The sequence below is a fragment of the Pseudomonas sp. JZ114 genome, from assembly GCF_051027705.1.
Taxonomy (GTDB): Bacteria; Pseudomonadota; Gammaproteobacteria; order Pseudomonadales; family Pseudomonadaceae; genus Chryseomonas; species Chryseomonas luteola.
The window spans coordinates 2,528,459-2,583,797 of sequence record NZ_CP069256.1; the positions used below are offsets into that span (position 1 = coordinate 2,528,459).

Here is a 55,339-nt window from a genome sequence, read left to right on the forward strand (position 1 = left end):
CCGTAACCTGATTGCGGCCATTATGCTTGGACTGGTAGAGCGCCTGATCGGCACGCTCCAGCAACACCTCATGGCTCTCTACCGGCAGGCTCAGGTCGGCAATGCCGAGGCTGATCGTAAAGGTAATCTGCTTACCTTCGTGCTCCACCTTCAGTTGCTCAGCCTGCTGGCGCAAGCGTTCTGCAAATATCTGGGCGCCACTGGATGGCGTATCCGGCATCAGAATGACGAACTCCTCACCGCCATAGCGCCCCGCCCTGTCGGTTGCCCGAATATGGCCGTTAATCAGGTTAGCCAGAGCCTGGATGACCTTGTCGCCTCCCGGATGACCGTAGGTGTCGTTGATTTTCTTGAAATGATCGATATCAAGAATCACCAGCCCGACATTGCAGCGGTAGCGCAAATGACGCGCGAATTCATGCTTCAGGCATTCATCCCAGAAGCCACGATTGAACAGTCCGGTCAGCCGGTCGGTTCGTGACAACTGCTCCAGCTGGCCATTGACCGACTGCAGCTGACGCGTGTTGGTCGCAACCCGTGTCACGTCATAGATAATAATACCGATGTAACCCACTCCGCCTCGCGTGTCACGCAGCGGCAGAATAGTGACATTCTGGTACATGTAATCTTCCAGCCCTGTAATAGGCTGATAGTTCTTGAACTTGACCAGATAAGGCCGCTGCTCCCAGATGGTGAACATCGGCGTGCCCAGCATGGCCACACCTTCGACCTTGTAACGGAACCAGTCCTCGTCCATTTCAGGGAAAAGCGAGAATAGTAGCTTGCCCTGCGCATCACTCGGGACGATTCCCGAATGGTTTTCCATGAAACTGTTCCAGACTTCCACTTCATACTTGCGATTGATCACCAGCACACCAACATCGATGTGCTGCACGATATCCAGCATCCAGTGAAGATCGTCGAGTTCGATCGCCATGTATCAATCCATCATGTAATTGATTTTATTAGTAAGCCGCTTGACCGAGTCTTCGGTAAACAGCAGCAGCAAATCAAAATGTATGTCATGCCCTTCGAGGCTATAGCTCACCTCGACAGCCAGGGTCTTCTTCCAGCGCTGGCGATTGACCTGAATCAGATTCTCAAGCGCCGTATGTTGCCCCAGAATCATCGGGTGCCCCTGCGAGAAGCGCACATCGATCTGCTCCGACAAACCACTCAGGCATGCCCCAATCAGGATGCTGGCCAAGTCGAGCAGCATCTCCATCTGATCATTGTTTTGCGTGCTGCCACTGCGGAGCAGCGTTACCATGTCCTTGACTTCCGAATCATGGAAAATCAGCAAGGCCTCGCCCGCAATGCCATTACCGATAAACCCCTGACAGACCGCTGTGACACGGCTGCCGCGCTGCACATCGGCCAGCGCCATATGCAGCTCGCCTACCTCAAGGATGTTGACGTTGGGAATCGGAAGCTGCACGAAGACGTTGAGCACCTTGGCCAACAACGCTGCCGCGCGACCAATGGATACGTTGACCACTTCGCGGAAGGCATCACGAAAGCTGACATCAGGATCGGGACGATCCTCCATGACGGCTTCCTTGTTGGGTGCAAATCCAAGCAAGCCATGCTGAAGCAGCAGTGCCTTGAGCTGATCAGCGTCGGCTGGCTTTTTCAGAAACGCCAGTGCACCCAACTCCAGCACACGCCGTATGGCCTCTTCCTGAACGTCGCCAGAAACCACGATCACGTTGCACGTGATGTTTTCAGCCCGCATCGCCTCCAGCGTCTGATAGCCATCCATGACCGGCATGGTCAGGTCCAGTAACATGACCTGAACCTTGCCCTGACGCAGCACATTGAGCGCCTCACTCCCATTGGTCGCCTGTGTAATGTCCACAGACCACTCGGGAGGCAAGGCACGAATCAGCTGCTTTCGTGCCATGGCAGAATCATCACAAACCAGTAGCGGGGTCGCAGTCACAATCGATACTCGTTAAGAATGGAAGCGTTGTTACTTGAAGATAGCTCATATATCAGATGACTAAAGCAGTCTTCGTGCCATCTGACAGCTTTGCTATCATCCCTTTTTTGCCGCTGTAATCTGGATACCTGCCCATGATCGATCGCGCCGCACGCTTCTCCGCCCTGCAAACCGCACTCAAGGAGCGCATCCTTATTCTGGACGGCGGTATGGGTACAATGATCCAGAGCTACAGACTGGAAGAGGCCGATTACCGGGGCGAACGCTTCGCTGACTGGCCTAGCGATGTCAAAGGCAACAACGACCTCCTGCTTCTGACTCGCCCTGATGTTATTCAGGCGATCGAAAAAGCCTATCTGGATGCAGGCGCCGATATCCTCGAGACCAATACATTCAACGCCACGCGCGTTTCCCAAGCCGACTACGGTATGGAAGCGCTGGTGTATGAGCTGAACGTGGAAGGTGCACGGCTGGCGCGTCAAGTTGCTGACACAAAGACAGCCGAAACGCCAGATAAACCACGGTTTGTTGCAGGCGTCCTTGGTCCAACCAGCCGCACCTGCTCCATCTCGCCAGACGTAAACAATCCCGGCTACCGGAATGTGACATTCGATGAGCTGGTGGAAAATTACACCGAGGCCACGCGAGGTCTGATCGAAGGTGGCGCGGATCTGATTCTGATCGAAACAATCTTCGACACCTTGAACGCCAAGGCAGCGATCTTTGCAGTACAGGGCGTATTCGAGGAGGTCGGCTTTGAATTGCCGATCATGATCTCCGGTACGATCACCGATGCCTCCGGCCGCACCTTGTCCGGCCAGACCACTGAGGCCTTCTGGAACTCGGTCCGCCATGCCAAGCCCATCTCGGTCGGCCTCAACTGCGCGCTGGGTGCAAAAGAGCTGCGCCCCTATATAGAAGAATTGTCCGCCAAGGCCGAAACCCACGTTTCAGCCCACCCGAACGCTGGCTTGCCTAACGCCTTTGGCGAGTACGACGAAACGCCTGCACAAATGGCTGAGGTGGTTGAAGAGTTTGCGGCCAGTGGCTTTTTGAATATCGTAGGCGGTTGCTGCGGCACCACGCCCGGCCATATCCAGGCGATTGCCGAGGCGGTAGCCAAATACCCACCGCGCGCCCTACCAGAGATTCCGCGTGCTTGCCGCCTGTCCGGCCTTGAGCCGTTCACCATCGATCGCACTTCCCTCTTCGTAAACGTAGGCGAGCGAACCAACATTACCGGTTCCGCCAAGTTTGCCCGTCTGATTCGCGAAGAGAACTATGCCGAGGCACTGGACGTAGCCCGCCAACAGGTAGAGGCCGGCGCCCAGGTCATCGATATCAACATGGACGAAGGCATGTTGGACTCGAAGGCGGCCATGGTCACTTTCCTGAACCTGATTGCCTCTGAACCGGATATCTCCCGTGTGCCGATCATGATTGACTCCTCCAAGTGGGATGTCATCGAGGCTGGCCTTAAGTGCATCCAGGGCAAGGGCATCGTCAACTCCATCTCCATGAAGGAAGGGGTCGACGCATTCATCCACCACGCCAAGCTTTGCAAGCGCTACGGTGCGGCGGTGGTCGTCATGGCCTTCGATGAAGCGGGCCAGGCCGATACCGAAGCGCGCAAGAATGAAATCTGCGCCCGTTCCTATGACATTCTGGTCAACCAGGTAGGCTTCCCGCCGGAAGATATCATTTTCGACCCGAACATCTTTGCGGTCGCAACCGGCATCGAAGAGCACAACAACTACGCGGTGGATTTCATCAACGCGTGCGCCTTCATCCGGGACAACCTGCCCTACGCCCTCTCCTCCGGCGGCGTCTCTAACGTGTCCTTTTCGTTCCGCGGCAACAACCCGGTGCGTGAGGCCATCCACTCTGTCTTTCTGTATTACGCCATCAAGAACGGCCTGACGATGGGTATCGTCAACGCGGGTCAGCTGGAAATCTATGACGAGATTCCCAAGGAACTGCGTGATCGAGTCGAAGACGTTGTGCTTAACCGCACCCCCAATGGCACCGAAGCGCTACTGGCCATTGCCGACAAGTACAAGGGTGACGGCTCCGTCAAGGAAGTCGAAACAGAAGAATGGCGCAGCTACCCAGTAGACAAGCGTCTTGAGCATGCACTGGTCAAAGGTATCACGACCTTTATCGTCGAAGATACTGAAGAAGCCCGCCAGCAATGTGCCCGCCCTATCGAGGTTATCGAAGGCCCGTTGATGTCCGGCATGAACGTCGTTGGTGACCTGTTCGGCTCCGGCAAAATGTTCCTGCCTCAGGTAGTCAAGTCCGCTCGCGTGATGAAGCAGGCTGTGGCTCATTTGATTCCCTTCATCGAAGCGGAAAAAGGTGACAAGCCCGAGGCCAAGGGCAAGATCCTCATGGCGACAGTAAAAGGCGACGTTCATGACATTGGCAAGAACATCGTAGGCGTGGTGCTGGGCTGTAACGGCTACGACATTGTTGACTTGGGCGTGATGGTGCCGGCAGAAAAAATCCTGCAAACCGCTATCGAACAGAAATGCGACATCATTGGCCTCTCCGGCCTGATTACCCCATCGCTGGACGAAATGGTCCACGTCGCCAAGGAAATGCAGCGTCAGGGCTTCAAACTACCACTCATGATTGGCGGTGCCACGACCTCCAAGGCGCACACGGCCGTCAAGATCGAGCCGCAGTACAGCAACGACGCGGTGGTCTATGTAACCGACGCCTCCCGCGCCGTAGGTGTCGCCACCCAACTGCTCTCCAAGGAACTCAAGGCGGGCTTCGTCGAGAAAACCCGTACCGAATATGCTGAAGTCCGTGAGCGCACGGCCAACCGCAGCGCACGCATTGAGCGCCTGAGTTATGAGAAGGCAGTCGCCAATAAGCCTCAATTTAACTGGCTGGGCTATCAGGCACCCAAACCCAGCTTTACCGGCGTCAAAGTGTTGGATGATATCGACTTGTCCGTACTGGCCGAGTACATCGACTGGACACCTTTCTTTATATCCTGGGACTTGGCAGGTAAATACCCCCGCATCCTGACCGACGAAGTAGTGGGCGAAGCCGCCACTGCCCTGTTCAACGACGCCCAGGCAATGCTGAAAAAGCTGATCGACGAAAAGCTCATCAAGGCGCGTGCTGTATTCGGCTTCTGGCCAGCCAATCAAGTACGCGATGATGACCTGGAGGTCTACAGCGACTCGGGTGAAACTCTGGCAACACTGCATCACCTGCGCCAGCAGACCATCAAGCCGGACGGCAAACCCAACTTCTCCCTGGCCGACTTCGTGGCGCCCAAGGAAAGCGGCGTAACCGACTACATGGGCGGTTTTATTACTACTGCCGGTATCGGTGCTGAGGAGCTGGCAAAGAGCTACGAAGCCAAGGGTGATGATTACAACGCCATCATGGTCAAGGCGCTGGCCGACCGTTTGGCCGAAGCCTGTGCCGAGTGGCTCCATGAGCGTGTACGCAAGGAACATTGGGGGTACGCACGTGATGAGCAACTTTCCAACGAGGAACTCATCAAGGAGCGCTACAAGGGCATCCGCCCTGCCCCCGGCTACCCGGCCTGCCCGGATCACACCGAAAAAGCCACGCTCTTCGCCCTGCTCGACCCAGAAGCACAGTTCAACCAGGCGGGCCGCAGCGGTGTATTCCTGACCGAACACTACGCCATGTTCCCCGCCGCAGCTGTGAGCGGCTGGTACTTCGCCCATCCGGAAGCGCAATACTTTGCCGTTGGCAAGATCGACAAGGATCAGGTGGAAAGCTACACGCAGCGTAAAGGCCAGGATCTCGCCGTCACCGAACGTTGGCTAGCCCCCAACCTGGGCTACGATAATTAACTAACCTGTAGGGTGGGTTACGCCGCTGGCTGGCCCACCTCTTCTCTCTTCAGATTCTACGTACCTGCCCATGACCACCGAAACGCCCTACCTGCTCGACCAACTCGAACTCGCCGACATGCTCGAAATCGACGGGCTCCATGCGGCCAACTTTACCTTGAATGATGATCTTCTCGACCAGGCCGATGCCGCTGCAGAGGCGGACGAGTCCTTTGAAAGCGAAGAGATCGTCCTGACCATCGAGGCGCTGGACGGGCGTGAACGCAAGCGCTGGCAGTTCAGCTACAACAGCGTAATGGAAGCCGAGCACGACGCCGCAGCCAACAGCTGGCTAATCGAAGGGCATCGTCTCGTCTGTTTCGAAGCCATTGGTGCCGACTCCGAAGACGAGTAAAGAAGCCGCTTAAACTCGATCCAATGGACTCAAGACGGCCAGCCCACCGCGATTAAGTACGTGGGTATAAATCATGGTGGTTTTTACATCGGCGTGGCCCAGCAGCTCCTGCACTGTCCAAATATCCTGGCCACTCTCCAGCAGATGCGTGGCAAAGCTGTGGCGCAACGTATGGGGCGTAGCCAGCTTAACAATGCCTGCCACCTGAACAGCGCGTTTGAAGCCACGCTGAAGCCTCTGCTCATTGAAGTGATGACGCCTGACGGCACCACTGCGGGGATCAACCGATAAACCAGAAGCTGGAAACACGTATTGCCAGCCCCACTCCCAAGGTGCTCTAGGGTATTTGCGCGCCAGGGCATCGGGCAGATACACATCACCGCGCCCTTGTGCCACCTCATGCTGATGAAGATGTTTCACATGAGAAAGTTGCACCTTGAGCGGCTCAATCAAGCGCAGGGGTAACACCGTAACCCTGTCCTTCTGGCCTTTTCCGTCACGAATAAGGATTTCTCGCCGACCAAAGTCGATATCTTTAACGCGCAGCCTGACAGCCTCCATCAACCGCATCCCTGTGCCGTACAGCGAGTTTGAAATAAGCCACGGCTCGTCCTTGATTCGCCAGAATCTTCTGCACTTCCTCTATAGATAACACTACAGGTAAACGACTTGGCTTTTTAGCGCGCACAACTTCACCCAGCCAGGGCAAGTCCTGCCGTAATACTTCTTTATAAAGAAACAGAAGCGCAGCCAGCGCCTGATTCTGGGTCGACGCAGCCACGTCTTTATTGACAGCCAGATGAGATAAAAAAGACTCAACCTCCGGTGCTCCCATTTCGACCGGATGTCGATAATCATGAAAACGAATGAATCGCTTGACCCACTCGCAATAGACGCGTTCCGTTCGGATCGAGTAATGTTTGAGCCTGATTTGCTCTCGCACTTGATCCAGCAGCCGTGGCTTCCTTTCCATGACGTATAACTCCTTTATACCGTCAGTGCTCCTCGGAAACGTCCACCCTAGACAGGAAGAATGAAGATGACAAGGAAGGTTATCCGTCAAACGCGTCCAGCGTGTTATCCGTCACATGACGTCTAATAATAGTTATGCAGTAAGGAGAAGTTATGCCGCACCCGCAAGGAAGTAATGGGAACCCAGTATATGTCGCATTGAACTTTGATGAGGTCTACGAGTTTGTTGGGCAAAGCGGTGTCAATTTCCGATCTACCACCGACGAAAATATGGTCGCACGCAGAGGGCATGCAGGCGATGGCGTTACGCCTGTAATCGTTCTCGAGGGCGAACGGAATGTACATGGCAGAGTCTGCTCTTCCTGCTGGGGGCACCAAACGAGCTGTACCGGAGAGCGTATAAGCCAAGCGATCGTTGGTCTTGATAATGCGGCGAATGCATAACAATGCGTTCAAGAACGTTCGCTTTGCTCACTGGGACTGGCGTACCGCCAGCCCCTTAACTTCGCGTTAGAGAATTATGCATACAACTATGCTCAGCCACCAATCTCTCTTTCGTGCTGGAAGTGAATCCAACGGATGTACGGTTGCAGAGAGAACCTCATCAGATTTTTTAATCAATGGTGAGTCTCTACTTCATGCCATAGTTAAAGCAGATGGAGGGCATGATGACTTTATGGGCTGTTTTGTAAAAGGCTTTAATGCTCAAAACGAAACCACTGCCAGAAAGTTAAAATTGCTTACTGAGCCTAAAAACCGTGTACTGCTTTATATATGTCCCGAGTGTGGTGACATCGGCTGTGGCGCTTACTCCGCACAAATAGTTAAAACCGATTCCGGCTATATTTGGGAAAATTTCGCATACGAAAACGGTTATGAAGAACCACGCATCATTGAAAACATCGGGCCTTTTTTATTCGAACCTCGTGCTTATGAAGCTGCAATTGATCGAGCAGCTGTTCTCTAACAACTGGTTCAAATCGTTCGCTCCGCTCACTGGGACGCGCTAAAGCCCGCCCCTTAACCAAACGTTATACCTCGGAGGCTATCGTGTTTCATCTCAAAGATAGAGCATTTGAAATCTACGAGGCAAATGTGCATGGGAAGTTCTTGGAAAACGAACTCCATTGTTACTTGGAAATCACCACAAAAGAAATTGAATTCGAAGAATCTAACTGGGCACCATCACTAAGCCATCAGGGGTTAATTCTAAAAGCGAAGTCGCTGGAAGATCTAGATGGGCTTGTGAGTGAGTGGTCATCGGAAAACAATCCTCACCCAGAAGTAGGAATACTGAGCGTGTTCGGCCACGTCGAAACAAATAATAATAGAATTACTTTTGGCAATGCATCGGGGCAAGAATTCGGCTTTAGTTGGTCAGGCACGGGAGATGTAATGTGGAATTCAGAATTTGGAAGCGATGTCCAGTTTAATGTTTCAGGGGTGCTCAAAGTCACAATCGTATAACAATTGGTTCAAGTCGTTCGCTTCGCTCACTCGGGACCGGCTAAAGCCGGCCCCTTAACCAAACGTTAGGCATCACAGATGAATTCGCGGCTATCTACAATCGACGCAGATATTGAAGAAATATTGAATGCTATGTCTGCTCCAGAGCGGATAGCTTTGATTTCTAAGGCTGTGTTGTGGGCGGCGAGCGAGGTTGGCCTTGATGGCGTTGATATAGAAAAATCAATCCAAGAGATGCATCACGAACGGTTACATGAGATCGCTCAAAAATTCGATGACCGATATTTTGAACTTCAAGAGTTAGACGATCCGGAGCATTTAACCTGTTTCTCTAAAGCGCGTGGCTATAGCGCGGCAGCATTCTTGGCTCAGGGTAATATTCACGAGGCAATGTACGAAGCAATTGCAGCCACCGATGCGCCACAAGATATTCTGCGCATCATAAAAATTACCCGGGGTGGTGAAGCCTAACAAGTGGTTCAAGCCGCTCACTTCGTTCGCTGGGACGGGCTAAAGCCCGCCTCTTAACCAGACGTTATGTGTAATCAAATGGATAAGCCACTTACATTACTATTTAATAATCAAAAAGTCGCAACACTTTCTGGCTTTAGCTTCGAGACCCCATGGGCTTATGCGACGGCTGAATTTGATGATGTTTCGTTAGAAGCCAAGCTTGAGAGGCTGGCCAATTTTCGAGCATTTGGTGCTGAGCTTGAACAAAAAGAGCTACCTGAAGATAAGGAAGAAATATTATGGAAAGAAAAGTTAGTCGAGCTTAAATTGAGTCATTCAGATTTAAAATTAGACAGAGATGAAGATTTTTCGGTTGAATGGAGCGATGACTCTGTTAGAGAGGCGCGATCTCTGTCATACGGAAATAAAATATTAATGTGGAGACCTTAAGTCAAACACATAACAAGTACATCAAAAATCGCCCTGCGGGCTGGACGCGCTCACGCGCGCCTTTTATGTAGGCGTTAGGTTGCAAAGGGAATATGCACCAGATCAAATCTAACCTATATCCCTGCGCTCACTGCTCTGGCGTAGGAACTTGCAAAAACGGCACTAACGAATCTTCTTGTGCTGTTTGCGTAAAAGAACATGAGTTGAAAGGCAAAGAGTTCGCTGGGCTTCCATGTGGTGTCTGCGGCGGTATCGGACAAGCAGAACCCCGAACCGAGAGAATTAATAAGCGCATGCCAGCGATATTAGGCTTTATGGTGGTTTTTCTTCTAATGTTTGGTGTGTTTTTAAGTGCAGTGCTGAAAAGTCCATACTTTAGCGAAGTGTTAGCCTTTTCCGGCACACTCATAGGTACAGTTTTAGGCTTCTACTACTCAGACCGTAGCAAGGCAACCTAACTAGCGGTTCAAGCCGCTCGCTTCGCTCACTGGGACCGGCTAAAGCCGGCCCCTTAACCAAGCGTTAGGGTTCCCATGTCGCCATTCGCAAACCTAGCCACCGAGCTTAAATCTGCCGGAATCCGCATGGGGCAAATCCGCATCAACGAAACACCCCAAGACTGTTGCTTTTGCATTCTCAACTATGGTGATGAGATCGAGTGCTTCTACTTTGAGCGTGGTGGAAAATTCGACCTGGTGTCTTTCGCTTCGCAACCCGAGGCGATTGAGCACTTTAAGAATTGGGTACTATCCAATAAAACGCTATATGCAAACTGGGGAGGCACTGTTGGGCAACCCTAACAATAGGCTCAAACCGTTCGCTTCGCTCACTGGGACGGGCTAAAGCCCGCCCCTTAACCAAACGTTAGCTGCCATGAAGCACCTCCTTGGTCCAACCCTTCTCAACACGCTCTCGCTGTTTTCAGTAGAAGTCGGGCTGGCAGATGAGGCTGCGTTTCGCGTGGCTGATTTAAATCTAGACAATCCGGCCTCACTATTAGCACTCAAGAGTGAGCTTTTAAATACCCTATCAGATCGTAATTTTTCTTGGGTACAAGCACTTGATGATGGATGCAATTTAACGGTATATCCTGCCGACTCCGAAGAAGAGGCGCGCGCTTATGTTATTGAACTCCTCTGGAAGCGATATTTCCCGAATGAAGCTATCCCGCCGTTCGGCAGCTAACCTTTCGGTCAACGTGACAACCCAAAGCGACGCTTTGGGTTCCCTTCGCTGCTTCGCAACTCCGGCTGCACGTTACTTCCAACGTTAAATGTCTATGAGTAAGTTTGAAGGATTAGTTCCAGAGCTACCGAAGTGGAACAATGGCAACGGAATCTCCTTGGGAGATTGGATCACCTGTATAGGTAGGTACGATCATTTTCTCGGATATTTGGAGCTTGTTTGGCCAAGCTTCATCATGGTTGATGATACGGTATTTATTGAAAGCCTTTGGCAGAAGAATAGATACGAGACAATTATTTCTAATTGCACGAATAAGGCTGAGGCTCAAAAATATTTAAACCTGATCGACTTGGCAAATCTCTTCTTAGGTGCCGAAGAAGAGGTCACGGATGAATTTCTTCTTTACCTCGCAAACGCCATTGTGCAGGCGTGGGAAGCCAAGCTATGCACGCAGTTTCCGGAAAGAAAATTTAAGGTTGTGTTGGAAAACTTCCTAAGTGATCCAGACGATTGTGAGTTAAACATATATTTTTTTGAGCCCGAGATTTAACAAGGTGGTCAACGGGACGCCAACTACGCTGCGCTCCGTTGGCGCCCATTACCACTAGCGTTAGGCAAAAACATATTGCCCGCGTACAGCTAGTAGAGATTGATCTCCGAGCTATCACTAGCGCAGAAGAACTGCACTCTTTACTGATGGAGTCGCTGAATTTTCCGGGCTGGTATGGTGCTAACTGGGATGCTTTCTGGGACGCCATAACTGGCTTGGTTGAAATGCCATACACAGTTAGGTTCTTAGGCTGGGCGCAGTTCTCACAACACCTACCTCGTGAGGCGGTGCTACTAAAAGAATGCCTTACTGAAATGCAAAGTGAATATCCGCAGTTCGCAAGCGAGGTGGTTTATGCCTAACAAGGCGCTCAAGTCGCTCACTTCGTTCGCTGGGACGGCGTGCCGCCGCCCCTTAGCTTAATCGTTAGGCTTAAGAGCAAAACCGAGTGGAATCAAATATGTGTTTTATAACCCCTCTTTCCAGCAGATAATCTTGAGCCTATGGAGAAAACGTGATCTGGAATGAATTAAGGAAACATTTAGGAAAAGGAATTAGCACATTACCCGAAATGCCAGTAAAAGTTACTGATCGCATATATCAGGCAGGCCCGGCATTTCTAATGACATCTAATACACTGAAGGACTTTTCCCCGTCCGATGAACCCATTATTACGCTAATCATCTGGGCACCATCAGCGGGCGCGCTTAAAAGAGCCTTCAATGGTGATATAGAAAGTGATGATGGAATCTCAGGAATCCCCCCAAATGAAATGTTAATATCCCCAACTGCAAATACCTGGGGAACAATTAAAGAGCAAGCAAAGGAGCTTGGTATAAAATTTCTTGAATCAGCTAGCTATCGCATCATGACTGATGGTGCTTTCATTCAAAAACAACTTCAGTCTCGGACATATCGGGCTTATTTTCGTTCTCGAAATACAAAATTCAACGAACACCCATATGTCATTGCCGTTACCGCCTAACAACTGGTTCAAACCGTTCGCTTTGCTCACTGGGACGGGCTAAAGCCCGCCCCTTAACCAAACGTTAGGTTGAATATGGTTCGTGCACGTCTGATTTCGACAGAAGGTCCATATCTCGAAGCCGTAATAGAAACTTGTGGGCAGCAACTACATGTAATGGATGAATTTAGTGTCTGTGAAGATACGTGCCCAAAGATTGGTGAAGAGTTTGACTTTGAGTTCTACCCGCTCATAGGCGATGGCCAAGAGTGGGAGGCTATTTTTACTGGTAACCCATCTGGGCACTCGGGTCTGGAACATCTTGGCGGTTGGCGTTATCGCGCTTTTGGTAAGGTTATCGGCGTTAACCTTGTCCTCGTAGACTGCGGCCTATTTACTGTCGAAGACGTGGTGAGCTCCAGTGATCCTAGATTGGTCGGCGAGTCGGTCGCATTCACAATTTCCAGGTTAGGCGGTTACGCGTGCAAAACCTAACACCTGGTTCAAATCACTCGCTTCGCTCGCTGGGACGGGCTAAAGCCCGCCCCTTAACCAAACGTTATAAGCTCAAAGGAGCACCGTAATGCCTGTAGCCGAATCCTTTGCAGCAATTGTTGCACTTATCGGACAATTTAGATCAGAAAAAGCATCACAAGAACAGGCCGGATTTGGTGAGTTCATGGAGTGGCTTACAAAAATCAATCACGAAGAAATTAAAGATCTACTGCTCCTAAATACAAAAGCCACGATCGGAATAAAGGCAATTTTAAATCAAGATCGAAATATAGTACTCGATCAACTACAGCGTATAGATGGTGCGCTAGCGTCATTTTCTAGCAAATTCGATGGATTTAGTGATCTTGCAACGGCACTTAAGCCATCATCAAGTTTGTCCAAGCAAGCTATTTCCATACTTATTCAATTTGAAAACTCCAAGGCATCCAAGGCATCCAAGGCTTTAGAAATGAAAATGCTTGGCGGCTGCTTATATCAATTTCTAGATGGCGAAGGCGGACAAATTGATATAGATGAGCAACGCTTCGTAGAAGACGACTTCAAAACATTAGTAGAGCTCGGCCTACTGCGGCACGACTACAACAGCAAGGGCAGCAATCTATATATTTTTACGAGACAAGGTGCATCCCTTGTATCGGAGGTGAGCTTATAACTACTGGTTCAAACCGTTCGCTTCGCTCACTGGGACGGGCTAAAGCACGCCCCTTAACCAAACGTTAGGCCAATAATATGACAAACGCCGACGAAGACTGTATTTCCTACTTCATCGTCGTGGATGGAATAGAGGAAGAGACAACAAGTCTTATACGAGAGTATTTTCCAAATGTACGGAGCGGAGTAAGGCCTGACACCTTAATACCCTATCGTTCCATACCTTGCGAGATAAACGAAATTGAAAACACCTTAGCGTGGATCACCAAGAATCTAACGAATAGTCACTCGGAAACCTGCCTTATTATTAGTATTAAATCATTAAGAAACTGGGCAAATTTCTACGTGCCACACCAACTAATAGGGCTAGTTCAAAAATACCAAATCGATCTTAAAATTTCATTTCTTTCGCCAGCCCGAAAGAGAAACAGCGATAGTCCGGCCGAGGCCTAACTATCGGTTTAAGTCGTTCGCTTCGCTCACTTGGGACGGGCTAAAGCCCGCCCTTTAACCAAACGTTAGCCTAGGCTTATATCCGCTATGAAAAATTGGGTAGCCAATACAAAACTTAATACTCTACTAGACGACGGCTTCCGTAATCTAGATGGCGAGCAAGTCAGGCGGCTTCTAATAGAGTACTGCCAAAGATATCAAGAAATTTATCCTTTTGAGATTTTAGAAAAGCCACTTGCATATTTAACCCAGTACAAAGGTTCAAAAACAAGCTACGAGACAGCCCATGCAGAACTAAGCATTGCAGCTGGAGAGTATTGCTTCAGCCTTAATGAAGCTGCCGAAGCCCTTCTTGAGTTAATTGACACAAAGCATCTCACTGTGGCACAGGCAAAGAAAGTCATTAACCATATTTTCGAGGCATACTCCTGCAATGAAAGCCCTGAAGAGTTCATCGAAAGAGAAGACGCATATTTATGCGAAAAGCTATCTTCCATCACCGGCTAACAACTGGTTGAAACCGTTCGCTTCGCTCACTGCGCGAGCTAAAGCCTACTCCTTAGTTAGTCAGACTTGACTGAAGCCAGCATCTGACCGCTAATGCTGAGCAAAAGCATAGGCTTTTTTACTATCTCAACCACACAACAATTCCCTGTCATGAATAGCCGCTATCTCATACATCGTTAAGTCTTTACACAAACAAAAATCGCATTCCCAGAAGCCCCATCCCAAGGAATGATCTTCTCATAATCATGTTCCAGAACATGAACCTCAAAATACGGCTGCAATAGCGTCTGTAACTCGTCAAAACTTACAGCCACCATAGGGTGTTCGTCGTGCCATACCTGGCGCTCATCAGCTGTCGTTTTTTCGATGCGAAGTTTTAGCGATTGCTGCTCGCCCTCTCCCCTGTAATTCCAGCATGAGCTGAAATTAAATAAGCCGTCAGGGTGATTTGCGGTGTGCGATACAAATGAGTTGTTGTCGATAGTGTTCTTGTCGACCGCGTTGAAGCAGAAGATCCCATGATTGGCCAATGCGCCATATACGCTGGCGATACAGGCCTTCAGCCTTTCAACACTTGCGCTGTAATGAATGGAATACAAAAAGCAGGTAATGAGGTCGACCGGCTCCTCTATCATGAAGCCGCACATGTCTTGCAAGGAAAACTGAGCTTCCGGGCAGCGAGTGGATGCTCTATCCAGCATGGGCTGATTGATGTCGAGCCCTGCACTTTGATAGCCAGCATCAATAAAATGCCGAACATGCGGCCCTGTTCCGCAGGCCAGATCGAGATGCCTGCTTCCGCCATTTCCGAATAACTGATGCAACCGATGAACACAGTGGCTTTGCGCCTGATAGTTGATATCGGCGCACATGAGATCGTAGTAACCCGACAGATCGGTATAAAGGGCGTTGCCGGGCATGATGACCTGATTTGAGTACAGCGTTGAGGGGCGCGCATCATATCCGAAGCGGGTCATCGTAAGAATGGGCGCTGTGGAAGTAAATCGGCCTCTACGGGCCTATTGTGCGCGATAGCGAGCTTGACTCGCATCGCTTGGAGCGCTCAGAGCAGCATGCTAGATGCCTTGCTGGCTTAACGTTTAAAGAATCTGTCATCCACGCCCTATACCGTAACCCTGGTAAGCAGCGCGTCTCCAGATCGTGTTCAGGCAAAAAGTGTTGAGGCCCTCTCCTTCACTCAAGCTTTATATCACCCAGGAAACGCTCCGCCTCAACAGGAGAGCCAAGATGACAAGGAGCGCTGATGCCCCTTCGAAAGATCAGCTTATTCGTGACCTTACCAAGGCCCGTACCGGCCTGATCCACACCTATGTAATGCATGTTGTGTGGTTTGGGGTCATGTGTGTTTTCTTCTCGCTGCAATGGGAAAAGCACGGCATGCAGGCGTCAGTTCTGCTTACACTCGTCACGCTTCCACCTGTGCTGTTCTACACCGTGCGGGTTCACAGGCTCTGCCGCAGCATCGAGCCCAAGGCGCGTACGGTCGGGCTGATGACCGCGTTGATCACAACGTTTGTATTGAGCCCTTTTGAATCAGGATTGGTTCTTCCAGCCAAGAACCTGATGGCTGCAAACAAGATTCTCAAGGCTCATCAGCAGGTGACGACTCTGGCTCCTGTCGCCAAAACAGCCAAACAGCTGGGGCAAGCCTGAGCGGTCTACCTTTACCAGATACCATGCCCGGCTCTTACCCGACAAAGGCAATGACTCATGATCTCTGTCGATATTGACGGCTACCGCTTCCAGGTGCGTGCAGCGGCCGTTGTGGAACACGACAACCATATTCTGCTACACCGAGGCGTGAATGACTCATTCTGGGCATTACCTGGAGGCCGGGTTGAGCCAGGTGAAAACGCCCAGGCCACACTTGTTCGCGAAATGATGGAGGAGCTTGACGAGCCTATCGTTTGTGGCGAGCTACTATATTTGGTTGAAAACTTCTTTGATTACCTAAACCAGCCAAATCATGAAATCGGCTTGTACTTTCGCGCTCAGCTTCGCAGCCACTCTACCCTTCTCGATAAGTCGCGTACCCATAACGGCACAGAGGCTGGAACATCATTAGAGTTTCGATGGTTTCCCAGGGCATCCCTTCATGATGTAGATCTGCGCCCTGCCTTTTTGCGTGAATCGCTTTCCTTATCGACGCTTAACTTTCTGCATGTTGTGCAGCGAGGTTAAACCCTGCTTGGCTATACCCTTTCTCCCCTGAGCAACGTGTACGGTTGGTCTTGCACTCATTTGGCTTGCACGTTGAACCGTGCCACCCCATTTCACTACCTACCTTAGTAGCCTCATAGCCTCGCGCCGCTTCGATTGCGTCTATAGTGGAAGGGCCGCGTATCGCGGCATCACCTGAAGCAAACAACTCGAATAAGGAATTGCTGAGTGAGCATGTTTAGTCGACGTCGTATTCTGGCGTCCATGGCAGGAGGGGCTGCGGGCCTTGCGCTGATCAATCTTCAAGGGTGCTCGTCGTTCGGGTCAGGCGGTTCTGGCCAGACCAACGATTGGGCCATGGCCGATGCGATCCGCCGCAAGACCACCGTCCCCCGCTTTCCAAACGTAGACTTCGATATCCGCCGCTATGGCGCGGCAGGCGATGGTCGTACCGATAACTCCAAGGCTTTTGCCGCCGCCATTCAGGCCTGCTTCGCTGCTGGCGGTGGTCGGGTACTGGTAACCGGTGGCGATTACTTGACCGGCCCCATCCACCTCAAGTCCAACATCAACCTGCATATCGAAGAAGGCGCAAAGATTCGCTTCATCACCAATCCCAAGGCTTATTTGCCTGCGGTGTTTACCCGCTGGGAAGGCATGGAGCTGATGGGTTATTCCCCACTGATCTACGCGTACCGCCAAAAGAACATTGCCATTACCGGCAAGGGCGAACTGGACGGCCAGGCGGACCGCACTACGTGGTGGCCCTGGAAAGGCAACAAGGAGTGGGGTGTGGAGGGCTATCCTTCTCAGGATGCTGGCCGCGAAGCGTTGATGAAGGATGTGGAGGCTGGCGTACCGCCAGAGCAACGGCTGTATGCCGAAGGCTACTATTTCCGTCCACCTTTCGTGCAGCCTTACCTATGCGAGAACGTGCTGATCGAGGATGTGCGCATCATACGGGCACCCTTCTGGCTCTTGAATCCAGTGCTGTGCGAAAACGTGACCGTGCGCGGCGTGCACCTGGAAAGCCTGGGCCCGAACTCGGACGGCTGCGATCCTGAGTCCTGCCGCAACGTAGTGATCGAGAATTGCTTCTTCAATACCGGTGACGACTGCATTGCCATCAAGTCCGGACGTAATGCGGATGGACGCCGGATTAATCGACCTGCCGAGAATATTGTCATCGCCAACTGCAAGATGGAGGCAGGCCATGGCGGTGTCGTAATTGGCAGCGAGATCTCGGGCGGCGCACGAAACATCTTTGTCGAGCATTGCAGCATGAGCAGCCCCGATCTGGAGCGCGGTATCCGCTTCAAGACCAACTCCATACGCGGCGGCGTAATCGAGCATATTCGCTATCGGGATATCACCATTGGTGAGGTCCAGAATGCGATCGTCATAGACTTCCACTACGAGGAAGGCGATGCCGGGAAGTTCGACCCAACGGTGCGCGATATCGAGATTCGCAACCTCGTCTGCCAACGTGCCGATCAGGTGTTTCAGGTTCGCGGCTTCGAACGGGCACCTATAAAAGACCTACGACTGGTGGATGTTCATTTCCAGAAGGCAGGTGGCATTGGTGTGCTTGAGCACGTGGAGGGTCTGACTGCACAGAACGTCACCATCAACGGGCAACCGTTTACCAGATAGCGGCATAAGATCAGGGCGGGTCGGATAAGTCCCGCCCTTTTCGTGCATCCCAGGTAAACTAGTCTTCTTTTCTGACGTTTGCCTCTCCTCATGACTGACTCCATTCGCCTTTCCAAACGCCTCATTGAACTGCTGGGCTGCTCGCGCCGTGAGGCTGAGCTGTATATCGAAGGGGGTTGGGTTACGGTCGATGGCAATGTTATCGACGAGCCGCAATTTCAGGTTCACGCCGAAACGGTGGCATTGCTACCAGGCGCTTCGGCTACCCCGCTGGAGCCTGTAACGTTTCTGGTCTATCAGCCCGCTGGCATCACCTCACTGCCAGACGCTGACAAGCATCTGCTTAGCCGTGAAACGCACTGGGCGGAAGACCCAAGCGAGCGGCCGGTACTCAAGGGGCATTTTGCTCGCTTAAAGCCAGGGCTGGCATTGCAACCCGGCGCGGAAGGGTTGGCGGTTTATAGCCAGGACTGGCGGACGCTGCGCAAACTGACTGAGGATGCCGCCAAGCTTGAACAGGAATATGTCGTTGAAGTCAGCGGTGAGATAGCGCAGAACGGGCTGGAACGCCTCAAACGCGGTCATACCCATAAAGGCCAGACACTTCCTGCCTGCAAGGTCAGCTGGCAGAACGAGACACGCTTGCGTTTCGCCATGAAGAATCCCGCACCTGGAATCATTCAGCGCCTTTGTGAAAGCGTTGGGCTAAAGGTAGTCAGCATGAAGCGTCTGAGAATAGGCGGCGTTTCGATGGGCAAGCTCCCCTTGGGGCAGTGGCGCTACCTTTCACTTCAGGAACGCTTCTAACCGCGCTGCTCTTTACGTCTTTCACGCTTACCCAAGGATCACCCGCATGCTCAATAACGATGTATTACGTAGCGTTCGCTACATGTTGGATATCAATGACCGGAAGGTTGCCGATATCTTTAAATTGGCTGGCAAAACGGTCAGCTCAGATGACATTACCGCTTTTCTCAAGCGAGATGATGAGGCCGGGTTCGAGCTGTGCCCGGACGAGTTGATGGCCAGCTTTCTGGATGGTCTGGTCTTCCACCTACGCGGCAAGGACGAGAGCCGCCCTGCCCCTCCGCTTGAGCTGCCGGTTACGAACAACCTGGTAATGAAAAAGCTGCGCGTAGCTTTCGAACTCCGGGAAGAAGACATCCTGCAGATTTTGCAATCCGTAGACTTCACTATCACCAAGCCAGAGCTCAACGCAGTGTTTCGCAAGTTTGGACACAGCAACTACCGCACCTGTGGCGATCAGTTATTACGAAATTTCCTGAAGGGCCTGACGTTACGCGTGCGAGACTGATCCACCCGTAGCAACCGTATTCCGCCCTATGAATCAGTAGTCTATTTCATGCGCATCCACGACGTTCAAAACCGCCTTGCCGACCTCGGCGCCAAACCCATGCACATCGGACGCGTCAGTCGCGCCTGGCTGAAAGGCCTGCCACTCGACACCGGGACACGGCATCAGCAAACGGAAAACTTTCTGCCGCTGACCGTTCGTGAAGGGCTACCTGAGCTTGCCCGCACGCTCGACGGGCTTGCTCGATTGAAATCAGAGCACCCTGCTGCCGATGGCTCAGCGCGCCTGCTCGTAGAGCTGACCGACGGGCAGATGGTGGAAAGCGTACTGTTGCCTCGGGATGGTCTGTGCGTCTCTACACAAGTGGGATGTGCAGTGGGCTGTGTATTCTGCATGACGGGCAAGAGCGGTTTGCTGCGCCAGGTGGGTAGTGCTGAAATCGTGGCCCAGGTTGCGCTGGCTCGTCGTTTCCGGTCGGTCAAGAAAGTGGTCTTCATGGGGATGGGCGAGCCGGCCCATAATCTGGACAACGTACTGGAAGCGATCGATCTGCTCGGCACAGAGGGCGGCATCGGCCACAAGAACCTGGTGTTTTCAACCGTAGGAGACATGAGGGTATTTGAGCGTCTGCCTCAGCAAACTGTCCGTCCAGCCCTAGCGCTCTCGCTTCACACGACCCGTGCCGACCTGAGACAACAGCTGTTGCCTAAGGCCCCCCGGATAGATCCGGAAGAACTGGTCGAACTTGGCGAAGCCTATGCTCGCCAAACAGGTTATCCCATCCAGTATCAATGGACGCTCCTGGCCGGCATCAATGACAACCAGGAAGAGCTGGACGGCATCCTGCGCCTGCTCAAGGGCAAGTATGCCGTTATGAACATGATTCCCTACAACAGCCTGGAGGGTGATGATTACCAGCGGCCACGCGGTGAGCGTATCGTTGAGATCGTCCGCTATCTCCACAGCCGTGGTGTATTGACCAAAGTCCGTAATTCAGCCGGCCAGGATATCGAGGGTGGTTGCGGGCAACTTAGAGCGCGCGCCGTGCAGACCGTTGACAGCAAGCGGCTGATCAAGCGGGTCCGCTAAGCGCCACCCCGCCCTGGCGGCACTACCGTACCGCTTTACACATGGACACCCTTTTGCCTGAGGCCTGCTCACTGCGGACAGGCTCGCAGCAATAAGGATGTCCATGAAACTCTCGCCATACGATCATTGCCCCTTCTGCGTCCGTGCCGATATGGTTGCTAATTACAAGCAGGTCGAGCGCGAGAAGATCTACCTTTCCAATGATGACGAAGCTACCTGCTTCGAGCTGATCGGCGCAAAAAGGTGCCTATTCTCCAGCTCAACGATGGCAGCCGCATGGGTGAGCGTCTTGATAATGCCTGAAAGCTGGATGAGCTGGGCAACCTAGAGCGTGTCATACGCACCGGAGCCGATATCAGCGCCACTCTTGAATGCATCGACAGCACACGTCTCGCCATTAAAGGCCTGCTATTTCCGCGTAGTGTTGCGATTAGCCCGCCGGAACTCGTAACCATCGGCGCGTGATTATTTTCAGCTGCGCGAGGAAACGATGATTGAGCGCTCATTTGAGCAGGTCCTTGAGGAAATACCCCTCCACAAGCAAAGCGCAGAAAAAACGCTTGTAGGGCTAAAGGTTTTGCCCATACCGGCAGATAACGGTAACACCCTTAGCTGGGACGACGTACTGATCTATCCAACGCTGCCCAACGCTGCGCAACCTGACGATGGTCAAAGGCCTGGCTATGCCACCCCATGTAAGCCACTACGTTGAGTCCGTAGCCGCACTTACCGGCGCGTACACCTACTACGACAGCGCCTTGTAAGCAGTCGTTTAAGGCAAAGATGTTTCATCTGCCGGTGCGAAGAGATAGGCCTGTACACGTCCTGTGCAGGAAGGAAACCTGTTAGCTCAAAGGCCTCTGCCCTGGCAGACGCAAAAAGGATCTGTACGATGCCGGATATCGATATCCATCAAGACCCCTTCGTTCAAGGCCTGAAGGAGCGCTTGCCCAGCGACCTGAAAGAGTCGTTCACCGAGGAGCAACTCCAGGCGCTCAAGGTTGCGTTTGGCGCCCGCCAATGGGGAAAGCATGCGATTGACCTTCGCGCCACGTTCAAACTGTGGCGCTGGCGGTACTACTGTGTGTTCCTGGTTGGCCGCAACCGCCGTGATCTGTCCCGGCGCCAGCATGAGCTGTCCCAGATGGCTAAGGCGCTCGTGATTGCTGTTTTCCTGCTGTTTAGTGTCGCGGTTGGCTTGGTAATTCTCTATCTGATCAAATCGGCCCTGAACATCGATATCTTCCCCAACTTCTCGTTTGGTGTGTGGGACTGGTTCAAGAGCCAATTCAACTAGTACACCTCTGGTAAGACAGCGCTTCCCTGAACCCCAGGGCAAGCGCTGCCTTGCCATACCTGCTTGAATCACCTCTTATCGCCCAAATCGATTTTTATATAAAAAAACATCACTTTTAAGCATATACGGGTGCTGTTATCGTGGGCATATCTGATAAGAACGCGCAGTCGTGCGCGCACAGCCTTAGCCTGAGCAGGATTTTTAATGTACGTATACGACGAATACGACCAGAGGATCGTCGAGGAACGCGTCAAGCAGTTCCGCGATCAGACCCGCCGTTATCTGGCTGGTGAGCTTTCAGGCGAAGAGTATCGCCCACTCCGCCTGCAGAACGGCCTGTATATCCAGCGCTACGCCCCTATGCTGCGTATCGCAGTACCGTATGGCCTGCTCAACACCAAGCAAGTACGCAAACTGGCGCAGATCGCCCGCGACTACGACAAAGGGTATGCCCATGTCAGTACGCGCCAGAACTTTCAGTTCAACTGGCCTGAGCTTGAAGAGATTCCAGATATTCTGGCCGAGCTGGCTACGGTGCAGATGCATGCCATCCAGACCAGTGGCAACTGTATTCGTAACACAACAACCGACCAGTTCGCCGGTGTAGCGGCGGACGAGCTAGTCGACCCACGTCCCTGGTGTGAGATCATCCGCCAGTGGTCGACCTTCCATCCCGAATTCGCCCACCTGCCACGCAAGTTCAAGATTGCCGTGAACGGCGCCAAGATGGACCGTGCCGCCATCGAGGTTCATGACATTGGTCTTGAGGCAGTCAAGAACGAAGCGGGCGAGCTTGGCTTCCGCGTGTTGGTAGGTGGCGGACAAGGCCGTACGCCTTACGTAGGTGCGTTCATCAAGGACTTCCTGCCCTGGCAGCATCTACTGACCTATCTGGAAGCGATCCTGCGCGTCTATAACCGTTATGGTCGTCGGGATAACAAGTTCAAGGCACGCATCAAGATCCTGGTGAAGGCGCTGGGTGAAGAAGCTTTTGCCGAGAAGGTCGAAGCGGAATGGGCGCATCTTAAAGACGGCCCTAGCACCCTGATCGAAGCAGAAGTCGAGCGCGTGTCCAAGTTCTTTGTTGATCCGGCTTATGAAGCGCTCGAAAACCAAAGCGAGGCCTTGGCAAAGCTGGACGCCGAGAATCCGGGCTTTGCCCGCTGGAGAAGCCGCAACACCTTCCCGCACAAGAAGCCGGGTTACGTAGCGGTAACGCTATCCCTCAAGCCCACCGGCACAGCGCCTGGCGATGTCACTGACAAGCAGCTCGACACCGCTGCCGATCTGGCGGACCGCTATAGCTTTGGCGAGCTTCGTACGTCCCACACGCAAAACATCATCCTGGCAGATGTCCGTCAGGATCAGTTGTTCACGCTGTGGAACGAACTGCGCGAGAATGGTTTTGCGACACCAAATGTGGGCCTTCTAACGGATATGATCTGCTGCCCAGGCGGCGATTTCTGTTCGCTGGCGAATGCCAAGTCCATTCCGGTGGCCGAGTCGATCCAGCGCCGCTTCGATGATCTGGACTATCTGTTCGACATCGGTGATATCGACCTGAACATCTCCGGCTGCATGAACGCCTGCGGGCATCACCATGTAGGCCATATCGGTATTCTGGGCGTAGACAAGAAAGGCGAAGAGTTCTACCAGGTGTCGCTCGGCGGCTATGCCGGTCGTGACGCCAGCCTGGCAAAGATCCTGGGCCCCTCCTTTGCTCAGGACGAAATGCCGGATGTGATCGAGAAGATCATCAATGTCTACGTCGATCAGCGCACCGAAGATGAGCGTTTTATCGATACCTACCGCCGTATTGGCATCGACCCCTTCAAGGAGCGCGTCTATGCAAAGAATCATTAAGGGACGCGAGGTCGTTACCGATAACTGGCACCTGTTGCCAAAGGAAACCACCTTCGAGGAAATTCCCAACAGCGATAACGTCATCATTCCCGCTGCGCTCTGGCTTGAGCATGGTCATGCCTTGACGACACGCGACGGCGGGCTGGGCGTTTGGCTGGATAGCGATGAAGAGCCGGAAAGCATTGCTGATTCCCTGGAGCATTTTCAGGTAATCGCCATTAATTTTCCGGCCTTTACTGACGGTCGTGGCTTCAGCTACGCGCGTCTGCTGCGGGAGCGTTTTGGTTACAAGGGAGAGCTTCGCGCCATTGGCGATGTGCTCCAGGACCAGCTCTTTTTCATGCAGCGTTGTGGCTTTGATGCCTATGTGATCCGTGCAGATCGTGATCCAGAAGCAGCCCTGGCAGGCCTGGACGATTTCACGGTTGCCTACCAGAGCGGTGTAGATCAGCCCCAACCGCTTTTCCGGCGACGCTTGGCCTGATGAAAAAAGCCCCGTATTAGCGGGGCTTTTTTATAGGCTATGTATTCATTGAAGATTGACGAGTGCCCGTCCGATCATTTTACCTGCCAACATCTGATTGATAGTGCCTGGCAGATCATCAAGCGGTACTTCTCGTGTGATTTCATCCAGCCCCTCCAGCCTCCACTCTGCCGAAAGCTTTTCCCACATGGCTGCTTTTACAGATAGGGGCAACTCTACCGAGTCTACCCCCAGTAGATTGACACCACGCAGAATGAACGGAAAGACCGATGCCTTGAAACCACTGCCAGCCGTCAGGCCGCAGCTGGCAACGCTTGCGCCATAGCTCAGGGACTTCACGATATTGAACAGGATGTCACCGCCCACGGTGTCTACCGCGCCGGCCCATTGCTCTTTTAAAAGCGGCTTTTCAATACCATCTAATACCGTGGCACGATCCAGGATCTGTTGTGCGCCAAGGTGATGGAGAAACTCGGCCTGCTCCAGCTTGCCTGTGGAAGCCGCTACTCGATAGCCCAGCTTGCTCAACAACTTGATGGCAAGGCTTCCAACACCACCACAAGCACCCGTTACCAGAACAGTACCCGCTTCCGGTACCAGGCCTGCATGCTCAAGCTTGTCGATACACAACCCAGCCGTCAGGCCTGCTGTACCCAGCGTCATGGCCTCACGTAGCGACAAAGCCTCAGGCCGCTTGATCACCCAGGCAGCAGGAACACGAATGTATTGCCCGAAGCCTCCCGGCGTATCCATGCCAAGGTCATACCCCGTCACGATGACCTCGTCGCCTTCTTTAAACTCATCCGACTGAGATTCGACCACGATACCGGCCGCATCGATACCAGGGGTATGAGGATAACGCCGTGTAACACCGCGATTACCAATCGCCGACAGGGCATCCTTGTAATTGAGCGAGGAATAACAGACCTTGATCAGCACCTCGCCAGCGGGCAGTTCATCGATACGGCGCTGGATGAGCTCTTGCTGGAATGCCCCATGAGGGCCTTCCGTAATCCAGAGCGCCTTGAAAGTATCCATCTACCTTCTCCTAATCGTGATGCCTGAAAACCTGGGCATTACTGCCAAGGGCGATGCTGAGTGAATCTACCCCACCATGTCGTAACCAGTCGGTCGACAGTGGCGCTGGCAAACAGACCTACGCGCTCAGGCAATGTCTTTCTTTCAATAAAGCGAACCTGGAAAATCTCTGCCACTTTGGCTCGCTCGCATAGGTACTCGTCACTGGTCTTAAGTTCATCAACCAGACGTTTACCCAATGCCGACTCACCGAGCCATACCTCTCCTGTGGCCACCTCATCCATGATCAGTTGCGGGCGATACCGATTCACGAAGTTCTTGAAGAGCTCATGGGTTTTCTCCAGGTCTTCCTGGAATTTCTCGCGCCCTTTTTCCGTATTTTCACCGAATACCGTCAAGGTGCGCTTGTATTCGCCAGCCGTAAGAACCTCATAATCGACATCGTGCTTTTTCAGCAGCTTGTGAACGTTGGGTAGCTGGGCAACAACACCGATCGAGCCCAGAATGGCGAATGGCGCACTCAGGATGCGGTCACCGATACAGGCCATCATGTATCCGCCACTGGCAGCAACTTTGTCGACACAGATCGTCAACGGAACACCTGCCTGACGGATGCGTGCCAGTTGCGAGGCTGCCAGCCCATAGCCATGCACCATGCCTCCACCGCTCTCCAGACGAACAACCACTTCATCCTTGGAAGTTGCCATCGTTAATACGGCCGTCACCTCATGGCGCAGTTGCTCAGTGGCAGACGCCTTGATGTCGCCATCGAAATTCAGCACATAGACGTGGCTCTTGGCAGCCCCTTTCTTGCGATTGGCCTTTTCTGCTTTCGCCTCCTCCTTGCGCATCGTCTTGAAGCGTTCCTTGTCAAGGACGCTCTGCTGCAAGCGGAGCCTTAGCGATTTGTAGAAATCATTCAGTTTCTGGACTTCAAGGTGTCCTCCCGTGGCACGCTTGCCTTTACTGCGTAGGGCAGCGATAAAAATCAGCACCGCCATGATGGCAATGACAACCGTAACGGTCTTAATTAGAAAACTGGCGTAATCCGCAAAAAAATCCACATGCTCTCCTTACTGTCGACAAGCCTTCCGCTCATCCACGACTCTTGATCCACTAAGCATACTCATGGCTACGCTTGCCAGCCAGCGGGACACCCAGGCAACTATAGCGTATTCAAACAACCGTATGATTTTCCATTGACAGCGAACACTAGCCACCCTACTCTCGATTCATTGCCGCTGATGAGCGGCTGGGCTAACCGCGGACGCGTCCGCATTCATGTACGACCCCTAAGGATTCTGCATATGAGCAGTGCTGACATCATCGAAAACCTGAAAAGCAAGTTCAATCCTGATGCGGCCGCCGGCCTGGATCTCACTTATCAGTTTGACATCGAAGATGGTGAGAATTATCACCTGGTTGTGAAAGATCAGACTTGCGACGTCAAGGCAGGCAATGCTGACGAGCCGGATTGCACGCTCATCATGAATACCGACACGCTCAAAGGCATCGTTTCTGGCGAAACGGATGGCATGCAGGCCTTCATGGCTGGCAAGGTTCGCGCCGAAGGCAACATGATGCTGGCCATGAAGCTCAGCGAATTGTTCCCTAACTAAGCACGTGAAAGCCGGAGCATGCTCCGGCTTTTTTATAGCGGAGAAATGACATGAGCGCAGCGTTCGATCTTACCGGCAAGACAGCATTTGTCTCTGGCGCAAGCCGCGGCATAGGTGCTGCTATCGCCCATTTGCTCGCTGCGCAGGGTGCTCATGTCATCGTATCCAGCCGCAAGGCCGACGGCTGCCAATCGGTTGCAGACGCGATTAACCAAGCTGGCGGTCAGGCAACCGTCATACCCTGCCATATCGGGGACCTTGATCAAATCAGGCAGACGTTTATCCACATCGGTGAGCGCTTTGGCTCTTTAGATATCCTGGTTAACAATGCCGCTATCAATCCGCAGTTCGGGCATATTCTCGACACGGACGCCGAGGCATTTCAAAAGACGGTTGATGTCAATATCCGCGGATATCTGTTCATGTCCATCGAGGCGGGCAAATTGATGCGCCAAGCCGGCACGGGCGGAAGCATTATTAACATAGCCTCGGTCAACGGCGTTTCGCCGGGCCTCATGCAGGGTGTTTACTCCATCACAAAGGCGGCGGTTATCAACCTCACCAAAGTCTTTGCCAAGGAATGCGCCAGTTTTGGCATCCGCTGCAACGCCTTGCTTCCCGGCCTTACCGATACACGCTTTGCATCGGCACTGGTCAATAACCCCTCCATCCTCAATCTGGCGCTTCAGCAGATTCCGCTCAAGCGTGTCGCACAACCGGACGAGATGGCTGGCGCAGTGCTATACCTTGCCAGTGATGCGTCAAGCTATACCACCGGTACGATCTTAAACGTCGACGGTGGCCTCTTGGCATAACCGCCTGGGCTTTCTAACCCCTCCATTATTAGGCACTATACGGCCCGCCCCGCCGGGATAGCGGTCTTGTCGAGCTGTAGTTATGCCTTATGATTTTGCGCTTGAACCCATCACACTTATTATCCTCGCGGCCGTTGCCTTTCTTGCAGGCTTCATCGATGCCATTGCTGGCGGAGGCGGCCTGCTAACGGTTCCCGCCCTGCTCCTTGCTGGCGTGCCTCCTCACTTGGTACTGGGTACGAACAAGCTGAGTTCGACCTTTGGCAGCGCAACGGCAGCCTATACGTTCTATCGCAAGAAACTGTTTACGCCTCTCAAATGGAAAAATGCCCTGAGCGCTACCGCACTGGGCGCAGCCGTCGGTGCAATCGGCGCACATTATCTTCCTGCACATTGGCTGGACCGGCTACTTCCGCTCGCCGTATTCGGATGCGGTATCTACCTGCTGTTTGGTCGGTTGCCTGAAGCTCCGCTGGATGCTGATGCTCAGATCCCTCGGAAGCGGCAATGGCCACAAGGGCTGGGACTGGGGTTTTACGATGGTTTGATCGGACCAGGCACGGGCGCTTTCTGGACGATCAGCACACTCATTCTCTACCGGATCGATCTCGTCAGGGCCAGCGGCGTAGCGCGCACGATGAATTTTGTCAGCAATGGCGTAGCCCTGGCGGTGTTTATCTGCCTTGGCCAAGTAGTCTGGATGCTTGGACTGACCATGGGTATTTCGCTGATGTTTGGCGCCTACCTGGGCGCCCATACCGCCATAGCCGGAGGCGCAAAATTCATACGCCCCCTGTTTATTCTAGTCGTACTGGCACTGACGGCGCGTTTAGTCTGGCAACACTGGTTCGGGCATGCCTAGCCTGCGAGCGATATAAAGCTCTATGAGGAAACGGGCAATGGACTGTTTGGCTGGCAGCTGGGGCAGATTATCCAGCTTGAACCATTGGGCATCTTCAATTTCCTCCGGCTGGCAAACAATATCTCCGCCAGCATACTCGGCATGGAAGCCCAGCATTAATGAGTGAGGAAAGGGCCAGCTCTGACTTCCCAGGTAGTGCAGGTTCTTGACGTCGACGGCTACCTCTTCCTTGACCTCACGCGCCACGCACGCCTCGATGGTCTCACCTGGCTCTACAAACCCCGCCAAGGTACTGTAAACGCCCGGTGCAAAACGCGGAGAACGCGCCAGCAAGACTTCGTCACCCCGAGTGATCAGCACAATGATGCTGGGCGACAGGCGCGGATACTGGGTCAGCCCGCAGGCAGGACAGTTAAGCCCGCGCTGTCCTTTGATGATCGCAGTCGGCGTAGCGCAGCGGCCACAGTAACGATGGTCATTGGCCCAGGTGCCAATCTGTGCGGCATAACCCAACATCTTGAAGACGGCATGCTCGGCCTTGAGCATCAACGGGCGAAGAGGCTGCCACTCATGACCCTCAAGCTCGGGAGCAGACACGACTTCATACAGGGCAACAGCCTGGCCATCGAAATAGCCCAAGCCGTAGATACCGGATGTTGTCAGCTCTTTTAAAAACGGAGAACTCTGAGAAAACAGAACATTGTCTTCTCGGGTCAGAAAACCCATCGGACTATGGACAATGATCAAACTATCAACACTGCCTGACAGGTCCAGGCAACCCGGCTCCCAATGACTCATGCTGCGGCAACAGGCCTCCACCCTAGGGCACTTACACTCTCTGTAGCCAGCTCGAGGATATCGGGCTGCCCAGAACGGGACGCCATTGCACCGCTTTCAAGGAAGAACTCGATGCTGCTCAATGCATCCGCCAGTACTTCGAGTAGCGAAGCAGTCGGCATGTTCAAATTATTCACCATATGCGCCTGAATATACTGGGCGCAGATACCAGTCAGCTCCGCCGCACGGGCATGCTCCAGAAACAACAGAGCACCTCTCACGTTATGCAGCGTTGCAGGGACATTGGCCAGGTGTATGGCTTCACCCCTGGCGTCCAGATACGCCGAAATGGATTGCTTGGCATTGGAAAGCCCTGTCTTGGCTTCAGCCAGCAGCAGCATCTGGGCCTCGTTCAACAGGTGGTTGCCAAACGACTCGCCCTCCTGCCCTGGCGACGCGGGTACTGGGCAGGTTTCCTTGTCGGTTTCGTGCTCAAAACAGGAAACCAAGCTTTCCACATAAAGGATGGCATCGGCGAGATTGTCGAGCTGCACCTGTTCCACCGCTCCGGCTTTGGCCCACTGATTCAGCACGGGCAAATGTGCTTGCAGGGCTTGACCCGCGGAAGGCTGTCCTACCATGATCAATGTCTTCGCCAGAATACCCAGCTGGATATAGAGTCGGGCATACGCATCAGGCTCAGCCACACGCCGTTCTACAAGATCCAGCAGTTCCTTAACGGTTGCCAACTCTTCATGAATCGCTTGCGAAAGCGATTGCATAACCGCCTGGCTTGGTCCTGTCAGCCTGCGATATTCTCTGTCGAGCATCGCGTCGGTATAAGGCAGCGTATCGATGGAGAACGCTTCTCGCAGCTCTTCAGCGCGGGCACCCGAGCTTTCCGACAAGGCGATAAGGTACAGGAGATCCTTTAGGATACTACGAGGCGGTTCGTACTCCGGTACCATCAACAGCTGACGGAGCTCACGGTCAAGACGCGAAAACAGCTGCTTCCGGGTCCGGTGAAGTAGCAGGTCGCCCTCTCGAAAAGCTTCAATGGCAGCCGCACCGACCCAACACAGCCTTGCTCCCGCTTGATCACATAAAAGATGGTCGAGGCGCGTCAGTGCACGCTCCATCAAGTTGAGGCTCGCCTTGGGGTTCTGCTCCTTAAGCAGGCCCAGCAAGCCAATCTGATACATTTGCCGCATGCGACGCGCCAGACCGCGCTGCTCGCTGAGAGACAAGTCATCAGTACGTGAGACAGGGTTACGCGGCAGATCCAGCCGGACCGTGAAGAAATAGCATTCAGGTAACGCGGGTTGCCCCGTCACGCGACGCAACTCGTTAATAGCAGGCAGTAACAGCTCCGGCATTTCTTCATAACGGCTGCGGAACTGCTCAAGGTAACGACGCAACACATGCAGGGCGTGACAGAGCGCCATCAAATGGTCGTCACGTTCTGCGCCAGCACCTGCCGGAATGTCAGTCACCAGCTCAAATGTTTCGTGGGCGAGCAGCTCGGCTCCAGCCAGCTCAATAAGGGACAGGGCACCGCGAATCTGATGAATGCATTCGACGGCACGCTGGAGCAGACTACTGCAGTGCCGCTCCATAATGAAACGCTCTAAATTCTGTTCAGCCTGATCGATGGTCGCGAACAATTCGTCGCGCACCAGACTCAGTGCTCTCGCTCCGGTAACCATACCGTCAAACGCCTCCTGCGCTACATCCGCTTGCCATCAGTCCGGGAACTCCGGAGTTTGCCTGCTCATTTGCGCCGCCAATGCGATACGCAAATCGGTTGATTGCAGCATTGCCGCATTCCATGTGGCGATGTAATCCAACCCCTCATCTACCCGATGATCACGCATATAACCAATCATCGTCTTAGTACCGCGTATAGCCAGCGGTGATTTGGCAGCGATGGTATGCGCCAATGAAAATACGTCTTCCATCATCTGCTCAGCCGTTGCATAGATACGGTTGAGCAGCCCCATGGAATACGCTTCCTCACCACTGAAAGATCGCCCTGTGTAAGCCAGCTCTCGCAGCATGCCTTCACCGATCAGATGAGGCAGGCGTTGCAATGAGCCCAGGTCAGCCACCATGCCTAGATCAATTTCCTTCAAGGCAAATTGAGCTCCGGCTGTGGCATAACGCATGTCGCATGCGGCTATCAGGTCAACAGCGCCACCCAGGCAATATCCCTGGATAGCAGCCAGAACCGGCTTGCGACACTGATCGACTGCGTTGAAAGACGATTGAAGTTCAAGAATCTTGGAGCGTAATAACTCCGAATTGCGGCCTACGTCACGTCCAAGCTGACCGGCGGTCTCGCCAAGTAACGAAAGGTCTATACCGGAAGAAAAATGAGGACCTGCGCCTGACAGCACAACGGCCCGTACTGAACGTTCCTGATCGGCCCAATGAAAGAGACTGCGTATCTCCTGCCAGAACTCGGCGTTCATGGCATTGATCTTTTCGGGTCGATTGATAATCACATGAGCGACCTTATCGACACGCTCAAGACGGAACGCGCTGAATTCTTCCATCTGCTCCTCTTCCAAGCTGGAACGATTCTCGAAAACGGGGTAGCGGACAATCAAAAGCCGCCTTGCCTTGATAGCGATATGCCGCTACTCATACTGCGACTTTAGTCACATCATAAAGCAATACGGTTCAGTTGATAATTCGAAATATTTGCACTGATGTGCCAAACAGGCGTTTACGAGCGTCTGCGTGACATTTTGACAGGAACTGTTCAGCTGGAAAGGCATAGCGATAGGGAAACAACCTTGGCAGTTCACCTAAACCGCCAAGGTGTAAAAGAGGTTAATGCTGGGTGGCTTGCTCTTCCATCTGAGCCCATAACGCTGGGGCGCCTGCAGACTTCTCAATGGCAGCCAGACGCGCAGCATGATCAGCCAACTCAGCCTCACTTGCCGTGATGACTCGTGTCCTGGCACGGCCCACTGGCAGACGGCGAATCGGGCTGATACCGCTGTCATTTCCATCACCTTCCTGCCCCTGCCCAGCAAGAGAGAGGGAGGTTTGCCCGCCGGTCATGGCCAGATAAACATCGGCCAGGATCTCAGAGTCCAACAAGGCGCCGTGCAGCTCGCGGTTCGAGTTATCCACTCCATAACGCTTGCATAGCGCATCCAGGCTATTACGCTGACCTGGATGACGCCCACGCGCCATCATGAGGGTATCGAGTACCGTGCAATGATCTGTAATCTCTGCCCACTCAGGTCGATCACCTAGCAGACGAAACTCGTTATTGATAAAGCCGATGTCGAACGCGGCGTTATGAATGATCAGCTCAGCGCCCTTGATAAACTCAAAGAATTCTTCTGCAATGTCACGAAAGCGCGGCTTGTCCGCCAGGAACTCACTGGTGATGCCGTGAACGGCGATAGCACCTTCGTCAATCTCGCGATCAGGATTGAGGTAGACATGAAAATGCCGGCCCGTCAGTCGACGACCAATAACCTCAACACCACCAATCTCGATGATTCGGTGCCCGTCGGTAACGGGCATACCGGTTGTTTCCGTATCGAGTACTACGCTACGCATCTAAAGTCACCTATCACACTGTCCGCAGGGCACGGATTTCATCAACACCACGATTAGCCAGCTGGTCAGCCCGCTCGTTACCGTGATGCCCGGTATGTCCTCTTACCCACTCCCACTCGACTTCATGTCGAGCCACCTGGGCATCGAGGGCTTGCCACAAATCGGCATTCTTGACCGGCTGTTTGGCAGCGGTTTTCCAGCCGCGAGCCTTCCAGCCACGCAACCATTCTGTGATACCACGCATCACGTATTCGGAATCTGTCACGATTCGTACGTGACATGAACGCTTGAGCGCTTCAAGCGCGCGGATGGCGGCCATCAGCTCCATTCGATTGTTGGTCGTAACGGCCTCCCCGCCCCACAGTTCCCGCTCGTTGCCCTTGTAGACCAGCAAGGCACCCCAACCGCCAGGGCCAGGATTTCCCTTGCAGGCACCGTCCGTGTAGATCTCTACGATGTCACTCATTCGTTCCGCTCGTTTCGCGACGGCTCACCTTGGCAACCGGCATGGGAATCAGCTTTCCACGGGGTTCACGGCGGGTCTGTGGCAAGGGACGAAGCCCGACCATCAGCTTGCGAGCCGACAATAAATAGAAGCCTGCACCTGGCGAGGGCTCGCCTTCCCGATTGCGCTCCAACCAAGACAAACGATTCTGCCAAACCGGCGAAGAAAGCGGCGGACGATAACACCCGAACCGACGTTTCTCCAACGCGAATCCCAGCAATGCCAACCAATCAGCTACACGGCTGGCACCAATACAACGGGCCTTGCGAAACGCATCGCGGGCAAAATAATGCCTGACTCCCCAGGTACTCCAAGGGTTGATACCAAGAATCAGCAGATGCCCACCGGGCCTTACGCTAAGGGCAGCCTCTCTCAACAAGCGATGGGGTGAAAGACAGAAATCCAGACCGTGCTGGAGCAACACCACATCTGCTGCATTTTCACCCAGCGGCCAGGCACCTTCTTCGCAGGCGATATCGACACCTGGCAACGGCGGCCCGAGACGCACACCATGACGTAACTGGTCTGCGCCTGGCGGGATCTTCAAGGAGGGGCCATAGTGGACTAAATAACCTCCAAAGTGGCGCTTCAGCTCCTCGGAAAGCAGGCGCTCCTCTTCCTCAATCATTAACTGGCCCAACGGACCATCAAGCCACTGGCGAGCCGAGCGCATCAGCGTCAACCAACGCTCATCAGCCTGGGCGAATGCGTCATTTACCATATGCTTTTCCTCCAGAGGTGCTATAGAGCACCTGGATTTAGAGACGCTTGAGCACCAAGGCGGCACCCTCGATACCAAACAGCAAGTGTCCCCGACGATGGACAGCAATCTACAGACTTTAACCAGTTCTACACATGAAGACTGTATCTTTTCATAATTGCTTGCAGACTTCCGACAAGCGATAAACGCACGACACTGTTTTAGTGCTCGCTTCTGAAACTCATAAACGCCTAATATGCAATTTTGCACATCTAACGGTAGTTACCGCACATGATTCAGATAGACGCCCTTCCCGCCTTTTCCGACAACTACATCTGGTTGTTGCAGGATCCGTCTTCCAAACGTTGTGCCGTGGTAGATCCAGGCGATGCTGCCCCTGTCCTTGAATGGCTGGAACGGCATCCCGGATGGACGCTTACAGACATTCTTCTCACTCATCACCATCACGATCACGTAGGCGGTGTGCAGGCGCTCAAAGGAGCGACAGCGGCCCACGTCTACGGTCCGGCACTGGAAGGCGTACCCTGTCTGGACACCGCACTTAATGAAGGCGACAGCCTTGAAGTTTTTGAGCGCCCCTTTCACGTCCTGCATGTTCCTGGACATACCTTGGGCCATATTGCCTATGTTCGTACCGGCGCTCAGCCTTTGCTGTTCTGCGGCGATACTCTATTTGCAGGCGGCTGCGGCCGATTGTTTGAAGGGACACCTGCACAAATGCATGACTCGTTGCGTAAGTTTGCTCAGCTTGCGCCCACGACCAAAGTGTACTGTGCACATGAATATACGCTGAACAACTTGCGTTTTGCTCATGCCGTAGAACCGACTAATAACGAGCTGACCAAACGATACAGGCAGGTAGAGGCCATGCGCGAGCGAGGCGAAATGACGCTCCCCTCTACCCTAGAGCTAGAGCTTGCTACGAACCCGTTCATGCGCTGTTCAACCCCTTCTGTCAAACGCGCTGCGGACGAAAGAAATGGCTTTCCAACCCGCTCGGAAGTAGAGGTTTTTACTACCTTACGCGCATGGAAAGATCATTTCTGAGGACTAGTCAATCTTGACCCTGCGGAGCGGCATTCCTAGAATCGCGCAAATTTTTCCGGGGATGCACTCAGCTAATGCCGCCACAGCCGCCACATAATGCCGACGTAGACGGACTGGCTCGCACCGCGAAACTTTCTGCTCTTTTCCTTGCTGTCTTCCTGGCGGGCTGTCAGGGAATGGCGCCTAAAGACCAGGAACGCTATCTCCCAGAAGACAGCCTGAGCAGCAATATCAATATGCATCGGGAGCCCGAGTGGATAAAGCTCGGCACCCAGAACAAGGCACCCAAGGATATCTGGGATCGCATGCGCAGTGGCTTTCAGCTGCAAAGCGAAATCGGCGTAAATCCCCGTATCGAGCAGCAGCGGCTCTGGTATGTCAGCAACCCGGCCAATATCGAAAAATCGGCTAACCGGGGCGGACTGTACCTGCACTATATTGTCGAAAGGCTTGAAGAGCGGAATATGCCCCTTGAGCTTGCCCTGCTTCCGATTGTAGAAAGCTCCTTCAACCCCTTTGCGCTTTCACGCAGCGAGGCGGCCGGGATCTGGCAATTCATTCCCACTACCGGGCGCTATTTCAACCTGCAACAGACTCGCTGGTACGATGGACGACTGGATATCACAGCGTCTACCAACGCAGCGCTCGATTATCTTTCCAAACTCCACGATATGTTCAATGGCGACTGGCTACTGGCACTGGCAGCCTATAACGCCGGCGAGGGTACTGTAGGTCGCGCCATTGAACGCAACCAAAAGCTTGGATTGCCTACTGACTACTGGAACCTGTCTTCGCTTCCACAGGAAACACAGGACTACGTACCCAAGCTGCTGGCCGTTTCCCAGCTGATCATGAACCCGGAATCATACGGCATCCAACTGGACTCGATTGCCAACGAGCCCTATTTCGAAGTCGTCAAGATCAAGCAGCATCTAGATCTTGCTAAAGTTGCCAAGCTGGCTGATCTCGATGAGGACGAACTATATCGCCTGAACCCGGCGTATACCCGTCGGGTTACCATGGACGGACCCAAACAGCTCTTGATTCCGGCAGAAAAAGCCGAGTTATTACTCGAAAACCTGGCGAACGAATCCTCTGAAGCGATCGTAAAATGGCAGGAATACACGGTGCGCCGTGGTGATAGCCTGGGCGCTATCGCCAATCGCTATAGCGTAAGCACTCAACAGATCCTGTCACTCAACAAGCTGAAGTCCAGCCGACTGGCTGCAGGCCAGAGACTGATGCTTCCTCGCGTATCAGGTAGTATTTCACCAGTCACTAGCCAGAAAGACGTTGCCGCCCTTGTTGAGGAGCCGGTGACTCGTACCTACCGGGTCAGAAGTGGCGATAATCTCTGGACCATCGCTCGCGACAACAAGGTCGAGCTGGGCGACCTGAAACGCTGGAACAATTTGGGCAAGCAGGGCCTTAGGGCAGGCCAGGTACTCAAGCTCTATGGCGCACCGGTGAAAGCAAGCAAGCTAGCCAACAGCAGCAAATCGCGCCAGAACGTGACGTACTATAGAGTCAAGCCCGGCGACTCCTTGTACATGATTGCTAAACATTTCAATGTACAACTGCAATCTATCCAGCAGTGGAATCCCAAGAGTGGAAAAAACCTCACGCCTGGCCAAACCTTGACTTTGTATCTCGATTGATGGGTCCTGGTGCGTCACAGGCACTCATATACGTCTCTTTTTCCTGCTGAAGCGAACTGGTACCGTTACTGCTCAACGCCTTACAGAAAGAGTTCTGCCTGGCCGTACAGCTTATGATCAAGCCAGCCTCTCCGACACATACAATGAGCGCTAAGATGGCCCTTCGTTTTTCTGCCTGGATTCATGGCGCTCTTTTCGCCGCCGCGCTAGGGCTGGTGTATGGTAACGCCCATGCTGCCCCTCAGCATGCAGTTACCTTGTATGATGAGGCCCCCAAGTATCCAGCAAACTTTAGTCATTTTGATTACACCAATCCAAATGCTCCTAAAGGCGGCAACCTACGCCTGTCCGGCTTCGGTAGTTTCGATACGCTCAATCCCTTCAACAACAAGGGAACGCCCCCTGCCCAGATCAGCCTGATTTATGAAACACTGACATTTCATGCTCAGGATGAGCCTTTCACCGAATACGGGTTGCTGGCCGAAAAGATCGAAAAAGCCTCTGACAACAGCTACGTTCGCTTTTACCTGCGTCCCCAGGCTCGATTCAATGATGGAACACCAGTCACGGCTGATGACGTAGTGTTCACCTTCAACGCTTTGGTCAATCAGGGCGATCCGCTCTACCGCAGCTATTACGCGGATGTAAAAGAAGTCAAAGCTGAGAGCCGGCTGGTGGTCCGTTTTGACTTCAAGACAACCCAAAATCGTGAGCTGCCTCTTATTCTGGGGCAGCTACCGGTTCTGCCTAAGGCATGGTGGGCCAGCCGGGACTTTGGGAAGTCTTCTCTGGAACCACCTCTTGGTAGCGGTCCTTACCGAATCGCCAGCCTGCAGGCCGGGCGCTCGCTTAGGCTTGAGCGTGTAAAAGACTGGTGGGGTAAGGATCTTGCCGTTAACAAGGGCTTCTACAACTTCGACACTATCACGGTTGACTACTACCGTGACCAGAACGTAGGACTGGAAGCGTTCAAGGCGAATCAGTTCGATATAAACCAGGAGATGTCCGCCAAGAATTGGGCAACCGCTTACGAAACGCCGGCTTTGAGAGAAGGACGCATCGTCAAGGCAGAAATACCTAATCATGAGCCTCAAGGCATGCAGGCTTTTATTTACAACCTGCGCCGTCCCATGTTTCAGGACAAGCGGGTACGCCAGGCTATTGCGCTCCTGTTCGACTTTGAATGGAGCAATCGTCAACTGTTCTACGGCGCCTATACACGCAACAATAGTTACTTCGAAAATTCCGAACTGGCTGCCAGGGGACTACCCGACCCAGAAGAGCTGAAGATTCTGGAACCTCTACGCGATCAACTGCCTCCACAAGTCTTTAGCCAATCGCTAGAGCCTTTCCGTACCGACGGAAGCGGAATTGTCCGACCGCAACAACGAGAGGCGTACCGGCTCTTGCTGGAAGCGGGCTATCACATCGAAAACGATCGCATGGTGGATACACAAGGAAATCCATTGCGCTTTGAGCTCATGTTGGCCCAACCCGCCTTTGAAAGAGTGCTGCTGCCCTACAAACGCAACCTCGCGGAAGTTGGTATCACCCTGGCTATTCGGCGGGTAGATGTATCCCAGTTCGTCAATCGTGTACGCTCCCGCGACTTCGATATGACAATTTTCAGCTGGCCACAGTCCAGCTCGCCCGGTAATGAACAGCGTGACTTCTGGCACTCAACCAGTGCAGATGACCCTGGAAGTCGTAATCTGCTCGGACTGAAGGACCCTGCCATCGATCGTCTCGTGGAGATGCTAATCGGCGCCGATACTCGTGCTTCACTAATTACCCATGCCAAAGCGCTAGATCGCGCCTTGCTTTGGGGGTATTACGTCGTTCCCAACTGGTATACCGACCGCTGGCGAGTTGCCTACTGGAACCGCTTCGGACGCCCCGCTAAGCAACCCGACTCCGATTTCGGCCTTATGACTTGGTGGCAAGTCAGCGATACGGCACGCAAAACGTCGCAGGTGAACCCCTGATGCTGTCCTACGCCCTGCGGCGATTGCTGCTGATTATTCCTACGCTGTTCGGCATTTTGCTCATCAACTTCATTATTATTCAGGCCTCTCCTGGCGGCCCTGTTGACCAGGCCATGGCTCGCCTGCAAGGTTTGGGCGCGGGTGGCGCAACAAGCCGCATTACGGGCAGCGGGAGCGAGTCGGCAGAGCATGGCAATACACATTATCGCGGTGCCCAGGGCCTGGATGAGGATCTGATCAAGCAGCTCGAAAAGCAATACGGCTTTGATAAACCTGCAACGCAGCGCTTCTGGCTGATGATAAAAAGCTATGCCCAACTGGATTTTGGCCAGAGCTTTTTCAGGGACGCCAAAGTAACTGACCTTATCCTGGAAAAGTTGCCGGTCTCAATTTCCCTTGGCCTGTGGAGCACACTGATTCTGTATCTGGTCAGCATTCCACTCGGCATTACCAAGGCTATCCGCCACGGCAGTACGTTCGATGTATGGACTAGCTCTGCCATCGTCATTGGCTATGCGATCCCGGCCTTTCTGTTCGGTATCCTGCTGATCGTACTGTTTGCGGGCGGCAGTTATCTGCAATGGTTTCCACTGCGCGGCCTGACGTCACCCAATTTCGAGGAACTGACGCTAGGTGGCAAGATCGTCGACTACTTCTGGCACCTGGCGCTCCCGGTAACCACCCTTGTGATCGGCGGCTTTGCAACGCTTACGTTATTGACCAAGAACAGCTTTCTGGACGAGATCAATAAGCAGTATGTCATCACCGCACGGGCCAAAGGTCTGACAGAGCGTCGAGTCCTTTATGGGCATGTTTTTCGAAACGCCATGCTTTTGGTCATATCAGGTGTCCCTGCGGCATTACTGGGCGTATTTTTCACCGGCTCATTATTGATTGAAGTGATCTTTTCCCTGGATGGCCTCGGGCTGCTTAGCTTCGAGTCAGTCATGAGCCGGGATTACCCAGTCGTATTCGGAACACTGTTTTTATTCACTCTGTTCGGGTTGGTGACCAAATTAATCAGCGACCTGACTTATATGCTGATCGATCCTCGCATTGACTTCGAAAGCCGAGACTACTGATGCCGCGTCTTTCCCCCCTCAATCAACGCCGCTGGAGTCGCTTTAAGGCTCATAAACGAGGCTGGTATTCGCTCTGGCTGTTTATCGTCCTGTTTGTTCTTTGTCTCTGCGCAGAGCTCATTGCCAATGACAAACCCTTGGTCATTCATGTCGATGATCAGTGGTATTTCCCTGCGTTGGTGCATTACAACGAAACCGACTTTGGCGGTGAGTTTCCTTTGGAGCCCAATTACAAAGGCCCCTACTTCGAAAAGCTGATGACTGAAAAAGCAGCCTCTATGGTATGGCCGCTCATTCCGTTCAGCTACGACAGCATCAATTACGACCTCAATATCCCAGCCCCCGCCCCACCCTCAGCACAAAATTGGCTGGGGACGGATGATCAGGCAAGAGACGTTCTGGCCCGTATCATCTATGGCTTTCGCATATCGGTCCTATTCGCCTTGATTCTAACCATCGGCAGCAGCCTGATTGGCGTGCTTGTAGGCGCGCTACAAGGTTATTTCGGCGGTTGGGTAGATCTTCTAGGGCAGCGCTTTCTGGAGATCTGGTCAGGTCTGCCCGTGCTGTTCCTACTGATCATCCTGTCCAGTTTTGTACAGCCTAACTTCTGGTGGCTGCTGGGCATCATGCTGCTGTTTTCATGGACGTCTCTGGTAGATGTTGTGCGCGCTGAATTCTTGCGTGGCCGTAACCTTGAATATGTACGTGCGGCACGCGCGCTCGGCATGAAAGATCCTGCGATCATGTTTCATCATATTTTGCCAAACGCCATGATCGCTACCATGACCTTTCTTCCCTTCCTGCTCACGGCAGCAATTGGAACCTTGACGTCCCTGGATTTTCTAGGGTTTGGGCTTCCGGCTGGTGCACCCTCCCTGGGCGAGCTGATCGCTCAGGGTAAAGAAAACCTGCAGGCGCCCTGGCTGGGCATCTCGGCCTTTGTGACATTGGCCTTGATGTTAAGCCTTCTAGTATTCATTGGCGAGGCGGCACGCGATGCATTCGACCCCCGAAAATAACGTGGCGTCTTCTGCCCAGCAGACCACCCGATTGCTTGAAGTGCGTGATCTGTGCGTCGAATTTCGCAACGGACAAGAGGTAGTTCGTGCAGTCGAGCAGGTATCGTTCGATATTTACCCTGGCGAGACCTTGGCTCTTGTCGGTGAAAGCGGCTCGGGCAAATCTGTAACAGCCCATTCGTTGCTGCGTTTATTACCAGCGTCCACCGCCCACTATCCTGCCGGCCGTATCCTGTACGGTGGCCAAGATCTGCTGAAGTTGCCTGAAAGGAAACTGTACGGAATACGCGGGAATCGCATCGCCATGATCTTTCAGGAGCCGATGACGTCCCTCAACCCACTGCATACGCTCGATAAGCAGCTAGGCGAAGTCCTGGCGCTGCATAAAGGCATGAAAGGCCCTCCCGCACGCAAGCGTATGATCGAACTTCTCGATCTGGTAGGCATTCCCGATCCAGCCAGCCGCCTTTCAGCTTACCCACATGAGCTTTCGGGCGGTCAGCGCCAGCGCGTCATGATTGCCATGGCGCTGGCATGCGAGCCGGATCTGCTCATTGCTGACGAGCCCACTACTGCACTGGATGTCACCGTTCAGCAAAAGGTTCTACACCTTTTGAAAGATCTGCAGAAGCGATTAGGCATGTCGATCCTGCTTATCAGCCATGACTTGAACCTGGTACGTCAGATTGCCGATCGGATATGTGTCATGCAACGTGGTCGCATCGTCGAACAGGAAACGTGCAAGACGCTGTTTCAACATCCACAGCATCCTTACACACAATTACTGCTGGCAGCGGAGCCGAGTGGCGATCCGATTCCCAGCCATCCTGCACCTGTAGAACTGGCTACTGAACATTTGAGCGTCTGGTTTCCGATTCGTAAAGGGCTGTTTCGTCGAACGGTTGATCACGTAAAAGCCGTTGACGACGTCTCACTAGCGGTTCCACGAGGTCAAACCTTGGGCATTGTGGGTGAGAGCGGCTCCGGTAAAACCACATTGGGCCTGGCCATTCTTCGTCTATTGGAAAGCCGCGGCCGCATACGCTTCGGCAATCAGGCGCTCGATCAGCTATCCTCTGCCCAAATTCGACCGTTGCGGCGACAGATGCAAGTGGTCTTTCAGGACCCTTACGGTAGTCTGAGTCCACGTATGTCCGTTAGCGACATCGTGGGAGAAGGACTGAGAATCCATCGCATAGGAACACCAGAAGAACAGGAGACAGCAATAATCGGGGCATTACGGGAGGTAGGACTCGATCCAGAGGTCCGCCATCGTTATCCTCACGAGTTTTCAGGTGGGCAACGGCAACGCATCGCCATTGCCCGGGCCCTGATAGTGAAACCTTCGTTGATCTTGCTGGATGAGCCTACCTCAGCGCTCGACAGGACAGTTCAGCGGCAGGTCGTGGACCTGCTTCGCGATCTGCAGGCCAAACACAATCTGACTTATCTGTTCATCAGCCATGACCTGGCTGTTGTAAGAGCGCTGAGTCACCAACTGCTGGTGATGAAAGCGGGCCAGGTTGTAGAACAAGGGAGTGCTGAAGATGTCTTTCAACGACCTCAGCACCCGTATACACGGCAGTTATTGGATGCGGCACTTGCATCGTCCGCCCCTGCCTATTAACCAAGAGGAAGAAAACACATGGGATTTCTCGCCGGTAAGCGCGTCCTGATCGTAGGCGTCGCCAGCAAATTATCCATTGCCTCCGGTATCGCTGCTGCGATGCACCGTGAAGGTGCCGAACTGGCCTTTACCTATCAGAACGACAAGCTCAAGTCCCGCGTTGAAGAGTTCGCGGCTGGCTGGGGCTCCAATGCCGATTTGTGCTTCCCTTGCGATGTTGCCAACGACGAAGAAATCGAAGCGGTGTTTACAGAGCTCTCCAAGAAATGGGACGGCCTGGACATCATCGTTCACTCCGTTGGCTTTGCACCCGGCGATCAGCTGGACGGCGACTTTACTGAAGTGACAACCCGTGAAGGCTTCCGTATCGCTCACGACATCAGCGCCTACAGCTTTGTTGCGCTGGCCAAGGCGGGACGCGAAATGATGAAGGGCCGCAACGGCAGCTTGTTGACCCTGTCCTATCTGGGTGCCGAGCGCACCATGCCCAACTACAATGTCATGGGCATGGCCAAGGCCAGCCTTGAGGCAGGTGTCCGCTATCTGGCAGGCAGCCTTGGCCCGGAAGGCACTCGCGTCAATGCCATCTCGGCTGGCCCCATTCGCACCCTGGCAGCATCGGGTATCAAGAGCTTCCGCAAGATGCTTGCGGCTAACGAACGCCAAACCCCTCTGCGTCGCAATGTGACCATCGAAGAGGTCGGCAACGCCGGTGCCTTCCTGTGCTCGGACCTAGCATCAGGCATCAGCGGCGAAATTCTTTATGTCGATGGCGGCTTCAACACTACCGCCATGGGTCAGATAGAAGAGTGATGTAAACATAAAAAAGGCCCCTAAGGGGCCTTTTTTATGGCGTATCGCTCCGTATCTGGGCATGGCTGAGAAGAGTAAAAATAAACGTTCCGCCTACAATATTACCCGCCAAGGTAGGCCCAACGAAGACAAGCCCGAACTCTGTCCATGAAAGCTCGCCGGAAAACACCAGATAAGCCACCTCAGCCGACCCCACGATAATATGGGTGAAATCGCCCAAGGCCATCAGATAGGTGATCGCAATGATTATCCAGATCTTGGCCTGCTCTGCTGACGATATCATCCAGACCATGGTTGCAATCATCCATCCGGAAATGATTCCTTTCGAGAACATCTCCGGCACGCCATTTTCCATTACTTTCCGGCCAATCTCCAAAAAGGCCGCGTCCACTTTGGGTTCGAATAGCGGAAGGTGAAGCACGACATAGGAAATGAGCGATGTACCAATCAAGTTACCTATAAGAACGATGCCCCATAGCCGCAGCAACTGTTTGAACATATGTAATGACGGCTGCGTCATTACAGGAAGTACTGCCGTGATGGTGTTTTCGGTGAAAAGCTGTTGTCGAGCCAAAATGACAGCCAGAAAACCCACCGAGTAACCAAAGCTCGAAATAATCTTGCTTGTCTCTCCCTCAGGAAGGTGAGAATTCAAGAGCCCCATCGCTATCAGCGAAAGGCCCATAGTTAGCCCTGCGCCCAGAGCGGACCAGAAAAGCGCACTGCTACTTCTCTCAAGCTCCTGTTCGCCTTGCTTTCTGATCGTTTCATGGAGAACCGCCGCGCGAGGCGGCTGGTTCTCACTGACATCCTGCTCTTCCTCAGCGGTAAGACCAGGCGTTTTTCCCTTATCGACCGAATCCATAGAGCTTCCTCGCTCAGCGGGTACTTTCTTCCCAGATAAGACTGCCATCCTCAGCGACTTCAACTACCCGGCTAAGCGCTGCGTCAGCAGCTTCTTCAGCCTCGGATGCCAAGTCGAAATGCCGCTCAGTGGCTACTCGATGAAAATGAGGCTGACTTCCTTCCTCTCGGGCCTTAACGCCAATCACGGCTTCAAAGCCGTCTTGCGCAGGTACGGCGGATGAAATCGCTTCGAAATGTTCGAAATGCTTGATTGCCATAGATACAGTCCTCTCCACGTTAACGTTGGCGTCCACAAGCCAACCGGATACTTAGTAGACTGATAAGGCTAGGAAACGATCTGCTCGAGGTATAAAAGAATAACTATCTGTTAGTACAACACAACAGATCGCCATACCATGGCAGGGCATCGACTGTTGTCGGCAGAAAGTTGGATCAACTAAAAGCGGCGTTAAGCCAGGAGCCGCTGGATGTAGTCCTGCAGCTTGTCCAAAGCAAAAGGCTTGGCCAATACTGGAGCTGTGCCAATCAGCGGACTGCCTGTATCCATAATTTCAGCCGGATAGCCACTGATAAACATTACTTTGAGGTCAGGACGTAGCTTAAGTGCCGGCTCGGCAATCATTACGCCCGACACGCCATCAGGCAATCTGTAGTCAGTGATCAGAAGATCAAGGTCAGGCTTTGTAGCCAGAATAAGAAAGGCTTCGGTCGATGAAGGCGCCTGAAGCACCTTGTAACCAAGCTCAGTAAGGTAATCAACGAGTATTAACAAGACCTGAGGTTCATCCTCTACGATTAATACTACTTTATCTGTAGAACTCATGAACCGTCTCACTCGATTAAACACGCAGCTTTGACCACGAAACAGGCTCAAGTTCCCCGTATTGGAAACTTGAGCTTTTAAATCTATATACCTTACTTATCGCTTTTATCGCCCTGCTCTTCTTTTGGTGAAGGCGTGACGTCACCCCCCACGTCAGCGCCGGCGCCTTTACCTGTGGATGATCCGTCAGGCGTCCCCATGCCGGCAGAGTTAGGGCTTGTCTTATCGTCAGCCAATGCCATGCCAGTTACAGACATCAGTCCCGTCAACGCCAATACAGCTAGTGCTTTGGTTTTCATAGCGGCCCCCGTCTTAGATTAGTGGTCTTCTTTTCACTTCGAAGCATTGCCTCGTCAAAGATAGACCTGATCACTCGACAGGTGTTCAAGACCAATGATCTCTATCGACCGACACTTTCATTACCAAAACTCATGGGCAATAAAAAGCCCCGCGTGAGCGAGGCTTTTGGGCAAAGACGATTTTAGCGTTTAAGCGCGCAGGTGACCAAACCACTCAATGGCCGAACGCCAAATGCAGATTCCAATGAAGTATCCAGACATGGCAAACCAGATTGCCAACAAAGTTGGACTATGGTCAGGATGATTAAGAATCAGCAACATACTGCACAGCAGCCAGACGAACGTTACTGCAATATTGATAGGCATGAACTTGCGCACTCGGAAAGGGTGCAAGAATTTCATGCGCGTCAAAGTCAGCATCGCCAGCACAATAACGCCCAATAGCGTCAGCCACGGTGCTGGCGACAGGATATACAAATAAAGCGCCACCACATTCCAGGCTGCTGGAAAGCCTACAAAGTAGTTATCGCTGCTCTTCATGTTCACGTTACAGAAACAGAACAAGGAAGACACTAGAATCACTGAAACGGTAAAGAGCGCGGTGTAGCTTGGTAAAGGTATGTACTTGTAAATGAACAACGCCGGAATGAAGACATACGTAAGGTAGTCAATCGCCAGATCAAGTACTGAACCGTCGAAATGGGGCAGAACAGATTTGGTATTGAGCTTGCGCGCCAGGGTTCCGTCCAGACCATCTACAATCAGGGCAGCACCGAGCCACAGCAGGCATTCTTTGGGCTGATTATCAAACAGGGCAAGTGTTGCAAGCAACGCCAGGACAACACCCGTGGCGGTGACGCCATGGGCGCCCCAGGCTTTGAGCTTGTCTGAGGGCATGGTCAATATCACAGCGAATCTCTTCGTGGCATGAAATAAGGCTTATACAGTCGGCGCAAAGAAAAACAAACCGGCCATATGGTTAATAAATCAGATCTAGAATACAGGAGTTTGGAAAGGATACCGATACGAACATTCATGATGCTACCGACAAGACAAAGCGTACCCCTATAGAGTTCGCTGGAATATGAGGTATTTCGTCTTTTTGGCGCCTTCCAAATTAAAAAGCACGCGTAGCCAAGGATACGATACCGATCTTCGATTAGACGGGGGCTTTCCTGATAAGCTAGCGCTCAAGCTCGCCGAAGTTACTGACCTCTATTTCCGATGTCGTATTGGAATAGGCTGTAACGTAGTAACTGGAACACCCCATGACCGCCTCGAACACTCACCCAGCCTTGAACAAGCCTTCTACACTGTCACGCCGCTTCTCCGTTGCGCCAATGATGGACTGGACGGACAAACATTGCCGCTTTTTCATGCGCCTGCTTTCGAAGCGAACACTGCTTTACACCGAGATGGTAACAACAGGCGCCTTGCTTCGAGGCGATCCGGCACGCTTTTTAGCGTACGACCAAAGTGAGCATCCTATCGCGCTGCAGCTAGGCGGCAGTACTCCGCATGAGCTGGCAGCCTGTGCCCGCCTAGCCGAAGCAGCAGGTTACGATGAGGTCAACCTGAACGTTGGCTGCCCAAGCGATAGGGTACAGAATAACATGATTGGCGCCTGCCTGATGGCTCACCCTCAACTGGTGGCTGATTGCGTAATGGCAATGCGCGACGCGGTAAGTATTCCCGTTACGGTAAAACACCGTATTGGGATCAATGGCCGAGACAGCTATGATCAGCTGCAGGAGTTCATTACCACCGTCAACGAAGCGGGCTGCAATAGTTTTACCGTACACGCACGCATTGCCATTCTGGAAGGATTGTCTCCCAAGCAGAATCGTGAAGTCCCGCCGCTGCGTTATGACGTAGCCGCACAACTGATGAATGATTTTCCAGATCTTGAATTCATTCTGAATGGCGGCATTAAGACCTTGGAAGAAGCACAGACTCACCTGAAGACTTTCAATGGCGTCATGCTTGGCCGTGAGGCTTATCACAACCCGTATCTTCTGGCGTCTGTGGATCAATTAGTGTTCGGTGATGACCGTGCCATTACGACTCGGCACCAGGTGTTACAGTCGCTTCGTCCGTATATAGACAAGCATCTGGCGTCAGGCGGCGCCATGCATCACATAACCCGGCACATTCTGGGCCTTTCGCAGGGAATTAAGGGAGGGCGCCGCTTCAGGCAGCTACTCTCAGTAGATGTGCATAAAAGCTCAGAACCGCTACGTATATTTGACCAAGCCACTGAACTCTTGGAAGGTCATTGAATCTGGTCAAACACTCTAATCACTACGTGAGGATCGATAGCAAGCATGAACAAGCTAGAGCAACTCAAGCAATACACTACAGTAGTAGCCGATACAGGTGATCTGGACGCTATCACACGTCTGAAGCCTGTCGATGCTACGACCAACCCTTCCCTTCTGCTGAAAGCGGCAGCATTGCCCCGCTACGCTCAACTGCTAGGCGACGCTCTCAACGATACGGGTGACGACATCGGCCTGGCTTGCGACAAGTTTGCGGTTGCTGTTGGCAAGGAAATTCTTAATGTCATTCCGGGCCGCATTTCGACTGAAGTCGATGCCAGGCTTTCGTTTGATACAAATGCAACCCTGAGCCGTGCAGAGCGCTTGATTGACCTGTACGAGAAAGCCGGAATCAGCAAAGACCGAGTACTCATCAAAATTGCCTCCACATGGGAAGGCATTCGCGCTGCTGAAAAGCTCGAAAAAGATGGTATTCAAACTAATCTGACTTTGCTCTTTTCCTTTGCCCAGGCGGCAGCTTGCGCTGATGCTGGCGTTTTCCTGATCTCTCCATTCGTTGGTCGTATCTACGACTGGTACAAGAAAGCCGAAGGCCGTGACTTTACTGGAAAGGAAGACCCAGGCGTACAGTCAGTTTCCCGTATTTATCAGTACTACAAAGCCAACAAGTTCGAAACCGTGGTGATGGGTGCAAGCTTCCGTAACCTCAACCAAATCGAACAACTGGCAGGATGTGATCGCTTGACGATCAGCCCAGAGCTACTGCAGAGCCTGTCTGAAGATGAAGGCACGCTTGAGCGTAACCTGGTAGCAGGCGGCACAGCCGAGCCGTTGCATTCCCTTAACGAAAGTGCTTTCCGCTGGTCTTTGAATGAAGACGCCATGGCCACCGAGAAACTGGCGGAAGGCATCCGCCAATTCGCTCGTGATCAGGAAAAACTGGAAGGCCTGATTAGCGCCAAGAAGTAATGCCAGACCTGGTCAATGCTTTTCTAAAGCATTGACCAGGTCCTTGAATGCTTCACGATTGGATTCATTCAAACTCATCAGTATACGATGAGCCTCTAGCACCTTATCCCTGACGACTTCCTCAGACTCATCCTGCGGGGGGAGGTCATGCAGACAGTCCGAACATGGCACGGGCTGATTCACGATATTGAATACCTGATCAAAACCCATCGAATCCAACAGTCGTGTGATATCTGGATTGGTGGTGACCAATGCTGGCAAGAGGCCAATCTTTTGACGTGAAAGAATAGAGAGCTTTGCCAATAAGCCTAGCGTTGTACTATCGATACTTTTAGTGTCGATCAGATCGATTACGATTGATGAAAAATTCAACGCAGAAAAGATCTGTTCAATAGTGGCATCCAGCGCCGAGCATAATGTCAAGCGCACCTCGCCGATGAATTTGAGCACAAAGGTGCCATTCATTTCAGCGAACTGGATTTTACCGGTACTCATGCAAGGTTCCTGCTTAACACCAGCATGGCGATATCATCCGGCATCTCGCCCAAGTTGGCCAGTCCAAGCTGTTTCGAAATCCCACCTAGCGTCCCATTGGCCAGGCGGACCTGTTCAGGTAAAGAAGCCTCTTTCGCTTTCAAGTTCTCTCCAGGCAATAAATCAAAAATCCCATCGGAAAACAGCGCAAGGCTGAAACTGGCGGGTAACTCCAAAGTATGGTCTGAATAGCTGGCCTCTTCAAAAAGGCCAACCGGAAACCCCTTCCCCTGCAAAAAGCGTGTCTCTTCTGCAGTGTGCAACACAGGAAGCGGCAAGTGCCCACCAATACTGTAAGTAAGTACACCACTGTCTTCATCGATCACGCCACCCAACATGGTAACGTGTTTGCCCAGCTTACAGTTCAGCAAGCCACGATTGATATGCCCCAGCACATCGGAAGGCCTGAACTCAGGCAGAGTGCCATTACGACGAGATTCATACAACAGCCGCGTCGTCATAAACTTGAGCAACACCGTTACAAACGCTGACGACGCTCCATGTCCGGAAACATCTGCCAGATAAAAAGCGATACGGTGCTCATCAACGCGAAAATAATCGACAAAATCACCAGAGAGATACAAAGATGGAATGATCTGGTGAGCGAAATTCAAACCATTGGTTTCCCAGGGTGTTACCGGCAGCATATTCATTTGCACTTGCCGGCCGGCATTCTGGTCCTCCTGTAAAAGACTCAGGCTCGCCTGAAGCTCTCGATTGGCATTTTCCAGTTTGATGCGATAACGATCATTTTCAAGGCGAAGCCTTGCACGGTCGAGCGCCCGAATAACCGAATGTTCTAGAACAGCCAGATCCTCAAGAGGCTTGATGAGATAGTCGGCCGCGCCCAATCTCAGCGCCTCGACAACATCACTCATTACCCCTGCGCCCGAGAGGACTATGACAGGCGTATCGAGCGACATTTCCGAAATGCGCCGTAACAAGGAAAGCCCATCCAGCTGAGGCATTCTAAGGTCGCAGATAATGAGATCCGGCTGCTCACGCTCGAAGACCTGCAAACCCTGCATACCGTTCGAAGCCTGTAAGACCGTAAAGCCGCTATCTTCGAGATAGTCCGCCAGACTCAGGCGTACAACCTCATCATCATCGATAATCAAAAGTGTGGCGCTGGGATTAGGCATAAACTATCCAGGCATGCGTATCCCTATGAGGTGGTCTTTTGGATCAGGCCAGGGTGCACGCAATAGGTACTATTTTTAATACGGCGCAGACACTACTCCCATCAGCCGAGCCGTTCAAGCGCCCCTTCTATCCAAACGGCTGAGGCTAGCTTTACAAGGCCTTGAGGCTAAGGCTATATGGTTTCGTTTACTTGCGAAGTACCTTTATTGAGAGACTTGTTCCAATGAGCTTAAGCGATCGTTCGTACAGCGAAAAGCGCGACTTTATTAGAATGCAGATTGATTCCAAGGCTATTCTTCGGACAAATGGCGAAGAAATAGACGCAATTTGCCGTGATTTGTCGAGCACAGGGCTTCAGATCGAAGCTAAGAGTCACGTCAAGGAAGGAGACAAAGTGATCGTAGTGATCCCCTCTGAACACCCGGAGTTACAAGGGCTAGAAGCCGAAGCCGAAGTGATTCGCGTCACATCTTTGGAACAAGGCAATCAACTGCTAGGACTCAGCATCCTTTCCATGAATTAGATCACAGATCAGCATCACGTCAAGCAGAGACCTACTGCCTGACGTGATGAGTCCTCTTAAAAGTCGTCTACCACGTTACCGTCTTTAATCTTGTATTCGCGACTTTGTAAGTAAGCGTTACGGATAAAGATGTACTTGTCGCCTGTAATCATTTTCTCGGCATCAAGCAGGTTAGCGCGTGTATCTACTACACTCAGCGCAAATGCCGAATTCCTCGCCGCTACATCACCCATATAGGGGTATGGCGAGGCATAGGAATCAGGAATTCGGCCTAGTCCATCACGTACTGTGCTGGGACCCAGGAAAGGCAAGACGACATACGGGCCACTACCAACGCCCCAATGACCTAATGTCTGACCGAAGTCTTCGTCATTTCTCGTCAGTCCCGCATGAGTCGCCACATCAAATATCCCCAATACACCCAGCGTGGTGTTCATGAGCAAACGTGCGGTATCTACACCGGCGGCATACGGTTTTGCCTGCAAAACGTCATTAGCTAAATTGCCAACATCACCAATGTTACGAAAAACATTACTGACTCCCGTTTGCACGACGTCAGGTGTGATCTTGTTATAACCCTGCGCGATAGGCTTCAGCGCATAGGTATCAAGCGTGTCATTAAAACGGAAAATACCTCGGTTGACCCCTTCCCATGGATCATCTTCCGAGGCAGCCAACACAGCGGTACTCGCGACAGTCAACATTGCGCCAAAGGCAATGCCGCCAATACGGGTACTCCATGCTCCTTTGTTAAACGGCATCATATTCTCCTGATGAGTTTGTCCAGTTTTACTGGCAGAGTGGCAAAATTATAACCGCGATGTCTTTGCAATTGGTTACGGATGAAACAACTTGCCTTATTGACCTTTGATCACTCAATTAGGTCTACAGGTGGGTACGCTTCAAAAGGAGAAAACGTATGCCCGCCTCTCGCCTGCAACAGGAGCTGATCGAACTACAGCACCAGCTCAAGACAAGCCCTCCTGAAAGCGAGGAAGATCGCGCCTCGCTAGAACTGTTAATCAGGGATATAGAACTGCAGCTTGCTCACGAAGACTCGACCAAGCCGGATTCCAATCTCGTCGATGGCGTAAATCTGGCAGTCGAGCGGTTTGAAGTCAGCCACCCCAGAGTAGCGAACACCCTCCGCTCGATCATGCAGAGCCTTGCGAGCATGGGTATCTGACATCACTGACGGGCCAAGCGCCCTGCTACCGGCAAATGTGCGGCATGAGTGCTTCGATAAGGATTGATATCAAGCCCTCCCCGCCGCACATACCGCGCATAAACAGTAAGCGATTCCGGCTCCAGCACGCTACGCAGATCAAGAAACATGCGCTCGACGCACTGCTCATGAAAATCTGCATGGCGTCTGAAGGAGATGATGTAAGCGAGCAATGACGCCCGATCAAGCACTGCTCTGCCCTCATACTCAATCACGACGCTTCCCCAGTCCGGCTGCCCCGTAACCGGGCAATTGGAGCGAAGCAGATGACTATAAAGCGACTCCTTCACAAGCTGACCAGGTAAGGCTTTTAATAAATCTGGTCTAGGCACATCGTAGTGCTGTACCTCAATATCCAGCTCATCAATACAGCTTCCGGGGGGCGTAACAAACCCTTCCCTGGCTACTAAATCTACTGGCTTTACCAAAACCCCAACGTGGTCTCCTGCTGCCTGAGACAAATCCCTTGTCAAAACCTCAGTGAGCGCCTCAGGACCTTCGAATGTTGTCTGATTGAGTGAGTTCAGATACAGCTTGAATGATTTGGATTCGATGATATTTGGCGAGTTGGCCGGTATGGAGAACTCGGCAATAGCAGCGACAGGCTTACCTTTTGAGTTCAGCCAGGACAACTCATAACACGTCCATATATCCATACCGCAGTAAGGTAACGTTTCTCTTGTAAGCCCCAATTCGGTCCATTTAGGGCTACGCGGTATGGGATACAGCAACGAAGGCGTATAGATATCCACGTACTCGCTCGTTTTACCGAGCGGAGAATGATCGACAGTTTGCATAGAATTTCTCAAGAATCCGAGGCGCGCTATGTCAGATGTACTCTCGCCATAGCGTCCTCAATATATCAATGACGCATGCCGCGCCCGCTCGTCAGCAGACGAATACAGCATATATAGAGAACAACGGCAGCGATCAGCATAAGACCAATCGCGACACCAATTTGGATGTCTGAAACGCCCAATATCCCATAGCGGAATGCATTGACCATATGCAGGATGGGATTAGCCATCGACATGCCCTGCCAGAACGGCGGTAGCAGATCGATCGAATAGAACACCCCACCAAGATAAGTCAATGGCGTCAGGATGAACGTGGGCACTATAGAGATATCGTCAAAGTTACGGGCATAGACCGCGTTTATGAAACCACCCAAGGAAAAAATGGCAGCAGTCAGGATGATCACAAGCAACGTGATTCCTAAATGATGCACCTGCACATGGGTAAAAAATAAAGAAAGAACCGTAACGATAGCCGCTACTGCCAGCCCTCTCAGGATACCGCCACACGCATAACCAATAAGAATGACATGAGGTGATACAGGCGAGACCAGCAACTCTTCAACAGAGCGTTGAAATTTACTACTGAAAAAGCTTGATACGACATTGCTATAGGAATTAGTAATAACGGACATCATGATCAAGCCCGGCACAATGTATTCCATATAGGAGAACCCGCCCATGCCTCCTATTCGGCTACCGATCAGATTGCCAAAGATAACGAAGTAAAGGGCCATAGTGATCGCAGGAGGCAACAAGGTCTGCGGCCAAATACGCGTAAAGCGTCGCACCTCCCGATGGACAATCGTTTGCAAGGCAACAAGGTTGGCTTTTATTTCAGTCTTCATCTCGCCACCTTTGCCAAGTTCTTTTCTACCAACGACACGAACAACTCCTCAAGCCTGTTAGCCTTGTTGCGCATACTGATGACGTCTATGCCTTGAGCATTCAACTGAGTGAACAGGCCATTGATTCCAACACTCTTATCGACTTGCACTTCAAGCGAGTGACTGGTGATAAGCCTGACCGGATAATCTTGAAGAGCGGGCGCAACTGATAGCGCCTGCTTTACATCAAGAACGAATGTCTCGACATGTAGCTTTTGAAGCAGCTCACGCATGCTGGTGTTTTCCACAATGGTGCCATGGTCAATAATGGCAATGTTGCGGCACAGCTGTTCTGCTTCTTCCAGATAGTGCGTCGTCAGAATGATGCTGACACCCTGCTGATTGAGAGTGGTCAAAAAGCTCCACATCGAACGGCGCAACTCAATATCCACACCAGCAGTAGGCTCGTCCAGTATGAGCAACCTTGGCTTGTGAATGAGCGCCCTGGCGATCATCAAACGCCGTTTCATCCCCCCAGACAACATACGGGACGGGGTATCTCGTTTGTCCCAGAGCCCTAGCTGAGTCAGGTATTCCTCGGCACGCTCCTTGGCCTGCCTGGCAGGTATTCCGTAATAGCCTGCCTGCGTAACCAGAATGTCGAATGCCTTTTCAAACTGATTGAAGTTGAACTCTTGGGGCACAACCCCAAGACAGCGCTTGAGCCCTGCCGGATTACGATCCAAATCGTGTCCGAAGACCGAAACCTGACCACTGCTTTTATTCACCAGCGTGGACAGAATGCCTATCGTGGTAGATTTTCCTGCACCATTAGGTCCGAGAAGCGCAAAAAAATCGCCTTCGTTGACATCAAGGTCCAACCCCTTGAGCGCCTGGAAACCATTTCCGTAGGTTTTAGTGAGTTGCCGTATGGACAGAGCTTCGTTCATCTCGCTCACAAATTTCAGAAAATTAGAGGGGCTAAATGAGGGTGCAATACCCGATTTACAACCTTTGACGAATGTAAGCCCACATCATTCCAAATCGGGTGAGAAAAGACAGTCTGGCCATCCGCCTTTATACTGCTCCACTGTATATGAATGGGACATACACATGGCCACTGACTATTTGGAACACAACATGGCGCTTTTGGCGCACCTGCGGACCATATTGGCCGCATTGGGTGAGTCAGAGCAGATTCCTGAGGATAACCACGGGCTATTCTTGGACCGCTTCGACGAGCTTTTGACTGAGCTGCCCAAACATCCGGAAGAAAACCATTATCTAGGGCAGGACCTGATCAGCCAGATTTTCCATCGCTATCCCCAGGTTGCCCATCTGGTACCCAGGGACCTGCTGTGGTTTTTTGGGGGTGATTGTCTTCACTTCATGCCTGACGAAGAAATCGCCCGCTACCAGGCACTGGATGAGCGCCGCTTCGAAGCAGAGGCTGCTGGAGAGCCCTTTGACTGGAATCAAGAGAAGCAATTGATGCTGCTTCCAGACAACGGACAAACTCATTAGATAAAGCGATGAGGGTCACAAAGGCCCTCATCAAAAACAAGATGCACAAACAAAAACACCGCCAAGAAGGCGGTGTTTTTAATTTGGAGCGGGAAACGAGACTCGAACTCGCGACCCCGACCTTGGCAAGGTCGTGCTCTACCAACTGAGC

61 protein-coding genes, 1 tRNA gene and 1 pseudogene (2 of these 63 cut by a window edge) are annotated in these 55,339 nt (G+C 52.5%); 39 read left to right on the plus strand and 24 right to left on the minus strand.

What is annotated here, in order from left to right; genetic code table 11:
- Positions 1-937: the 5' portion of a GGDEF domain-containing protein gene (locus JQR90_RS11750; protein WP_219654076.1), read on the minus strand. It extends 17 nt beyond the left edge of the window; 937 of the gene's 954 nt are visible here — the first part of the coding sequence; the start codon lies at positions 935-937; its stop codon lies off the left edge, out of view.
- Between the two features lie 3 nt (positions 938-940).
- Positions 941-1,903, minus strand: a complete 963-nt coding sequence (locus tag JQR90_RS11755) for a response regulator (RefSeq protein ID WP_374940346.1) — start codon at positions 1,901-1,903, stop codon at positions 941-943.
- A 173-nt stretch (positions 1,904-2,076) separates the two neighbouring features.
- Between JQR90_RS11755 and metH the strand changes: the two genes are divergently transcribed.
- Together metH and JQR90_RS11765 are read left to right on the plus strand one after the other, a co-directional pair.
- Complete coding sequence (metH, locus tag JQR90_RS11760; RefSeq protein ID WP_434140025.1) at positions 2,077-5,787, plus strand: methionine synthase; 3,711 nt, start codon at positions 2,077-2,079, stop codon at positions 5,785-5,787.
- A 70-nt stretch (positions 5,788-5,857) separates the two neighbouring features.
- Positions 5,858-6,181 (plus strand): DUF5629 family protein, encoded by a 324-nt coding sequence (locus JQR90_RS11765; protein ID WP_010794822.1) that lies wholly within the window; start codon positions 5,858-5,860, stop codon positions 6,179-6,181.
- A gap of 9 nt (positions 6,182-6,190) precedes the next feature.
- Here the strand turns inward: JQR90_RS11765 and JQR90_RS11770 are convergent.
- Positions 6,191-7,154: pseudogene (locus JQR90_RS11770) on the minus strand (integron integrase).
- Positions 7,155-7,673: 519 nt separating this feature from the next.
- On the opposite strand from JQR90_RS11770, the gene JQR90_RS11775 reads away from it, so the two are divergent.
- From JQR90_RS11775 to JQR90_RS11825, 11 genes are all read left to right on the plus strand, one after another.
- The gene (locus tag JQR90_RS11775) at positions 7,674-8,120 is read left to right on the plus strand and encodes a hypothetical protein (RefSeq protein ID WP_073450842.1); all 447 of its coding nucleotides are present in this window, start codon (positions 7,674-7,676) and stop codon (positions 8,118-8,120) included.
- 83 nt (positions 8,121-8,203) lie between these two features.
- Positions 8,204-8,620, plus strand: a complete 417-nt coding sequence (locus JQR90_RS11780) for a hypothetical protein (RefSeq protein WP_073450843.1) — start codon at positions 8,204-8,206, stop codon at positions 8,618-8,620.
- A 78-nt stretch (positions 8,621-8,698) separates the two neighbouring features.
- Positions 8,699-9,091, plus strand: a complete 393-nt coding sequence (locus tag JQR90_RS11785; protein WP_010794828.1) for a hypothetical protein — start codon at positions 8,699-8,701, stop codon at positions 9,089-9,091.
- Between the two features lie 78 nt (positions 9,092-9,169).
- Positions 9,170-9,523 carry a hypothetical protein gene (locus tag JQR90_RS11790; protein WP_010794829.1) on the plus strand — a complete coding sequence of 118 codons (354 nt, stop codon included), beginning with the start codon at positions 9,170-9,172 and terminating at the stop codon, positions 9,521-9,523.
- A gap of 533 nt (positions 9,524-10,056) precedes the next feature.
- Entirely contained in the window at positions 10,057-10,323 is a 267-nt protein-coding gene (locus tag JQR90_RS11795; RefSeq protein WP_010794830.1) for a hypothetical protein, read from the plus strand.
- A 73-nt stretch (positions 10,324-10,396) separates the two neighbouring features.
- A complete protein-coding gene (locus tag JQR90_RS11800; protein ID WP_010794831.1) occupies positions 10,397-10,708 on the plus strand; it encodes a hypothetical protein in 312 nt (103 codons plus the stop codon).
- Positions 10,709-10,802: 94 nt separating this feature from the next.
- Positions 10,803-11,258: a hypothetical protein gene (locus JQR90_RS11805; RefSeq protein WP_010794832.1), complete on the plus strand. Its 456-nt coding sequence runs from the start codon at positions 10,803-10,805 to the stop codon at positions 11,256-11,258.
- Between the two features lie 146 nt (positions 11,259-11,404).
- Positions 11,405-11,620: a barstar family protein gene (locus JQR90_RS11810; protein WP_230382329.1), complete on the plus strand. Its 216-nt coding sequence runs from the start codon at positions 11,405-11,407 to the stop codon at positions 11,618-11,620.
- A 152-nt stretch (positions 11,621-11,772) separates the two neighbouring features.
- Positions 11,773-12,243 carry a hypothetical protein gene (locus tag JQR90_RS11815; protein WP_010794833.1) on the plus strand — a complete coding sequence of 157 codons (471 nt, stop codon included), beginning with the start codon at positions 11,773-11,775 and terminating at the stop codon, positions 12,241-12,243.
- 562 nt (positions 12,244-12,805) lie between these two features.
- Positions 12,806-13,390 (plus strand): hypothetical protein, encoded by a 585-nt coding sequence (locus tag JQR90_RS11820; protein WP_083603008.1) that lies wholly within the window; start codon positions 12,806-12,808, stop codon positions 13,388-13,390.
- A 539-nt stretch (positions 13,391-13,929) separates the two neighbouring features.
- Complete coding sequence (locus JQR90_RS11825) at positions 13,930-14,349, plus strand: hypothetical protein (RefSeq protein WP_010794839.1); 420 nt, start codon at positions 13,930-13,932, stop codon at positions 14,347-14,349.
- Between the two features lie 176 nt (positions 14,350-14,525).
- On the opposite strand, the gene JQR90_RS11830 is transcribed toward JQR90_RS11825, so the two are convergent.
- A complete protein-coding gene (locus JQR90_RS11830; RefSeq protein WP_010794840.1) occupies positions 14,526-15,269 on the minus strand; it encodes a class I SAM-dependent DNA methyltransferase in 744 nt (247 codons plus the stop codon).
- Between the two features lie 328 nt (positions 15,270-15,597).
- On the opposite strand from JQR90_RS11830, the gene JQR90_RS11835 reads away from it, so the two are divergent.
- From JQR90_RS11835 to JQR90_RS11885, 11 genes are all read left to right on the plus strand, one after another.
- A complete protein-coding gene (locus JQR90_RS11835; RefSeq protein WP_010794841.1) occupies positions 15,598-16,023 on the plus strand; it encodes a hypothetical protein in 426 nt (141 codons plus the stop codon).
- 57 nt (positions 16,024-16,080) lie between these two features.
- Positions 16,081-16,551 (plus strand): NUDIX hydrolase, encoded by a 471-nt coding sequence (locus tag JQR90_RS11840; RefSeq protein ID WP_010794842.1) that lies wholly within the window; start codon positions 16,081-16,083, stop codon positions 16,549-16,551.
- Between the two features lie 213 nt (positions 16,552-16,764).
- Entirely contained in the window at positions 16,765-18,183 is a 1,419-nt protein-coding gene (locus JQR90_RS11845) for a glycoside hydrolase family 28 protein (RefSeq protein WP_010794843.1), read from the plus strand.
- Between the two features lie 90 nt (positions 18,184-18,273).
- Positions 18,274-18,990 carry an rRNA pseudouridine synthase gene (locus tag JQR90_RS11850; RefSeq protein WP_010794844.1) on the plus strand — a complete coding sequence of 239 codons (717 nt, stop codon included), beginning with the start codon at positions 18,274-18,276 and terminating at the stop codon, positions 18,988-18,990.
- Positions 18,991-19,036: 46 nt separating this feature from the next.
- Positions 19,037-19,498 (plus strand): DUF1456 family protein, encoded by a 462-nt coding sequence (locus JQR90_RS11855; protein WP_010794845.1) that lies wholly within the window; start codon positions 19,037-19,039, stop codon positions 19,496-19,498.
- 48 nt (positions 19,499-19,546) lie between these two features.
- Positions 19,547-20,587, plus strand: coding sequence for an RNA methyltransferase (locus JQR90_RS11860; protein WP_010794846.1), 1,041 nt, complete (start codon positions 19,547-19,549; stop codon positions 20,585-20,587).
- 490 nt (positions 20,588-21,077) lie between these two features.
- Positions 21,078-21,299, plus strand: a complete 222-nt coding sequence (locus JQR90_RS11865; RefSeq protein ID WP_010794848.1) for a hypothetical protein — start codon at positions 21,078-21,080, stop codon at positions 21,297-21,299.
- Positions 21,271-21,351 (plus strand): hypothetical protein, encoded by an 81-nt coding sequence (locus JQR90_RS11870; RefSeq protein WP_371106367.1) that lies wholly within the window; start codon positions 21,271-21,273, stop codon positions 21,349-21,351. The genes JQR90_RS11865 and JQR90_RS11870 overlap by 29 nt, the downstream gene beginning before the upstream one ends.
- Before the next feature lie 128 nt (positions 21,352-21,479).
- Positions 21,480-21,884 carry a hypothetical protein gene (locus tag JQR90_RS11875; protein WP_010794849.1) on the plus strand — a complete coding sequence of 135 codons (405 nt, stop codon included), beginning with the start codon at positions 21,480-21,482 and terminating at the stop codon, positions 21,882-21,884.
- 204 nt (positions 21,885-22,088) lie between these two features.
- Entirely contained in the window at positions 22,089-23,747 is a 1,659-nt protein-coding gene (locus tag JQR90_RS11880) for a nitrite/sulfite reductase (RefSeq protein WP_010794850.1), read from the plus strand.
- Positions 23,731-24,231: a DUF934 domain-containing protein gene (locus JQR90_RS11885; RefSeq protein WP_010794851.1), complete on the plus strand. Its 501-nt coding sequence runs from the start codon at positions 23,731-23,733 to the stop codon at positions 24,229-24,231. The genes JQR90_RS11880 and JQR90_RS11885 overlap by 17 nt, the downstream gene beginning before the upstream one ends.
- A gap of 45 nt (positions 24,232-24,276) precedes the next feature.
- On the opposite strand, the gene JQR90_RS11890 is transcribed toward JQR90_RS11885, so the two are convergent.
- Together JQR90_RS11890 and sohB are read right to left on the minus strand one after the other, a co-directional pair.
- Positions 24,277-25,269 carry a YhdH/YhfP family quinone oxidoreductase gene (locus JQR90_RS11890; RefSeq protein ID WP_010794852.1) on the minus strand — a complete coding sequence of 331 codons (993 nt, stop codon included), beginning with the start codon at positions 25,267-25,269 and terminating at the stop codon, positions 24,277-24,279.
- Between the two features lie 38 nt (positions 25,270-25,307).
- A complete protein-coding gene (gene sohB / locus JQR90_RS11895; protein WP_010794853.1) occupies positions 25,308-26,333 on the minus strand; it encodes a protease SohB in 1,026 nt (341 codons plus the stop codon).
- 243 nt (positions 26,334-26,576) lie between these two features.
- On the opposite strand from sohB, the gene JQR90_RS11900 reads away from it, so the two are divergent.
- The 3 genes from JQR90_RS11900 to JQR90_RS11910 all read left to right on the plus strand — a co-directional run bounded on the left by JQR90_RS11900 (position 26,577) and on the right by JQR90_RS11910 (position 28,565).
- Entirely contained in the window at positions 26,577-26,888 is a 312-nt protein-coding gene (locus JQR90_RS11900; protein ID WP_010794854.1) for an SCP2 sterol-binding domain-containing protein, read from the plus strand.
- Positions 26,889-26,938: 50 nt separating this feature from the next.
- Positions 26,939-27,703 carry an SDR family oxidoreductase gene (locus JQR90_RS11905; RefSeq protein WP_010794855.1) on the plus strand — a complete coding sequence of 255 codons (765 nt, stop codon included), beginning with the start codon at positions 26,939-26,941 and terminating at the stop codon, positions 27,701-27,703.
- Between the two features lie 82 nt (positions 27,704-27,785).
- Positions 27,786-28,565, plus strand: a complete 780-nt coding sequence (locus JQR90_RS11910; protein ID WP_010794856.1) for a TSUP family transporter — start codon at positions 27,786-27,788, stop codon at positions 28,563-28,565.
- On the opposite strand, the gene nudC is transcribed toward JQR90_RS11910, so the two are convergent.
- The 6 genes from nudC to JQR90_RS11940 all read right to left on the minus strand — a co-directional run bounded on the left by nudC (position 28,533) and on the right by JQR90_RS11940 (position 34,147).
- A complete protein-coding gene (nudC, locus tag JQR90_RS11915) occupies positions 28,533-29,363 on the minus strand; it encodes an NAD(+) diphosphatase (RefSeq protein ID WP_010794857.1) in 831 nt (276 codons plus the stop codon). The two genes, JQR90_RS11910 and nudC, sit on opposite strands and share 33 nt — an antisense overlap.
- Positions 29,360-31,048, minus strand: coding sequence for a hypothetical protein (locus tag JQR90_RS11920; protein WP_010794858.1), 1,689 nt, complete (start codon positions 31,046-31,048; stop codon positions 29,360-29,362). Before JQR90_RS11920 ends, nudC begins: the two co-directional genes overlap by 4 nt.
- A 36-nt stretch (positions 31,049-31,084) precedes the next feature.
- Entirely contained in the window at positions 31,085-31,897 is an 813-nt protein-coding gene (locus JQR90_RS11925) for a crotonase/enoyl-CoA hydratase family protein (protein ID WP_010794859.1), read from the minus strand.
- Positions 31,898-32,177: 280 nt separating this feature from the next.
- Positions 32,178-32,921, minus strand: coding sequence for a DNA polymerase III subunit epsilon (gene dnaQ, locus JQR90_RS11930; protein ID WP_010794860.1), 744 nt, complete (start codon positions 32,919-32,921; stop codon positions 32,178-32,180).
- A gap of 13 nt (positions 32,922-32,934) precedes the next feature.
- Positions 32,935-33,387: a ribonuclease HI gene (gene rnhA, locus JQR90_RS11935; protein ID WP_010794861.1), complete on the minus strand. Its 453-nt coding sequence runs from the start codon at positions 33,385-33,387 to the stop codon at positions 32,935-32,937.
- Positions 33,380-34,147, minus strand: a complete 768-nt coding sequence (locus JQR90_RS11940; RefSeq protein ID WP_010794862.1) for a methyltransferase domain-containing protein — start codon at positions 34,145-34,147, stop codon at positions 33,380-33,382. The genes rnhA and JQR90_RS11940 overlap by 8 nt, the downstream gene beginning before the upstream one ends.
- Before the next feature lie 270 nt (positions 34,148-34,417).
- Between JQR90_RS11940 and gloB the strand changes: the two genes are divergently transcribed.
- The 7 genes from gloB (at position 34,418) to fabI (ending at position 43,381) form a co-directional block, all read left to right on the plus strand.
- The gene (gene gloB / locus JQR90_RS11945; RefSeq protein ID WP_010794863.1) at positions 34,418-35,194 is read left to right on the plus strand and encodes a hydroxyacylglutathione hydrolase; all 777 of its coding nucleotides are present in this window, start codon (positions 34,418-34,420) and stop codon (positions 35,192-35,194) included.
- Between the two features lie 74 nt (positions 35,195-35,268).
- The gene (locus JQR90_RS11950) at positions 35,269-36,852 is read left to right on the plus strand and encodes a LysM peptidoglycan-binding domain-containing protein (RefSeq protein WP_010794864.1); all 1,584 of its coding nucleotides are present in this window, start codon (positions 35,269-35,271) and stop codon (positions 36,850-36,852) included.
- A 155-nt stretch (positions 36,853-37,007) separates the two neighbouring features.
- Complete coding sequence (locus JQR90_RS11955; protein ID WP_073449306.1) at positions 37,008-38,837, plus strand: extracellular solute-binding protein; 1,830 nt, start codon at positions 37,008-37,010, stop codon at positions 38,835-38,837.
- Entirely contained in the window at positions 38,837-39,919 is a 1,083-nt protein-coding gene (locus tag JQR90_RS11960; RefSeq protein ID WP_010794866.1) for a microcin C ABC transporter permease YejB, read from the plus strand. The genes JQR90_RS11955 and JQR90_RS11960 overlap by 1 nt, the downstream gene beginning before the upstream one ends.
- On the plus strand, positions 39,919-40,941 hold the full coding sequence (locus JQR90_RS11965) for an ABC transporter permease (RefSeq protein ID WP_010794867.1): 1,023 nt from the start codon (positions 39,919-39,921) through the stop codon (positions 40,939-40,941). The genes JQR90_RS11960 and JQR90_RS11965 overlap by 1 nt, the downstream gene beginning before the upstream one ends.
- Positions 40,919-42,568 (plus strand): ABC transporter ATP-binding protein, encoded by a 1,650-nt coding sequence (locus tag JQR90_RS11970; RefSeq protein WP_010794868.1) that lies wholly within the window; start codon positions 40,919-40,921, stop codon positions 42,566-42,568. Before JQR90_RS11965 ends, JQR90_RS11970 begins: the two co-directional genes overlap by 23 nt.
- Positions 42,569-42,586: 18 nt before the next feature.
- Positions 42,587-43,381, plus strand: a complete 795-nt coding sequence (gene fabI, locus JQR90_RS11975) for an enoyl-ACP reductase FabI (RefSeq protein WP_074823955.1) — start codon at positions 42,587-42,589, stop codon at positions 43,379-43,381.
- 34 nt (positions 43,382-43,415) lie between these two features.
- Here fabI and JQR90_RS11980 read toward each other — a convergent pair whose 3' ends face one another.
- The 5 genes from JQR90_RS11980 to pcsA all read right to left on the minus strand — a co-directional run bounded on the left by JQR90_RS11980 (position 43,416) and on the right by pcsA (position 46,267).
- Positions 43,416-44,246, minus strand: coding sequence for a formate/nitrite transporter family protein (locus JQR90_RS11980; RefSeq protein ID WP_239382856.1), 831 nt, complete (start codon positions 44,244-44,246; stop codon positions 43,416-43,418).
- 13 nt (positions 44,247-44,259) lie between these two features.
- Positions 44,260-44,505 carry a hypothetical protein gene (locus JQR90_RS11985; RefSeq protein ID WP_010794871.1) on the minus strand — a complete coding sequence of 82 codons (246 nt, stop codon included), beginning with the start codon at positions 44,503-44,505 and terminating at the stop codon, positions 44,260-44,262.
- A gap of 191 nt (positions 44,506-44,696) precedes the next feature.
- On the minus strand, positions 44,697-45,071 hold the full coding sequence (locus JQR90_RS11990; protein WP_010794872.1) for a response regulator: 375 nt from the start codon (positions 45,069-45,071) through the stop codon (positions 44,697-44,699).
- Between the two features lie 92 nt (positions 45,072-45,163).
- On the minus strand, positions 45,164-45,370 hold the full coding sequence (locus JQR90_RS11995) for a hypothetical protein (protein WP_010794873.1): 207 nt from the start codon (positions 45,368-45,370) through the stop codon (positions 45,164-45,166).
- 189 nt (positions 45,371-45,559) lie between these two features.
- On the minus strand, positions 45,560-46,267 hold the full coding sequence (gene pcsA / locus JQR90_RS12000; RefSeq protein WP_010794874.1) for a phosphatidylcholine synthase: 708 nt from the start codon (positions 46,265-46,267) through the stop codon (positions 45,560-45,562).
- Between the two features lie 371 nt (positions 46,268-46,638).
- Here pcsA and dusA point away from each other — a divergent pair, with 371 nt between their 5' ends.
- Together dusA and tal are read left to right on the plus strand one after the other, a co-directional pair.
- Positions 46,639-47,649 (plus strand): tRNA dihydrouridine(20/20a) synthase DusA, encoded by a 1,011-nt coding sequence (gene dusA / locus JQR90_RS12005; protein ID WP_010794875.1) that lies wholly within the window; start codon positions 46,639-46,641, stop codon positions 47,647-47,649.
- A 45-nt stretch (positions 47,650-47,694) separates the two neighbouring features.
- On the plus strand, positions 47,695-48,618 hold the full coding sequence (gene tal, locus JQR90_RS12010; protein WP_010794876.1) for a transaldolase: 924 nt from the start codon (positions 47,695-47,697) through the stop codon (positions 48,616-48,618).
- A 12-nt stretch (positions 48,619-48,630) separates the two neighbouring features.
- Here tal and rssC read toward each other — a convergent pair whose 3' ends face one another.
- Complete coding sequence (rssC, locus tag JQR90_RS12015; protein WP_010794877.1) at positions 48,631-49,113, minus strand: anti-sigma factor antagonist RssC; 483 nt, start codon at positions 49,111-49,113, stop codon at positions 48,631-48,633.
- Positions 49,110-50,294, minus strand: a complete 1,185-nt coding sequence (rssB, locus tag JQR90_RS12020; protein ID WP_010794878.1) for a two-component system response regulator RssB — start codon at positions 50,292-50,294, stop codon at positions 49,110-49,112. The genes rssC and rssB overlap by 4 nt, the downstream gene beginning before the upstream one ends.
- A 224-nt stretch (positions 50,295-50,518) precedes the next feature.
- Here rssB and JQR90_RS12025 point away from each other — a divergent pair, with 224 nt between their 5' ends.
- Complete coding sequence (locus JQR90_RS12025; protein WP_010794879.1) at positions 50,519-50,818, plus strand: PilZ domain-containing protein; 300 nt, start codon at positions 50,519-50,521, stop codon at positions 50,816-50,818.
- 56 nt (positions 50,819-50,874) lie between these two features.
- On the opposite strand, the gene JQR90_RS12030 is transcribed toward JQR90_RS12025, so the two are convergent.
- Entirely contained in the window at positions 50,875-51,522 is a 648-nt protein-coding gene (locus JQR90_RS12030) for an MlaA family lipoprotein (RefSeq protein WP_037030381.1), read from the minus strand.
- A 215-nt stretch (positions 51,523-51,737) separates the two neighbouring features.
- Between JQR90_RS12030 and JQR90_RS12035 the strand changes: the two genes are divergently transcribed.
- Entirely contained in the window at positions 51,738-52,004 is a 267-nt protein-coding gene (locus JQR90_RS12035; protein ID WP_010794881.1) for a DUF4404 family protein, read from the plus strand.
- A 2-nt stretch (positions 52,005-52,006) separates the two neighbouring features.
- Here the strand turns inward: JQR90_RS12035 and queF are convergent, their stop codons facing one another.
- From queF to JQR90_RS12050, 3 genes are all read right to left on the minus strand, one after another.
- On the minus strand, positions 52,007-52,840 hold the full coding sequence (queF, locus tag JQR90_RS12040; RefSeq protein ID WP_010794882.1) for an NADPH-dependent 7-cyano-7-deazaguanine reductase QueF: 834 nt from the start codon (positions 52,838-52,840) through the stop codon (positions 52,007-52,009).
- A gap of 65 nt (positions 52,841-52,905) precedes the next feature.
- The gene (locus JQR90_RS12045) at positions 52,906-53,685 is read right to left on the minus strand and encodes an ABC transporter permease (protein WP_010794883.1); all 780 of its coding nucleotides are present in this window, start codon (positions 53,683-53,685) and stop codon (positions 52,906-52,908) included.
- The gene (locus JQR90_RS12050) at positions 53,682-54,614 is read right to left on the minus strand and encodes an ABC transporter ATP-binding protein (RefSeq protein ID WP_010794884.1); all 933 of its coding nucleotides are present in this window, start codon (positions 54,612-54,614) and stop codon (positions 53,682-53,684) included. Before JQR90_RS12050 ends, JQR90_RS12045 begins: the two co-directional genes overlap by 4 nt.
- A gap of 163 nt (positions 54,615-54,777) precedes the next feature.
- On the opposite strand from JQR90_RS12050, the gene JQR90_RS12055 reads away from it, so the two are divergent.
- Complete coding sequence (locus JQR90_RS12055) at positions 54,778-55,188, plus strand: PA2817 family protein (RefSeq protein ID WP_010794885.1); 411 nt, start codon at positions 54,778-54,780, stop codon at positions 55,186-55,188.
- A gap of 84 nt (positions 55,189-55,272) precedes the next feature.
- Here JQR90_RS12055 and JQR90_RS12060 read toward each other — a convergent pair.
- Positions 55,273-55,339 (minus strand) — tRNA-Gly (locus JQR90_RS12060); it runs 9 nt beyond the window's last position.

Bases quoted from the DNA above. Each gene is read 5' to 3' on its own strand.
- JQR90_RS11805 (WP_010794832.1), top strand. From the start codon at position 10,803: ATGAGTAAGTTTGAAGGATTAGTTCCAGAGCTACCGAAGTGGAACAAT.
- JQR90_RS11995 (WP_010794873.1), bottom strand. From the start codon at position 45,370: ATGAAAACCAAAGCACTAGCTGTATTGGCGTTGACGGGACTGATGTCT.
- JQR90_RS11905 (WP_010794855.1), top strand. From the start codon at position 26,939: ATGAGCGCAGCGTTCGATCTTACCGGCAAGACAGCATTTGTCTCTGGC.
- JQR90_RS12035 (WP_010794881.1), top strand. From the start codon at position 51,738: ATGCCCGCCTCTCGCCTGCAACAGGAGCTGATCGAACTACAGCACCAG.
- JQR90_RS11960 (WP_010794866.1), top strand. From the start codon at position 38,837: ATGCTGTCCTACGCCCTGCGGCGATTGCTGCTGATTATTCCTACGCTG.
- JQR90_RS11955 (WP_073449306.1), top strand. From the start codon at position 37,008: ATGGCCCTTCGTTTTTCTGCCTGGATTCATGGCGCTCTTTTCGCCGCC.
- nudC (WP_010794857.1), bottom strand. From the start codon at position 29,363: ATGAGTCATTGGGAGCCGGGTTGCCTGGACCTGTCAGGCAGTGTTGAT.
- JQR90_RS12055 (WP_010794885.1), top strand. From the start codon at position 54,778: ATGGCCACTGACTATTTGGAACACAACATGGCGCTTTTGGCGCACCTG.
- dnaQ (WP_010794860.1), bottom strand. From the start codon at position 32,921: ATGCGTAGCGTAGTACTCGATACGGAAACAACCGGTATGCCCGTTACC.
- queF (WP_010794882.1), bottom strand. From the start codon at position 52,840: ATGCAAACTGTCGATCATTCTCCGCTCGGTAAAACGAGCGAGTACGTG.
- JQR90_RS11850 (WP_010794844.1), top strand. From the start codon at position 18,274: ATGACTGACTCCATTCGCCTTTCCAAACGCCTCATTGAACTGCTGGGC.
- JQR90_RS11980 (WP_239382856.1), bottom strand. From the start codon at position 44,246: ATGGATTCGGTCGATAAGGGAAAAACGCCTGGTCTTACCGCTGAGGAA.
- JQR90_RS11990 (WP_010794872.1), bottom strand. From the start codon at position 45,071: ATGAGTTCTACAGATAAAGTAGTATTAATCGTAGAGGATGAACCTCAG.
- JQR90_RS11920 (WP_010794858.1), bottom strand. From the start codon at position 31,048: ATGGTTACCGGAGCGAGAGCACTGAGTCTGGTGCGCGACGAATTGTTC.
- JQR90_RS11835 (WP_010794841.1), top strand. From the start codon at position 15,598: ATGACAAGGAGCGCTGATGCCCCTTCGAAAGATCAGCTTATTCGTGAC.
- metH (WP_434140025.1), top strand. From the start codon at position 2,077: ATGATCGATCGCGCCGCACGCTTCTCCGCCCTGCAAACCGCACTCAAG.
- rssB (WP_010794878.1), bottom strand. From the start codon at position 50,294: ATGCCTAATCCCAGCGCCACACTTTTGATTATCGATGATGATGAGGTT.
- JQR90_RS11950 (WP_010794864.1), top strand. From the start codon at position 35,269: ATGCCGCCACAGCCGCCACATAATGCCGACGTAGACGGACTGGCTCGC.
- JQR90_RS12050 (WP_010794884.1), bottom strand. From the start codon at position 54,614: ATGAACGAAGCTCTGTCCATACGGCAACTCACTAAAACCTACGGAAAT.
- pcsA (WP_010794874.1), bottom strand. From the start codon at position 46,267: ATGCCCTCAGACAAGCTCAAAGCCTGGGGCGCCCATGGCGTCACCGCC.
- gloB (WP_010794863.1), top strand. From the start codon at position 34,418: ATGATTCAGATAGACGCCCTTCCCGCCTTTTCCGACAACTACATCTGG.
- JQR90_RS11910 (WP_010794856.1), top strand. From the start codon at position 27,786: ATGCCTTATGATTTTGCGCTTGAACCCATCACACTTATTATCCTCGCG.
- JQR90_RS11870 (WP_371106367.1), top strand. From the start codon at position 21,271: ATGCCACCCCATGTAAGCCACTACGTTGAGTCCGTAGCCGCACTTACC.
- JQR90_RS11855 (WP_010794845.1), top strand. From the start codon at position 19,037: ATGCTCAATAACGATGTATTACGTAGCGTTCGCTACATGTTGGATATC.
- JQR90_RS11840 (WP_010794842.1), top strand. From the start codon at position 16,081: ATGATCTCTGTCGATATTGACGGCTACCGCTTCCAGGTGCGTGCAGCG.
- dusA (WP_010794875.1), top strand. From the start codon at position 46,639: ATGACCGCCTCGAACACTCACCCAGCCTTGAACAAGCCTTCTACACTG.
- JQR90_RS11810 (WP_230382329.1), top strand. From the start codon at position 11,405: ATGGAGTCGCTGAATTTTCCGGGCTGGTATGGTGCTAACTGGGATGCT.
- JQR90_RS11865 (WP_010794848.1), top strand. From the start codon at position 21,078: ATGATTGAGCGCTCATTTGAGCAGGTCCTTGAGGAAATACCCCTCCAC.
- JQR90_RS11825 (WP_010794839.1), top strand. From the start codon at position 13,930: ATGAAAAATTGGGTAGCCAATACAAAACTTAATACTCTACTAGACGAC.
- JQR90_RS11845 (WP_010794843.1), top strand. From the start codon at position 16,765: ATGTTTAGTCGACGTCGTATTCTGGCGTCCATGGCAGGAGGGGCTGCG.
- JQR90_RS11885 (WP_010794851.1), top strand. From the start codon at position 23,731: ATGCAAAGAATCATTAAGGGACGCGAGGTCGTTACCGATAACTGGCAC.
- JQR90_RS11800 (WP_010794831.1), top strand. From the start codon at position 10,397: ATGAAGCACCTCCTTGGTCCAACCCTTCTCAACACGCTCTCGCTGTTT.
- JQR90_RS11830 (WP_010794840.1), bottom strand. From the start codon at position 15,269: ATGCCCGGCAACGCCCTTTATACCGATCTGTCGGGTTACTACGATCTC.
- JQR90_RS11860 (WP_010794846.1), top strand. From the start codon at position 19,547: ATGCGCATCCACGACGTTCAAAACCGCCTTGCCGACCTCGGCGCCAAA.
- tal (WP_010794876.1), top strand. From the start codon at position 47,695: ATGAACAAGCTAGAGCAACTCAAGCAATACACTACAGTAGTAGCCGAT.
- JQR90_RS11925 (WP_010794859.1), bottom strand. From the start codon at position 31,897: ATGGAAGAATTCAGCGCGTTCCGTCTTGAGCGTGTCGATAAGGTCGCT.
- JQR90_RS12045 (WP_010794883.1), bottom strand. From the start codon at position 53,685: ATGAAGACTGAAATAAAAGCCAACCTTGTTGCCTTGCAAACGATTGTC.
- rssC (WP_010794877.1), bottom strand. From the start codon at position 49,113: ATGAGTACCGGTAAAATCCAGTTCGCTGAAATGAATGGCACCTTTGTG.
- JQR90_RS11765 (WP_010794822.1), top strand. From the start codon at position 5,858: ATGACCACCGAAACGCCCTACCTGCTCGACCAACTCGAACTCGCCGAC.
- JQR90_RS11985 (WP_010794871.1), bottom strand. From the start codon at position 44,505: ATGGCAATCAAGCATTTCGAACATTTCGAAGCGATTTCATCCGCCGTA.
- JQR90_RS12030 (WP_037030381.1), bottom strand. From the start codon at position 51,522: ATGTTGACTGTCGCGAGTACCGCTGTGTTGGCTGCCTCGGAAGATGAT.
- JQR90_RS11900 (WP_010794854.1), top strand. From the start codon at position 26,577: ATGAGCAGTGCTGACATCATCGAAAACCTGAAAAGCAAGTTCAATCCT.
- JQR90_RS11875 (WP_010794849.1), top strand. From the start codon at position 21,480: ATGCCGGATATCGATATCCATCAAGACCCCTTCGTTCAAGGCCTGAAG.
- JQR90_RS11970 (WP_010794868.1), top strand. From the start codon at position 40,919: ATGCATTCGACCCCCGAAAATAACGTGGCGTCTTCTGCCCAGCAGACC.
- JQR90_RS11890 (WP_010794852.1), bottom strand. From the start codon at position 25,269: ATGGATACTTTCAAGGCGCTCTGGATTACGGAAGGCCCTCATGGGGCA.
- JQR90_RS11775 (WP_073450842.1), top strand. From the start codon at position 7,674: ATGCATACAACTATGCTCAGCCACCAATCTCTCTTTCGTGCTGGAAGT.
- JQR90_RS11820 (WP_083603008.1), top strand. From the start codon at position 12,806: ATGCCTGTAGCCGAATCCTTTGCAGCAATTGTTGCACTTATCGGACAA.
- fabI (WP_074823955.1), top strand. From the start codon at position 42,587: ATGGGATTTCTCGCCGGTAAGCGCGTCCTGATCGTAGGCGTCGCCAGC.
- JQR90_RS11940 (WP_010794862.1), bottom strand. From the start codon at position 34,147: ATGGTAAATGACGCATTCGCCCAGGCTGATGAGCGTTGGTTGACGCTG.
- JQR90_RS11965 (WP_010794867.1), top strand. From the start codon at position 39,919: ATGCCGCGTCTTTCCCCCCTCAATCAACGCCGCTGGAGTCGCTTTAAG.
- JQR90_RS11790 (WP_010794829.1), top strand. From the start codon at position 9,170: ATGGATAAGCCACTTACATTACTATTTAATAATCAAAAAGTCGCAACA.
- JQR90_RS11785 (WP_010794828.1), top strand. From the start codon at position 8,699: ATGAATTCGCGGCTATCTACAATCGACGCAGATATTGAAGAAATATTG.
- JQR90_RS11755 (WP_374940346.1), bottom strand. From the start codon at position 1,903: ATGGCACGAAAGCAGCTGATTCGTGCCTTGCCTCCCGAGTGGTCTGTG.
- JQR90_RS11880 (WP_010794850.1), top strand. From the start codon at position 22,089: ATGTACGTATACGACGAATACGACCAGAGGATCGTCGAGGAACGCGTC.
- JQR90_RS12025 (WP_010794879.1), top strand. From the start codon at position 50,519: ATGAGCTTAAGCGATCGTTCGTACAGCGAAAAGCGCGACTTTATTAGA.
- JQR90_RS11795 (WP_010794830.1), top strand. From the start codon at position 10,057: ATGTCGCCATTCGCAAACCTAGCCACCGAGCTTAAATCTGCCGGAATC.
- rnhA (WP_010794861.1), bottom strand. From the start codon at position 33,387: ATGAGTGACATCGTAGAGATCTACACGGACGGTGCCTGCAAGGGAAAT.